The sequence below is a fragment of the Brevibacterium sp. LS14 genome (assembly GCF_012027885.1).
Taxonomy (GTDB): Bacteria; Actinomycetota; Actinomycetes; order Actinomycetales; family Brevibacteriaceae; genus Brevibacterium; species Brevibacterium casei.
In genome coordinates this window covers 402708-459976 of sequence record NZ_SJXG01000060.1, presented here as the reverse complement: position 1 = coordinate 459976, position 57269 = coordinate 402708, and the positions used below count along the sequence as shown (strand labels likewise).

52 protein-coding genes (2 of these 52 cut by a window edge) are annotated in these 57269 nt (G+C 67.9%); 19 read left to right on the top strand and 33 right to left on the bottom strand.

Going from position 1 to position 57269, the window contains the following annotated elements:
• Both EZE58_RS16580 and glnA read right to left on the bottom strand, forming a co-directional pair.
• Positions 1-535, bottom strand: partial view of a mycothione reductase gene (locus tag EZE58_RS16580; protein WP_009375684.1) — the start only. 944 nt of this gene lie to the left of the window's left edge; only the first 535 of its 1479 coding nucleotides appear in the window; its start codon is at positions 533-535; its stop codon lies off the left edge, out of view.
• Positions 536-674: 139 nt separating this feature from the next.
• Positions 675-2099 carry a type I glutamate--ammonia ligase gene (gene glnA, locus EZE58_RS16575; protein WP_009375685.1) on the bottom strand — a complete coding sequence of 475 codons (1425 nt, stop codon included), beginning with the start codon at positions 2097-2099 and terminating at the stop codon, positions 675-677.
• Between the two features lie 142 nt (positions 2100-2241).
• Here glnA and EZE58_RS16570 point away from each other — a divergent pair, with 142 nt between their 5' ends.
• Positions 2242-2682, top strand: a complete 441-nt coding sequence (locus EZE58_RS16570; protein WP_009375686.1) for an RDD family protein — start codon at positions 2242-2244, stop codon at positions 2680-2682.
• An 86-nt stretch (positions 2683-2768) separates the two neighbouring features.
• Here the strand turns inward: EZE58_RS16570 and EZE58_RS16565 are convergent, their stop codons facing one another.
• The 3 genes from EZE58_RS16565 to lipB are packed head-to-tail and all read right to left on the bottom strand — an operon-like array spanning position 2769 to position 5257.
• Positions 2769-3500, bottom strand: a complete 732-nt coding sequence (locus EZE58_RS16565; RefSeq protein WP_040341010.1) for a DUF4191 domain-containing protein — start codon at positions 3498-3500, stop codon at positions 2769-2771.
• Positions 3501-3555: 55 nt separating this feature from the next.
• A complete protein-coding gene (gene lipA, locus EZE58_RS16560) occupies positions 3556-4608 on the bottom strand; it encodes a lipoyl synthase (RefSeq protein ID WP_009375688.1) in 1053 nt (350 codons plus the stop codon).
• 10 nt (positions 4609-4618) lie between these two features.
• Complete coding sequence (gene lipB / locus EZE58_RS16555; protein ID WP_063250489.1) at positions 4619-5257, bottom strand: lipoyl(octanoyl) transferase LipB; 639 nt, start codon at positions 5255-5257, stop codon at positions 4619-4621.
• A gap of 156 nt (positions 5258-5413) precedes the next feature.
• Here lipB and EZE58_RS16550 point away from each other — a divergent pair, with 156 nt between their 5' ends.
• The gene (locus EZE58_RS16550; protein ID WP_167560958.1) at positions 5414-6847 is read left to right on the top strand and encodes a hypothetical protein; all 1434 of its coding nucleotides are present in this window, start codon (positions 5414-5416) and stop codon (positions 6845-6847) included.
• Between the two features lie 62 nt (positions 6848-6909).
• Here the strand turns inward: EZE58_RS16550 and sucB are convergent, their stop codons facing one another.
• From sucB to EZE58_RS16535, 3 genes are all read right to left on the bottom strand, one after another.
• Complete coding sequence (sucB, locus tag EZE58_RS16545) at positions 6910-8808, bottom strand: 2-oxoglutarate dehydrogenase, E2 component, dihydrolipoamide succinyltransferase (protein WP_167560956.1); 1899 nt, start codon at positions 8806-8808, stop codon at positions 6910-6912.
• Between the two features lie 20 nt (positions 8809-8828).
• Positions 8829-10217 carry a dihydrolipoyl dehydrogenase gene (gene lpdA / locus EZE58_RS16540; RefSeq protein ID WP_063250492.1) on the bottom strand — a complete coding sequence of 463 codons (1389 nt, stop codon included), beginning with the start codon at positions 10215-10217 and terminating at the stop codon, positions 8829-8831.
• A 152-nt stretch (positions 10218-10369) separates the two neighbouring features.
• Positions 10370-11854, bottom strand: coding sequence for a leucyl aminopeptidase (locus EZE58_RS16535; RefSeq protein WP_167560992.1), 1485 nt, complete (start codon positions 11852-11854; stop codon positions 10370-10372).
• Positions 11855-11963: 109 nt separating this feature from the next.
• On the opposite strand from EZE58_RS16535, the gene EZE58_RS16530 reads away from it, so the two are divergent.
• The gene (locus EZE58_RS16530) at positions 11964-13067 is read left to right on the top strand and encodes a quinone-dependent dihydroorotate dehydrogenase (RefSeq protein WP_167560954.1); all 1104 of its coding nucleotides are present in this window, start codon (positions 11964-11966) and stop codon (positions 13065-13067) included.
• Here the strand turns inward: EZE58_RS16530 and EZE58_RS16525 are convergent.
• A complete protein-coding gene (locus tag EZE58_RS16525; RefSeq protein ID WP_009375703.1) occupies positions 13042-13647 on the bottom strand; it encodes a DUF3043 domain-containing protein in 606 nt (201 codons plus the stop codon). The two genes, EZE58_RS16530 and EZE58_RS16525, sit on opposite strands and share 26 nt — an antisense overlap.
• Before the next feature lie 23 nt (positions 13648-13670).
• Between EZE58_RS16525 and EZE58_RS16520 the strand changes: the two genes are divergently transcribed.
• From EZE58_RS16520 to EZE58_RS16495, 6 genes are all read left to right on the top strand, one after another.
• Complete coding sequence (locus EZE58_RS16520; protein WP_167560952.1) at positions 13671-15089, top strand: M20/M25/M40 family metallo-hydrolase; 1419 nt, start codon at positions 13671-13673, stop codon at positions 15087-15089.
• A 91-nt stretch (positions 15090-15180) separates the two neighbouring features.
• A complete protein-coding gene (locus EZE58_RS16515; RefSeq protein WP_009375707.1) occupies positions 15181-15534 on the top strand; it encodes an iron-sulfur cluster assembly accessory protein in 354 nt (117 codons plus the stop codon).
• A 38-nt stretch (positions 15535-15572) separates the two neighbouring features.
• Positions 15573-16226 (top strand): leucyl/phenylalanyl-tRNA--protein transferase, encoded by a 654-nt coding sequence (gene aat / locus EZE58_RS16510; protein ID WP_009375709.1) that lies wholly within the window; start codon positions 15573-15575, stop codon positions 16224-16226.
• Positions 16227-16336: 110 nt separating this feature from the next.
• Positions 16337-17209 (top strand): cytochrome c oxidase subunit II, encoded by an 873-nt coding sequence (coxB, locus tag EZE58_RS16505; protein ID WP_040341014.1) that lies wholly within the window; start codon positions 16337-16339, stop codon positions 17207-17209.
• Positions 17206-18903 (top strand): cytochrome c oxidase subunit I, encoded by a 1698-nt coding sequence (ctaD, locus tag EZE58_RS16500; RefSeq protein WP_009375711.1) that lies wholly within the window; start codon positions 17206-17208, stop codon positions 18901-18903. Before coxB ends, ctaD begins: the two co-directional genes overlap by 4 nt.
• Positions 18900-19301, top strand: a complete 402-nt coding sequence (locus tag EZE58_RS16495; RefSeq protein WP_009375713.1) for a cytochrome c oxidase subunit 4 — start codon at positions 18900-18902, stop codon at positions 19299-19301. The genes ctaD and EZE58_RS16495 overlap by 4 nt, the downstream gene beginning before the upstream one ends.
• A 1054-nt stretch (positions 19302-20355) precedes the next feature.
• On the opposite strand, the gene EZE58_RS16490 is transcribed toward EZE58_RS16495, so the two are convergent.
• From EZE58_RS16490 to EZE58_RS16475, 4 genes are read right to left on the bottom strand one after another with little or no spacing between them, the layout of a single operon-like run.
• Positions 20356-21981 carry a ubiquinol-cytochrome c reductase cytochrome b subunit gene (locus EZE58_RS16490; RefSeq protein ID WP_009375715.1) on the bottom strand — a complete coding sequence of 542 codons (1626 nt, stop codon included), beginning with the start codon at positions 21979-21981 and terminating at the stop codon, positions 20356-20358.
• On the bottom strand, positions 21978-23021 hold the full coding sequence (locus tag EZE58_RS16485; RefSeq protein WP_009375716.1) for a Rieske 2Fe-2S domain-containing protein: 1044 nt from the start codon (positions 23019-23021) through the stop codon (positions 21978-21980). The genes EZE58_RS16490 and EZE58_RS16485 overlap by 4 nt, the downstream gene beginning before the upstream one ends.
• 49 nt (positions 23022-23070) lie before the next feature.
• The gene (locus EZE58_RS16480) at positions 23071-23859 is read right to left on the bottom strand and encodes a cytochrome c (RefSeq protein WP_040341016.1); all 789 of its coding nucleotides are present in this window, start codon (positions 23857-23859) and stop codon (positions 23071-23073) included.
• A gap of 53 nt (positions 23860-23912) precedes the next feature.
• Complete coding sequence (locus EZE58_RS16475; RefSeq protein WP_101623775.1) at positions 23913-24482, bottom strand: heme-copper oxidase subunit III; 570 nt, start codon at positions 24480-24482, stop codon at positions 23913-23915.
• A gap of 287 nt (positions 24483-24769) precedes the next feature.
• Here EZE58_RS16475 and trpD point away from each other — a divergent pair, with 287 nt between their 5' ends.
• Entirely contained in the window at positions 24770-25891 is a 1122-nt protein-coding gene (trpD, locus tag EZE58_RS16470) for an anthranilate phosphoribosyltransferase (RefSeq protein WP_205772313.1), read from the top strand.
• On the opposite strand, the gene EZE58_RS16465 is transcribed toward trpD, so the two are convergent.
• Genes EZE58_RS16465 through EZE58_RS16455 form a run of 3 tightly spaced genes read right to left on the bottom strand, consistent with a single transcriptional unit; the run spans position 25859 to position 28992 of the window.
• A complete protein-coding gene (locus tag EZE58_RS16465) occupies positions 25859-27613 on the bottom strand; it encodes a DEDD exonuclease domain-containing protein (protein ID WP_167560950.1) in 1755 nt (584 codons plus the stop codon). The genes trpD and EZE58_RS16465 overlap by 33 nt on opposite strands.
• 34 nt (positions 27614-27647) lie before the next feature.
• On the bottom strand, positions 27648-28085 hold the full coding sequence (locus EZE58_RS16460) for a hypothetical protein (RefSeq protein ID WP_240941349.1): 438 nt from the start codon (positions 28083-28085) through the stop codon (positions 27648-27650).
• The gene (locus EZE58_RS16455) at positions 28078-28992 is read right to left on the bottom strand and encodes an alpha/beta fold hydrolase (protein ID WP_167560948.1); all 915 of its coding nucleotides are present in this window, start codon (positions 28990-28992) and stop codon (positions 28078-28080) included. The genes EZE58_RS16460 and EZE58_RS16455 overlap by 8 nt, the downstream gene beginning before the upstream one ends.
• 116 nt (positions 28993-29108) lie before the next feature.
• Between EZE58_RS16455 and EZE58_RS16450 the strand changes: the two genes are divergently transcribed.
• Both EZE58_RS16450 and EZE58_RS16445 read left to right on the top strand, forming a co-directional pair.
• Positions 29109-29852 carry a lysophospholipid acyltransferase family protein gene (locus EZE58_RS16450; protein ID WP_167560946.1) on the top strand — a complete coding sequence of 248 codons (744 nt, stop codon included), beginning with the start codon at positions 29109-29111 and terminating at the stop codon, positions 29850-29852.
• A gap of 210 nt (positions 29853-30062) precedes the next feature.
• Complete coding sequence (locus tag EZE58_RS16445; RefSeq protein ID WP_101623769.1) at positions 30063-30644, top strand: MerR family transcriptional regulator; 582 nt, start codon at positions 30063-30065, stop codon at positions 30642-30644.
• Positions 30645-30764: 120 nt separating this feature from the next.
• On the opposite strand, the gene EZE58_RS16440 is transcribed toward EZE58_RS16445, so the two are convergent.
• Complete coding sequence (locus EZE58_RS16440) at positions 30765-31583, bottom strand: ParA family protein (protein ID WP_009375729.1); 819 nt, start codon at positions 31581-31583, stop codon at positions 30765-30767.
• Positions 31584-31759: 176 nt separating this feature from the next.
• On the opposite strand from EZE58_RS16440, the gene EZE58_RS16435 reads away from it, so the two are divergent.
• The 3 genes from EZE58_RS16435 to EZE58_RS16425 are packed head-to-tail and all read left to right on the top strand — an operon-like array spanning position 31760 to position 36547.
• Positions 31760-35161, top strand: a complete 3402-nt coding sequence (locus EZE58_RS16435; protein ID WP_167560944.1) for a pyruvate carboxylase — start codon at positions 31760-31762, stop codon at positions 35159-35161.
• The gene (locus tag EZE58_RS16430; protein WP_009375732.1) at positions 35154-35654 is read left to right on the top strand and encodes a peptide deformylase; all 501 of its coding nucleotides are present in this window, start codon (positions 35154-35156) and stop codon (positions 35652-35654) included. Before EZE58_RS16435 ends, EZE58_RS16430 begins: the two co-directional genes overlap by 8 nt.
• Positions 35655-35692: 38 nt before the next feature.
• Positions 35693-36547, top strand: coding sequence for a 3-hydroxybutyryl-CoA dehydrogenase (locus EZE58_RS16425; protein ID WP_167560942.1), 855 nt, complete (start codon positions 35693-35695; stop codon positions 36545-36547).
• 81 nt (positions 36548-36628) lie between these two features.
• Here the strand turns inward: EZE58_RS16425 and EZE58_RS16420 are convergent, their stop codons facing one another.
• Positions 36629-37888: an aminotransferase gene (locus EZE58_RS16420; RefSeq protein ID WP_009375734.1), complete on the bottom strand. Its 1260-nt coding sequence runs from the start codon at positions 37886-37888 to the stop codon at positions 36629-36631.
• A gap of 149 nt (positions 37889-38037) precedes the next feature.
• Here EZE58_RS16420 and EZE58_RS16415 point away from each other — a divergent pair, with 149 nt between their 5' ends.
• A complete protein-coding gene (locus EZE58_RS16415; RefSeq protein WP_167560940.1) occupies positions 38038-38763 on the top strand; it encodes a class I SAM-dependent methyltransferase in 726 nt (241 codons plus the stop codon).
• Positions 38764-38818: 55 nt separating this feature from the next.
• Here EZE58_RS16415 and EZE58_RS16410 read toward each other — a convergent pair whose 3' ends face one another.
• Positions 38819-39283: an Hsp20/alpha crystallin family protein gene (locus EZE58_RS16410; protein ID WP_167560938.1), complete on the bottom strand. Its 465-nt coding sequence runs from the start codon at positions 39281-39283 to the stop codon at positions 38819-38821.
• An 87-nt stretch (positions 39284-39370) separates the two neighbouring features.
• Between EZE58_RS16410 and EZE58_RS16405 the strand changes: the two genes are divergently transcribed.
• Positions 39371-40306 carry an AEC family transporter gene (locus tag EZE58_RS16405; RefSeq protein WP_167560936.1) on the top strand — a complete coding sequence of 312 codons (936 nt, stop codon included), beginning with the start codon at positions 39371-39373 and terminating at the stop codon, positions 40304-40306.
• A 59-nt stretch (positions 40307-40365) separates the two neighbouring features.
• Here the strand turns inward: EZE58_RS16405 and EZE58_RS16400 are convergent, their stop codons facing one another.
• The 5 genes from EZE58_RS16400 to EZE58_RS16380 form a co-directional block, all read right to left on the bottom strand.
• On the bottom strand, positions 40366-40881 hold the full coding sequence (locus tag EZE58_RS16400) for a ferritin (RefSeq protein WP_040341019.1): 516 nt from the start codon (positions 40879-40881) through the stop codon (positions 40366-40368).
• A 131-nt stretch (positions 40882-41012) separates the two neighbouring features.
• Positions 41013-42470: an amidase family protein gene (locus EZE58_RS16395; protein ID WP_167560934.1), complete on the bottom strand. Its 1458-nt coding sequence runs from the start codon at positions 42468-42470 to the stop codon at positions 41013-41015.
• Positions 42471-42475: 5 nt separating this feature from the next.
• Entirely contained in the window at positions 42476-43708 is a 1233-nt protein-coding gene (locus EZE58_RS16390) for an amidohydrolase (RefSeq protein ID WP_167560932.1), read from the bottom strand.
• Between the two features lie 45 nt (positions 43709-43753).
• Positions 43754-44485 (bottom strand): hypothetical protein, encoded by a 732-nt coding sequence (locus EZE58_RS16385; protein WP_167560930.1) that lies wholly within the window; start codon positions 44483-44485, stop codon positions 43754-43756.
• A 25-nt stretch (positions 44486-44510) separates the two neighbouring features.
• A complete protein-coding gene (locus EZE58_RS16380) occupies positions 44511-45257 on the bottom strand; it encodes a DUF5058 family protein (protein ID WP_101623761.1) in 747 nt (248 codons plus the stop codon).
• A 139-nt stretch (positions 45258-45396) separates the two neighbouring features.
• Here EZE58_RS16380 and EZE58_RS16375 point away from each other — a divergent pair, with 139 nt between their 5' ends.
• Positions 45397-45966, top strand: coding sequence for a maleylpyruvate isomerase family mycothiol-dependent enzyme (locus EZE58_RS16375; protein ID WP_101623760.1), 570 nt, complete (start codon positions 45397-45399; stop codon positions 45964-45966).
• Here EZE58_RS16375 and EZE58_RS16370 read toward each other — a convergent pair whose 3' ends face one another.
• The 9 genes from EZE58_RS16370 to EZE58_RS16330 form a co-directional block, all read right to left on the bottom strand.
• Positions 45967-47313, bottom strand: a complete 1347-nt coding sequence (locus tag EZE58_RS16370; protein ID WP_101623759.1) for an MFS transporter — start codon at positions 47311-47313, stop codon at positions 45967-45969.
• A gap of 674 nt (positions 47314-47987) precedes the next feature.
• Positions 47988-48413: a transglycosylase family protein gene (locus tag EZE58_RS16365; protein ID WP_275055912.1), complete on the bottom strand. Its 426-nt coding sequence runs from the start codon at positions 48411-48413 to the stop codon at positions 47988-47990.
• A 165-nt stretch (positions 48414-48578) separates the two neighbouring features.
• Positions 48579-49337, bottom strand: coding sequence for a transglycosylase family protein (locus tag EZE58_RS17630; protein WP_275055911.1), 759 nt, complete (start codon positions 49335-49337; stop codon positions 48579-48581).
• Between the two features lie 102 nt (positions 49338-49439).
• Entirely contained in the window at positions 49440-51818 is a 2379-nt protein-coding gene (locus tag EZE58_RS16355; protein ID WP_167560928.1) for an excinuclease ABC subunit UvrA, read from the bottom strand.
• Between the two features lie 7 nt (positions 51819-51825).
• The gene (locus tag EZE58_RS16350) at positions 51826-52236 is read right to left on the bottom strand and encodes a VOC family protein (protein ID WP_009375761.1); all 411 of its coding nucleotides are present in this window, start codon (positions 52234-52236) and stop codon (positions 51826-51828) included.
• A 25-nt stretch (positions 52237-52261) separates the two neighbouring features.
• Positions 52262-52672, bottom strand: a complete 411-nt coding sequence (locus EZE58_RS16345; RefSeq protein WP_009375762.1) for a helix-turn-helix transcriptional regulator — start codon at positions 52670-52672, stop codon at positions 52262-52264.
• The gene (locus EZE58_RS16340; protein ID WP_009375763.1) at positions 52669-54201 is read right to left on the bottom strand and encodes an amino acid permease; all 1533 of its coding nucleotides are present in this window, start codon (positions 54199-54201) and stop codon (positions 52669-52671) included. The genes EZE58_RS16345 and EZE58_RS16340 overlap by 4 nt, the downstream gene beginning before the upstream one ends.
• Before the next feature lie 8 nt (positions 54202-54209).
• Positions 54210-55571 carry an NAD(P)/FAD-dependent oxidoreductase gene (locus EZE58_RS16335; protein WP_063250920.1) on the bottom strand — a complete coding sequence of 454 codons (1362 nt, stop codon included), beginning with the start codon at positions 55569-55571 and terminating at the stop codon, positions 54210-54212.
• 111 nt (positions 55572-55682) lie between these two features.
• Positions 55683-56618 carry an SDR family oxidoreductase gene (locus EZE58_RS16330; protein WP_167560926.1) on the bottom strand — a complete coding sequence of 312 codons (936 nt, stop codon included), beginning with the start codon at positions 56616-56618 and terminating at the stop codon, positions 55683-55685.
• Between the two features lie 63 nt (positions 56619-56681).
• Here EZE58_RS16330 and EZE58_RS16325 point away from each other — a divergent pair, with 63 nt between their 5' ends.
• Positions 56682-57269 carry the 5' portion of a WYL domain-containing protein gene (locus EZE58_RS16325; protein ID WP_009375768.1) on the top strand. It continues 363 nt past the right edge of the window, so the window shows 588 of its 951 coding nt (coding positions 1-588); its start codon is at positions 56682-56684; its stop codon lies beyond the right edge, outside the window.

Here is a 57269-nt window from a genome sequence, read left to right as displayed (position 1 = left end):
GCCGCTTCGGCTGCTCCGGCAGACGCATGATCGAGTTCGAGGTGACGATCGGGTATCCCGGGGTGTCAACCCGAGCGGGATCGAGCCCGGGGGTGTCGGGGATCGTCGGGGCGGCCCCGGCGGCGATGACGATGCGGTCGGCAGTGATCTCCTCACCGGAGTCGGTGACCACGGTCTTCTCGTCGACGAAGCGGACATGTTCGGGGATGACGGTGTTGTTCGGCTGGCGATCGCTCATCCGGTACTCGCGCCCGCCGGCTTCGATCGCGTCGACGCGGGAGAAGATGCGCTCCTGCAGGTCCGACCAGTCGACGCCGGAGAACGAGGCATCGACATCGTAGCGCTTCGCGTGCGCGGCCTCCTCGGCGACGGTGGCCGGATAGACGAACATCTTCGTGGGGATGCAGCCGACGTTGAGGCAGGTGCCTCCGAAATGCCATTCCTCGGCGATCGCGGTCTTCAGCCCCGCGAACCGCTTGTCGAGGAACATGTTCCCCGAACCCGTGCCGATGACCAGCAGATCGTAATGCGCCATGTTCCGTCCTCGCAGGTGGTGGTGTCGATGATGGGTCCCTGCCGATCCGTGCCGAGGGCAACGCGGCAGGGGCGCCACCGGATGAACCGGTGACGCCCCCATTGTATTCCCTCCGGCGATTCTCCCGCCGCGGGTCGGGTCAGATCGAGAAGTAGAGCTCGAACTCGGTCGGGGTCGGACGCAGGCGCGCGACGTCGATCTCGTTCTCGCGCTTGATCCGGATCCAGGTCTCGATGAGGTCGGGCGTGAACACGTCACCGGCGGTGAGGAAGTCGTGATCGCGCTCGAGCTCGTCGAGCGCCTCGTCGAGGGAGGCCGGCACGAGCTTGATGTCCTTGGCCTCTTCCGGGGGCAGCTCGTAGAGGTCCTTGTCGATCGGCTCCGGCGGTTCGATGCGGTTGCGGATGCCGTCGAGTCCGGCCATGAGCTGGGCGGAGAACGCGAGGTAGGGGTTCGACGACGGGTCGGGCACGCGGAACTCGAGGCGCTTGGCCTTCGGCGAGGAGCCGGTCACCGGGATTCGGATGGCCGCCGAGCGGTTGCGCGCCGAGTAGACGAGGTTGACCGGGGCTTCATAGCCGGGGACGAGGCGGCGGTAGGAGTTGATCGTCGGGTTCGTGAAGGCGAGGACGGCGCCGGCGTGCTCGATGAGGCCGCCGATGTACCAGCGTGCGAGGTCGGAGAGACCCGCATAGCCGTTCTCGTCGTAGAACAGGGGCTCGCCGTCCTTCCACAGCGACTGGTGGCAGTGCATGCCGGAGCCGTTGTCCCCGAAGAGCGGCTTGGGCATGAACGTCACCGTCTTGCCGTACTCGTCGGCGGTGTTCTTGACGACGTACTTGAAGTCGAGGAGCTGGTCGGCTGCGTGCTGGAGGGTGTTGAACTTGTAGTTGATCTCCTGCTGCCCGGCGGTTCCGACCTCATGGTGGGCGCGCTCCATCTCGAAGCCGATGGTCTCGAGCGTCATCGACATCTGGTCGCGGATGTCGGCGAACTTGTCCTGCGGGGAGACGGGGAAGTAGCCGCCCTTGTACGGAGTCTTGTAGCCGAGGTTGCCGCCCGGCTCCTCGGCGCCGGTGTTCCAGGCCGCTTCGACGGAGTCGATCTCGTAGAAGCTGTGGCCGGGGGTGTTCTGATAGCGGATCGAGTCGAACATGTAGAACTCGGCCTCGGCACCGTAGTAGACGGTGTCGGCGATCCCGGTCGACTGGAGGTACTTCTCCGCCTTCGCCGCCACCTGGCGGGGGTCGCGCGAATAGGGCTCGTCGGTGAAGGGGTCGACGATCGAGTGGGTGACCACGAGCGTCTTCGCCTCGCGGTAGGGGTCGACGAACGCCGAGGCGACGTCGGCGAGGAGCTTCATGTCCGACTCGTGGATGCCCTGGAATCCCGTGATCGAGGACCCGTCGAAGAGGAGGCCTTCGGTGATCTCGTCCACGCCGTAGGATGCGGCGGGCAGATTGAAGTGCTGGACGACACCGGGGAGGTCGCAGAAGCGGACATCGACGAATCGCACGTCGTTCTCCGCAATGTAGTTGACGAGTTCTTCAGCAGACGAGAACACTTAGGTCTCCTAGTTAGACGAGTGGTCGGTGGTCCCTGACCACGATCCATCCTAGTTGGCCGGAGGTGAAGCCGTGATGACGGTCATGTTTCGCGGATGTTTCCTGAGGATTCTCCCACGTCGCCTTCGGTAGGCTGGCAGGGTGATCAATCGCGACGACCTCGGGTCCTGGCTGCAGGGCCCTCAGATCCACCGAGAAGAGGGCGACTGGCCCGGACGCAGACTCGGCCTGCCGGAGACCGGTCGGCACTCAGTCGCCCCCGCCTGGCGCCGCCTGCTCGCACTCATGGTCGACTGGTTCATGTGCCTGGCCATCGCCGGCGCCATCGGTTCGACGAATCCGTTCCTCGCCCCGGCGATCTTCGCCGTCGAGAACATCCTCCTCGTCTCCACCCTCGGATACTCCGTCGGGCACCGTCTCTTCGGGATCGAGGTCCGTCGCCTCGACGGCCGTGTCCCGGGGTTCCTGCCCGCGATCATCAGGACGGCGCTCGTCGTCCTCGTCATCCCGGCGCTCATCTTCGACCGCGACAGCCGCGGCCTCCACGACCTCGCCGCACGCACGGTCATCCTCCGCCGCTGACTTCCTACTCGCTGACGCGAGGCCGGACGCACATCGGCCCCGACTCCGCATCTGCGGAGCCGGGGCCGACGAATCTGCGGGGACGGTCAGCGTCCGCGCATCGCCTTGTGGTTGGGGCGGGCCTTGTTCGGGTCGATGCCCTTGGGGATCGGCGGGCGCGTGCCCTGCGTGCCGAGCGCGGAGAGCCGGTTGCGCACCGCGAGGACCTCGGCGCGGTTGAGCTTGCGCGGCAGCTTGTGCACGGCCGAGACGACCTGCTTCATCTGCAGCTGTCCCTCCTCGTTGCCGCCCTGGAGGGTGTGGACGGGAACATTGGGGAGGATGCGCTCATGGCGCTTCTTCTCCTTGGCCAGCAGCTTCGCACTGCGGGCCTTCGGGCCCTCGCTGAGGAGCACGACCCCGGAGCGCCCGGTCGAGCGGAAGACGAGGTCGCGGCTCTTCGGGTCGATCGCGATCGGCTTGTCGTCCATGAGGTAGCCGCGGCGGGCGGTGTTGAGGACCGCGCCGAAGGCACCGGGCTGGCCCTCCATCTGTGCGAACGCCGCGGTCTCGGCGAAACGACCGAGCATGAACATCCCGAGGAGGAGGCCGACCATGAGACCGAGGATCGTCGTGAAGACGGCACCGCCGAAGACGAGTCCGGCCAGAAGGCCGACGAGGGTGCAGCCGACGATCGCAGCGGCGAGCAGCCACGGAGTGGCCTTGTTGTGCTTGGCTGCGAGCTCGTAGACCTGGCGCATCTGCGCCAAGCGGCCCGGCTTCCGGTTCGGATCCTTGGGCTTGCGGCGGAAAAGTCCCTTGCGGCGTTCTTCGCTCATTCTCTCACTTGCTCTTGACGGGCCGGCGGGTGCCCGGAATTATGCCCGGGACCACTCATTGCTCAGCAGTCAAGTCTACCTCTTCGCCGGCGCCGAACATATCCACGACGGCCTGCGCCTCCTGGCGAGCCGGGGTGTGCTTGTCGAGGTGGGCGAGGTGGGCGGGGATCTCCTCCCCGCGGTGGCGCATCGCCGTCGCCCACAGGCGACCCGCGCGGTACGAGGAGCGCACGAGCGGACCCGACATGACGCCGAGGAAGCCGATCTCCTCGGCGGCGTCGCGGAACATGACGAAGTCGGCGGGCTTGACCCACCGGGTGACCGGATGGTGCCGGGGGGAGGGTCGCAGGTACTGCGTGATCGTGATGATGTCGCAACCGGCGTCATGGAGGTCCTGTAGGGCGGAGATGATCTCGTCATTCGTCTCGCCCATGCCGAGGATGAGGTTCGACTTCGTGATCAGTCCCGCCTCCCGGGCCTGCGTGATCACCGACAGTGACCGTTCGTAGCGGAAGGCAGGGCGGATGCGCTTGAAGATCCGCGGGACGGTCTCGACGTTGTGGGCGAGAACCTCGGGGCGGGAGGAGAACACCTCGGCGAGCTGGTCGGGCTTGGCATTGAAGTCGGGGATGAGGAGTTCGACTCCGGTGCCGCGGCCGTCGACGTGGTCGAGGGCGTGGATCTGCCTGACGGTCTCCGCGTAGAGCCAGGCGCCGCCGTCGTCGAGGTCGTCACGGGCGACACCGGTGATCGTCGAGTAGCGCAGACCCATCTCACCGACCGAGGCGGCGACTCGACGGGGCTCGTCGGCGTCGAAGTCGGCAGGACGGCCGGTGTCGATCTGGCAGAAGTCGCAGCGCCTCGTACACTGCTCGCCGCCGATGAGGAACGTCGCCTCGCGATCCTCCCAGCACTCGAAGATGTTCGGGCATCCGGCTTCCTCGCACACGGTGTGGAGGTCCTGCTTGCGGACGAGGGACTTGAGCGAGGTGTACTCGGGGCCGATGTGGGCCTTCGCCTTGATCCAGGCGGGCTTCTCCTCGATGGGCACTTCCGAGTTCCGTGCCTCGACACGGAGCATACGGCGGCCTTCGGGTGCGATCGTCACAGGTGAGCTCCTAAGCGGTGATGGTCTCGTGGAGGATCTCGTCGAGCCGGGGGGCGACCTCTTCTGGGGTCACCGTGCGTCCGAGCTCGGCACTGATGGTCGTGGTGTCGGCGTCGGTGATCCCGCAGGGGATGATCGAGGCATAGGCGCCGAGGTCGTTGCTGCAGTTGAGGGCGAGGCCGTGCATGGTCACGCCCTCGTGGATGCGGATGCCGATCGCCCCGATCTTCCGGTCCCGGCGGACGCCGTCACCGAGGATCCACACGCCGGCGCGCCCCTCGACCGTCGTCGCCTCGATCCCGTACTCGCCGAGCAGGCGGATCATCGAGTCTTCGAGCTGGGCGACGAAGAGGCGGACCTCTTTGGGATCGTTGAGGCGGTAGATGAAGTAGGCGACGAGCTGGCCCGGGCCGTGCCAGGTGATCTTCCCGCCGCGGTCGACGTCGACGACCTCGGTGCCGTCGGTCGGCCGCTCATGGTCCTCGGTGCGCTTGCCCGCCGTGTAGACAGGCGGATGTTCGAGGAGGAGGATCGTCGACTCCCTCGTCCCGGCGAGCACGTCTTCGTGATACTTCTTCTGCAGGTCCCAGGTTCGCCGGTAGTCCGAGAAGGCCGGTGCGAAACCGAGAATTTCAGTGGCCAGAGGCATGCCACCACAATATGCCCGTTGATCGGGGTGTTCAATTGCGCAGAACATGACCCTCGACACCTTTCGCTCGCATTCCGCATTGACTTATCAAACGTCATCATCCATCATCGAATGACATCTAAGATCGTTTCGTTTCATCGATGGGGATGACGAACTATGACATGGCATTACGAGACCACGATCGCCGAGGTGGTCCACCGCCTCCGCGACGACACCGGTGAGTCCGTGTGGGGAGTCGAGAACCGCGGGTTCGATGCCGATCACGACGCGGCACGCGGTACGGAGTCGGTGCTCCTGCCGACGGGGGAGACCGAGGTCCTCCTCGTCGATCCCCTTCCCGGAGGCTTCGTCCTCGACGCCGTCCGCGCCGTCCACGGACTCACCGAGGCAGAGATCCATACTCTCCTGCGCGGATGCTTCGCCGAACTCGCAGCGGTCGGGGACCAGGCCTCCCGGCTCGGCCTCGACTGCTTCGCCCTCGACGCCGAGGGCCGCCCCCGTCTCATCCCCGGGGTGCGGCACCGGCTCGAGACCTCCGTCCGCCGGGCGATCGGCGAGCTCGTCTACCATGCCGCCTACGGATCCCCGTGGAGCGAGGCCCTGCTGCCGGTCGATGTCGCCCTCGCCGAGCGCAGCGCGCAGCTGCGCGCTCTGGTCGCCGATCTCCTCGACGACGATCCTGTCCCGCCATCCGGCGGGGAGGCCGGGGTGGCAGCCGCCGTCGCCGAGGTGTCTGCGCAGTTGGGCACTCTTCCCGCACCGGTTCCGCTGCCGCTCGTCCCGGCCTCCCGCGACCTCGATCCGGCGCAGGCGATCACCGCTCGGCTGCGGGCCGCTCCCGCGCAGGTCCCGACCCCGCAGGGCGACGCTGCCGATCGGCCGGGGCCGGGCGATGTCGGCGCCCGTCCGGGGGAGCGCTCCGGTCGCCTTGGCGCCGCAGCGGCCCTGCGTGCCGCGGCCGCTTCACACGCGCGTCGATCCCGGTCGAGGCGTGGGGAGCGGACCTGCAGGTCGGGTCGGCCACCGCGACGTCCGGAATCCACCCGATCCTCGTGGTGGACCAGGCTGCGGATGAGAGGAGGTCCGGTGCGCTGGGGCATCGCCGCGTCGATCATCGTCGCCGTCCTCGGGGGTCTGCTCGTCGCCTGGTCGACAGCGGAGACACCACCGGCCGGACCCGAGCAGGCGGCGGCGCAGCGGCCGCCTGCGGGTTCGGGGGACGGTGCGGGGGACGAGGATCCCACGGACGAGGACGTCATCGACCGCCTCGGCGACCTCTGTGCCGAACGCGCGCGGGCGCTGGGCGCCGGTGACGGGGATGCCCTCGCCGCACTCACCGTCCCCGGGTCGTCGGCGGCCGCCGCCGACGAACTCATCGACCTCTCCGCCTATGCGGGCGGGACGTACACGGTCACCGTCGGGGACGTCACCGTGGTCGAGCGCACCGACACCGGCATCCGGGTTGCGGCGCGGATGACGACGAGCGCGGAGATCGGAGGACAGGAGGAGCGGTTCGAGGCCGAGGACGTCGTCTTCACGCTCACCGAGCATGAGGGAGCCTGGAGGATCGCCGAGGTGGCGGAGGTGTGAATGCCGCAGGGGGCCGGTCGGTCGACCGGCCCCCTGCGGGCGTGGGATGAGAGCGCTGCGACTCAGAGGTCGAGATCGGCCTCGAAGTTGCCGTCCTCGAGACGAGCCTTGATCGTCTGCAGGAAGCGACCCGCATCCGCACCGTCGACCAGCTGATGGTTGTAGGTCAGCGGCAGGTAGACCATGTCGCGGATCGCGATCGACTCCTCGCCGTCGGCCGTCTTGACGACGATCGGGCGGCGCACGATCGCACCGGTGCCGATGATGCCCATCTGCGGCTGGTTGATGATCGGCGTGTCGAAGAGCGCACCCACCGAGCCGATGTTCGTCACGGTGAAGGTGCCACCGGAGAGCTCATCGGGCATGATCTTGTTGTTGCGGGTGCGGTCGGCGACGTCGTCGATGGCCTTGGCGAGACCGGCGATGCTGAGATCGCCGGCGTCCTTGACCACCGGCACGAGCAGACCGCGCGGAGTGTCCACGGCGACCGCGAGGTTCTCGTGGTCGAAGTAGGTGATCTCCTGCGTCTCGAGGTCGTACTGCGCGTTGACCTTCGGGTGCTGCTTGAGCGCCTCGACGATCGCCTTGGCGAAGAACGGCAGGTAGGTGAGCTTGACGCCGTGCTTGGACTGGAACGCGTCCTTGCTCGCCTTGCGCAGCTTGGCCACACGGGTCATGTCGACCTCGATGACCTGGGTCAGCTGTGCCGAGACCTCGAGCGACTCGCTCATGCGCTTGGCGATGGTCTGCCGGATGCGCGAGGCCTTCTCCGTGGTGCCGCGCAGCTTCGCAGCCTCCTCGGGGATCTCGAGCGTGAACGGCTTCTTCGACTCACCGGCCGGGGTCGACGCCGAGGATGCGGCCGGACGGTTCGCGGCTGCGGCGAGGACGTCCTGCTTGCGGATGCGTCCGCCGACACCGGTGCCGGTGACCGTCGAGAGGTCGACGCCCTCGTCGCGGGCGAGGCGACGCACGAGCGGGGTCACGTAGGCGGAGTTCTCACCCACGGTGTCCGCGGCAGCCGACTCGCTCTTCGCCGGGGTGGACTCAGCCTTCGAGGCGGCCTGGGCGGCCGGAGCGGACTGTGCCGCCGGCTCCTCAGCCTTCGGCGACTCCTGCTTGGGTGCCTCCTGCTTCGGCTCTTCGGCCTTGGGCTCTTCGGCCTTGGGAGCCTCCTCCTTGGGCTCCTCCTTCTTCGGCTCCTCGGCCTTCGGCGCCTCCTCCTGCTTCGGCTCGGACTCTGCCGGCTTCTCAGCTGACGCGCTCGAGGATGCGGAGGGAGCTCCGGAACCGATCCGCGCGAGCGGAGCGCCGACGTCGACGGTCTCGTCCTCCTCGGCGAGGTGCGCCTGGACGATGCCGGCCACGGGGGAGGGGACCTCGGTGTCGACCTTGTCGGTGGAGACCTCGAGCAGGGGCTCGTCGACCTCGACCTCGTCGCCGACCTCCTTGAGCCAGCGGGTGACGGTCCCCTCGGTGACGGACTCGCCGAGGGCGGGCATCGTCACCTCGGTGCCCTCACCGGAATCGTCGGAGGAGGACTCCGCCTCGGCGGGTTCCGGGGACGTCTCGGAGGACTCGTCCGACGCAGAGCTCTCGTCAGACGAGGACTCCTCCGTCGAGGACTCCTCGCCCTCGTCCGCACCAGAAGGCTCTTCGGTCGCACCGGCGGCGACGCTTGCGGGCTCCTCCTCGGGGGCGGTCTCCGAGTCCCCGGAGCCGCTGCCGTCGCCGATGTAGGCGAGGTCGCCGCCGACCTCGACGACGTCGTCCTCGTCGGCGAGGATCTTCTCGAGCACACCGGCGAAGGGGCTGGGGATCTCGGTGTCGACCTTATCGGTCGAGACCTCGAGCAACGGCTCGTCGACCTCGACGGTGTCGCCGACGGACTTCAGCCACCGGGTGACTGTACCTTCGGTCACCGACTCTCCGAGAGCCGGCATCTGCACGGAATTCGACATGTCTTTCGTCTCCTCGGATCTTATGAGTGGAAGTGCAGGGGCTTGCCGGCCAGCGCGAGGTGCGCCTCGCCGATGGCCTCGTTCTGCGTCGGATGCGCATGGATGAGCTGCGCGACTTCCTCAGGGAAGGCCTCCCAGTTGACGATGAGCTGAGCCTCACCGACCTGCTCGCTGAGGCGGGCGCCGATGCCGAAGATGCCGACGACGGGTCCGTCCTTCTCGCGGATGACCTTGATGAAGCCGGTCGTGTTGAGGATGACCGACTTCCCGTTGCCGCCGAGGTTGTACTCGAGGGTCTCGACGTTGTCCGCCCCGTACTTCTCCTCCGCCTGCTTGGCGGAGAGTCCGACGGAGAAGATCTCCGGCTCACAGTAGGTCACGCGGGGGATGCCCGATTCGATGATCGGCACCGGACCCAGCCCGGCGATCTCCTCGGCGACGAAGATGCCCTGGCCGAACGCACGGTGGGCGAGCTGGAGGCCGGGGACGATGTCGCCGACGGCGTAGATGTTGCCGACTCCGGTGTGGAGGCGCTCATTGGCGAGGACGAATCCGCGGTCCATCGGGATGCCCTGCTCCTCGAAGCCGAAGCCCTCGGTCACCGGGCCGCGGCCCACAGCGACGAGAAGGTATTCGGCTTCGAGCTCGGTGCCGTCCTCGAGCGTGACCTTGACGCCGTCGGCGGTCTCCTCGACGCCCTTGAACATGACGCCGAGCTTGTAGTTGATCTTGCGCTTCTTGAAGGCGCGCTCGAGGGCCTTCGAGATGGACTCGTCCTCGTTGGCGACAAGGTGGGGCAGACCCTCGACGATCGTGACATCCGCGCCGTAGGACTTCCAGACGCTGGCGAATTCGACGCCGATGACGCCTCCGCCGAGGACGATGACCGACTTCGGCACGGTGTCGAGCTCGAGCGCCTCGGTGCTCGTGAGCACCCGGTCGGTGACGTCGAGGCCGAGCGTCTTCGACGTCGACCCGGTCGAGAGCAGAATGTTCTTGCCGGTCAGGGTGTACGTCTCATCGGCGCCCTTGACCTCGACCTGGTCCTTGCCGACGAGCTTGCCGTCACCGAGGTAGGTGTCGATGCCGCGGGCCTTGATGAGTCCCTGGAGGCCCTTGTAGTTGCGGTTGATGACGTTCGTCTTGTACTCGAGCACCTTGTCGATGTCGATGCCCTTGAACTCGGCGTCGACACCGAACGTCTCGGACTCCTTGGCCGAGTCGGCGACCTCAGCAGTGTGGAGGAGTGCCTTCGTCGGCACACATCCGCGGTGCAGACACGTTCCGCCCACCTTGTCGCGTTCGATCAGAGCGACCTTCATGTCGAGCTCTGCCGCGCGCAGAGCCGCGGCATAGCCGCCGGTTCCGCCGCCGAGGACGACTAGGTCGTAGGTCAATGAGTCACTCACGGATTACTCCTCGTAGCTGTGGTCAAGCCTGCCTCAGGCAGCTATCCCTCTTATCTTTCCACTTTTCTTCTCAGGCGCGAAAGCACACACTGTCTGTTCCGCCACAGGTGGGGAGCATCACTCCCGGCGCGACGGGGTGCGGAAGGCCCTGATCAGTCGGCGCTGCGGGCGAGCTGCACGAGAGTGCGCACTGCGGCACCGGTGGCCGCGACCGGGGTGTAGCCGAACGCAGAACCGGTGTTGAAGCTCGGACCGGCGATGTCGATGTGCGCCCACGCGGTGTCGTCTCCGACGAACTCGCGGAGGAACGCCGCGGCGGCGAGCATGCCGCCGGGGCGGGGACCGGAGTTCTTGAGGTCGGCTGCCGTCGAGTCGAAGCCTGCGAGCATCTCCTCGGGGATCGGCATCGGCCAGATGTCCTCTCCGGCGATCTTCGCCTGCTCACTCACCTTCTCCCGCACCGCCTCGTCGCCCATGACACCGGAGGTCCGGTTGCCCAGCGCGACGATCTGGGCGCCGGTCAGCGTCGCGACGTCGATGAGGAGGTCGGGGTTCTCCGCGTCGGCGTCGGTGAGGGCGTCGGCGAGGACGAGGCGGCCCTCGGCGTCGGTGTTCGTCACCTCGACGGTCTTGCCGCTGCGCATGGTGAGCACATCGGAGGGACGCTGCGCCGAGGATCCGGGCATGTTCTCCGCCAGCGGCAGCCACGCGGTGGCCTTGACGGGCAGGCCTAGGTCGGCGATCGCGAAGACGGCTTCGACGACGGCGGCGGCACCGGCCATGTCGGACTTCATGTCCTCCATGCTCGCGGCGGGCTTGAGGGAGAGTCCCCCGGAGTCGAAGGTGATGCCCTTGCCGACGAAGCTGAGGTGGCGGCGGGCACCCTTCGGGCTGTACTCGACCTTGACCAGGCGCGGTCCCCGCGTCGAGCCCTGTCCGACGCCGATGAGTCCGCCGTAGCCGCCCGCGGCGAGTTCCTTCTCACCGAGGACCGAGACCTTGACCTTCCGGGACTTCGCCTGGTCCTTGACCGTCTGGGCGAACGATTCGGGGTAGAGGTCGAGCGGGGGAGTGTTGACGAGGTCGCGGGCACGGTTGGTCGCCTCGGCGATGACGACGCCGGCGGCGTGGGCGCGGGAGAACGCCTTGCCCTTGGGGCCGAGGACCGTGACGGGACCCGGGACGGTGTCGTCGTCGCCGGTGCGGTAGGTGAGGAAGCGGTAGGCGCCGAGTCCGGCACCGACGGTCACGGCCTCGACATCCTCGGCGGAGGCGACCGGCAGCGCGAGCGCGATCGACGATGCCCCGCTCAGGGCCCGCAGCGCGGAGCCGGCGGCGCAGCGCAGGGTCTCACGGTCGGCGGTGTCGTCATCGGACTTCGCGGGGTCGAAGGATCCGAGGCCGACGAGGAGGACGCTGCCGGCGGCCACGCCCTTGGGGGAGGGGATGCGCACGGTCGCCCCGGCCTTGCCGGTGAACTCGATCGCCTTCGCGGCGTCGTTGAGCGCGGTGGTGGCGGCCTTGGCGGAGTCGAGTCCGCGCACCTTGCCGTCGGCCACGCCGAGGACGAGCACGGCATCGCCGGCCTTGGTCGGATTCGTCGAAGAGTAGCTGGAGGGGGTGGAGGCACCGGGCATGTGTTCCCTTTCTTCGTCTGCGGGCATTGCCTTCGATCCTAGTCCCATATTCCCCGCCGAGGTGGACGTGCCCGCCGATGCGATGTGCGACTGCCCTATTGTTGGGGGCGTGTATCGACTCATCTTCACTCTGATCTTCAAACCCATGGACGCCGAGCGCGCTCACCATCTCTCCTTCACCGCACTGCGCGTCCTCGATCGGATCCCCGGTCTCGGCAGGCTCCTGCGGGTCGTCTTCGCCCGGGGGACGCAGCAGCCCGCCGAGGTGCTCGGCCTCCCGTTCCCCAACCGGGTGGGCCTCGCGGCCGGCTTCGACAAGAACGGGGTCGGCGTCCGTGCGCTCTCCGCGCTCGGCTTCGGGCACATCGAGGTCGGTACGATCACCGCGCACGCACAGCCGGGCAACGAGCGCCCGCGCCTGTTCCGGCTGCTGCGCTCCCGCGCGCTGCTCAACCGGATGGGATTCAACAACGACGGGGCCCGGCAGGCCTCGTTCAACATCACCCGGCAGCGGAAGGCGCTCGCTGCGCTGCCGGCGGCGAAGCGTCCGATCATCGGGATCAACATCGGCAAGACGAAGGTCGTCCCCGCCGAGGACGCGGTCGCCGACTACGTCGCCTCGACGCGGGAGCTCGCACCTCTGGCCGACTACCTCGTCATCAACGTCAGCTCCCCGAATACCCCGGGCCTGCGCGACCTCCAGTCGGTGTCCGCCCTCGAACCGATCATCACCGCGGTGCGGGAGACGGCCGCCGAAGTCGTCGCCGCCCCGCGCTCAGCACTCGGCCATGTGCCCCTGCTCGTCAAGATCGCCCCCGACCTCAGCGATGAGGACGTCGTCGACATCTGCGATCTCGCCGCACGGGCAGGCGCCGACGGGCTCATCGTCACGAACACGACGATCGACCGGACTGTCCTCACCGGGAGTGACGCCGCGTTCGCGCGCAGGGAGGCCGGCGGGATCTCCGGCAGGCCGCTGGCCGCGCGCTCGCTCGAGGTGCTCCGCCTCGTCGCGGCCACCGTCGGCGATGAGCTCACGATCGTCTCGGTCGGGGGCCTCGGCGACGGACGGGACGTCTCCGCACGGCTGGCCGCGGGAGCCGATCTCGTGCAGGTCTACTCGGAGATGGTCTACTCGGGTCCCTTCTGGCCCGGACGGATCATCCGCGGTCAGGGGACCCGTCTGCTCACTCGGGGTACTGGCGGCGCTTGACCTGCGGCTTGGGCATGCGCAGCGGCCGGAGCTGGACGCTGCGCATGACCGCGTAGAACGGGATGCCGCGCTCGACGGTGCCGAACTTCGCCCGCAGGCGTCCCTTGAGGATGTAGTTGAGGACGAAGCCGTCGAGGATGACGAGAGCGAGCAGACCCCACACGGCGTAGGTGAAGTACTGCTGGATCGCCACCGGCTGGGTGAAGGCGACGACGAGGATGAGGATCGCCGCCGGGATGAAGAGCTCGCCGATCGAGAAGCGGGCGTCGACGTAGTCGCGGACGTACCGGCGCTGGGGCCCGCGGTCGCGGCGGGTGAGGTACTTCTCCTCACCGTTCATCATCCCGATGCGGGCACGGTCGCGCTCCTTGCGCTGCTGTTCCTTCGCCCGCTGATTCGCGACCTTGCGGTCCTTCGAGACCAGGGGCTGGCGGCGCACGGCCTCCTGCTGGCTTCTCTTGGGAGTCGGGCGGCCCTTCTTCGCCTCGGCATCACGAGGTGACGCCTCCGCTGCGGTGGAGTCGTCGTCGGTCTTGGGGGAGGAGTCGTTGTCCTCGTGAGTCTTCTTGCTTCCGAACACGGAATGAATACTACCGTTGGAGCATGAGTGATTCGACTTCCGCGCCTGATGCCGCCCACCTCCACGCCCGTGTCGACGAGATCTTCGACGACGTCCTCGACCAGCTGAGCGACCTCGTCGCGATCCCCTCGGTGGCGTGGCCGAGCTTCGACCCGTCCCAGGTCACCGCCAGCGCCGAGGCTGTCGCCGCCCTCGCCCGCGATCTCGGTCTCGACGTCGAGATCCTCACCGCGGACACCGAGGACGGCGGGCAGGGATATCCCGCGGTCGTCGCCTCGGCTCCGGCTCCCGCCGGTGCGCCCACCGTCCTCCTCTACGCCCACCACGACGTCCAGCCTCCCGGCAGGGCCGAGGCGTGGGAGACCGACCCCTTCGTCGCGACCCGGAAGGGGGACCGGCTCTACGGCCGCGGTGCCGCCGACGACAAGGCAGGGATCATGGTCCACCTCACGGCTCTGCGGCTGCTCGCCGACCGCCTCGGCGTCGGAGTCCGGCTCTTCATCGAAGGTGAGGAGGAGGCGGGCAGCCCGAGCTTCCGGAACTTCCTCGACCGCTACCGGGACAAGCTCGCCGCCGATGTCATCGTCGTCGCCGACTCGGGGAACTGGGCGGCCGGGGTGCCCGCGCTGACGACGAGCCTGCGCGGGATGTGCGCCGTCGAGTTCGAGGTCGCCACCCTCGATCATGCGGTGCATTCGGGCATGTACGGGGGAGTGGTCCCCGATGCGATGCTCGCGATGACGAAGGTGCTCTCGAGCCTCCACGACGACAACGGCTCCGTCGCCGTCGCCGGACTCGCCTCCACCTCGGAGACGGACATCGACTACGAGGAGTCCACGGTGCGCGAGGACTCCGGCGTGCTGCCGGGCACCGACCTCATCGGAACGGGAACGCTGGCCTCCCGGCTGTGGGCCCAGCCCTCGATCACCGTCATCGGCCTCGACATCCCCGATGTCGACGTCTCCTCGAACACCCTGCAGCCGAGTCTGCGGGCCAAGCTCTCCATCCGCCTCGCCCCAGGCGACACGCCTGAGAACGCGGTGGCGGCGGTGACGAGGCACTTGGAGGAGAACCTCCCGTTCGGGGCGAGTCTGAAGATCGGTGCGACCGAGGGAGGCAGCCCGTGGCAGGCCGACCTCAGCGACCCCGTCGTCCAGGTCGCCCGTGACGCGCTCACCGAGGCGTGGGGGAGGGAGTCGGCGACGATGGGCCTGGGCGGTTCGATCCCCTTCATCGCCGACCTCCTCGAGGTGTTCCCCCAGGCCTCGATCCTCGTCACCGGCGTCGAAGACCCGGACGCGCGGGCGCACAGCGCGAACGAATCCCTCTACCTGCCCGACTTCAAGGCCGCGATCGTCGCCGAGGCTCTGCTCCTCGACGCCCTCGGGCGCAGGGACGCGGCAGGCAGCGCAACAGGCGGCGCCGAGCCCGCGGAGGCCTGAGCGGACAAACGTGACACGATGGGAATAGCCCGTGCCCGCCGCACGTTGAACGCGGTGTAGCCTTGGGCCCAAGACCACATGAGGAGTAGCAATGACAGCGACGAACGAAGCCACCGCCACGCACGAGGTCGAGCTCTCGGGCACGGCTGCGGACAAGGTCCGCAGCCTGCTGCAGCAGGAGGGACGCGATGACCTGCGTCTGCGTGTGGCCGTGCAGCCCGGCGGCTGCTCGGGGCTCATCTACCAGCTCTACTTCGATGAGCGCTTCCTCGACGGCGATGCCGTCCGCGATTTCGACGGCGTCGAGGTCATCGTCGACCGGATGAGCGTTCCCTACCTCAACGGATCGACCATCGACTTCTCCGACACCATCGAGAAGCAGGGCTTCACGATCGACAACCCCAACGCCGGCGGATCGTGCGCATGCGGCGACTCGTTCCACTGAGTCAGCCCACGATCTGACGATCGTCTGAGCACAGCGACATGGACCTGGAGGATCTGCGCGCCGTCACTGCGACGGCGACGGAGCCCCAGGTCCTTTCCGCGTATCGGGCCGGTCTCTTCCCCATGGGGATCGGTCGCGGGGGCACAGGTCGCATGGGGTGGTGGGCGCCGCGCCGCCGCGGTGTGCTCCTGCCCGGCGACCTGCGGGTGAGCAAGAGCCTGCGGAAGTCGATGCGCCGCTTCGACTACAGCGTCGACGGCGCCTTCGACGAGGTCATCCGCGCATGCGCCGACCCGTCCCGGACGGGGACGTGGATCACGCGCGAGATCATCGATCTCTACACGGGCCTCCACGAGGACGGCTGGGCCCATTCCGTCGAGGTCTGGGCCGAGGACCGCCTCGTCGGGGGCCTCTACGGGGTCGCGATCGGTTCGCTCTTCGCGGGGGAGTCGATGTTCCACCGCGAGACCGACGCATCGAAGGCCGCGCTCGTCCACCTCGTCGGACTCCTCGACGAGGGTGCGGATACGGGTGTGACCTTGGCCGATGAGGACGAATGGCTCATCGACACACAGTGGCAGACGCCACATCTGGAAAGCCTCGGCGTGTCGGAGATCAGCGGTCTCGAGTACGCCGCGCGGCTTGATTCCGCGCTCCGGGGCAATCGCGCTCAGCCAATTCTCAACAAATGAACATCTGCATGTGAATTTCTACCGTGTGTAGCGGTAGTCTGGTAGATGACAAAGTACGAGTTCGTCCTTCGGCATGCCGAAAGGCGAAAGATGGTTGTGAAAGGCTGCACGTGGATTCTCCGAATCAGTCAGGGCCGCGACGGTCCTGGGCGAAGCGGCTCGGCATTCTGGGCGCGGTGACTCTGCCGGCGCTCCTCTCCGGATGCACGAAAGAGCAGATTGCCAACGGATTCTTCCCACTCGAATCGAAGGGTGCGACCAACCACACGGAGGCCTACACCGCCCTGTGGAACGGAGCGTGGATCGCTTCGATGATCGTCGGCCTCATCGTGTGGGGCCTCATCCTCTGGGCGATCGTGGCCTACCGCCGCCGCAAGAACGATCGCGGCCTGCCGGTGCAGATGCGCTACAGCATGCCGATCGAGATCCTGTTCACGGTGACGCCGGTCATCCTCGTGCTCGGATTCTTCTTCCAGAACGTCCAGGTGATGGCGAAGACCACCGATGACCGGACTCCCGGCGAGCAGGTCATCGAGGTTGCAGCCAAGCAGTGGGCGTGGGACTTCAACTACGTCAATCAGGACGTCTACTACGCGGGCACGCAGGTCAACCTCGACGGCACCGAGAAGCCGGGCGAGAACGCCCCGACCCTCTACCTGCCCGTCAACACGGATCTCGAGATCAAGCTCCATTCGCGTGACGTCATCCACTCCTTCTGGGTTCCCGCCTTCCTTGAGAAGCGCGACATGATCCCCGGCCACGACCAGAGCCTGTTCCTGCGTGCCGAGAAGGAAGGCGAGTACGTCGGCAAGTGCGCCGAGCTCTGCGGTGAGTACCACTCGGAGATGCTCTTCAACGTCAAGGTCGTCTCCAAGGCCGAGTTCGAGGAGTACACGCAGTCGCTCGCGGATCAGGGCAACACCGGTCAGCTCGGGCCCGAATACGATCGCAACTGGTACCCGAAAGAAGGTGCTCAAGAATGACCGCTACGACAGACAGAGCGGCTCTTGACGCTCCGGTCGTTCCCCGGAGCAAGGGCAAGATCATCGTCGACTGGATCACGTCGACGGACCACAAGACCATCGGGTACATGTACCTGATCGGCTCGTTCTTCTTCTTCTGCGTCGGCGGCGTGATGGCGCTGATCATCCGCCTCGAGCTCTTTGAGCCCGGCATGCAGATCATCGAGACGAAGGAACAGTACAACCAGCTGTTCACGATGCACGGCACGCTCATGCTGCTGATGTTCGCGACTCCGCTCTTCGCCGGCTTCGCCAACGTCATCATGCCGCTGCAGATCGGCGCCCCGGACGTCGCGTTCCCCAGGCTCAACGCCTTCGCGTTCTGGCTCTACCTCTTCGGCAGCCTCATCGCGCTCTCGGGCTTCCTCACCCCGCAGGGTGCGGCCGCGTTCGGCTGGACGGCGTATGCGCCGCTGAGCAACACGACGTTCACCCCTGGTGCCGGCGGCAACCTCTGGGTCCTCGGACTCGCGCTGCAGGGCTTCGGCACGATCCTCGGCTCGGTCAACTTCATCACGACGATCATCACGATGCGTGCTCCGGGCATGACGATGTTCCGCATGCCGATCTTCAGCTGGAACGTCCTCATCACGGGCATCCTCGTCCTCATGGCCTTCCAGCCTCTGGCTGCGGCACTGCTCGTCCTCGCCTCCGACCGCATCCTCGGCTCGCATGTCTTCAGTCCAGGAAACGGCGGACCGATCCTCTGGCAGCACCTGTTCTGGTTCTTCGGACATCCGGAGGTCTACGTCATCGCCCTGCCGTTCTTCGGCATCATCACGGAGATCATCCCGGTCTTCAGCCGCAAGCCGGTGTTCGGATACAAGGAGCTCGTGTTCGCGACGATCTCGATCGCCGCTCTGTCCGTGACCGTGTGGGCTCACCACATGTACGTCACCGGTGTGGTGGCGCTGCCGTTCTTCGCCTTCATGACGATGCTCATCGCGATTCCGACAGGCGTGAAGTTCTTCAACTGGATCGGCACGATGTGGCGCGGCTCGATCACGTTCGAGACGCCCATGGTGTGGGCCATCGGCTTCCTCGTGACCTTCCTCTTCGGCGGTCTCACGGGAGTCATCCTCGCCAGCCCGGCCCTCGACCAGTCGGTCTCCGACTCGTACTTCGTCGTCGCCCACTTCCACTACGTCGTCTTCGGCACGGTCGTGTTCGCGATGTTCGCCGGATTCTACTTCTGGTGGCCGAAGTGGACCGGTCGGATGCTCAACGAGAAGCTCGGACACATCCACTTCTGGATCCTCTTCATCGGCTTCCACGGCACCTTCCTCGTCCAGCACTGGCTCGGCGTCGACGGCATGCCCCGCCGCTACGCGGACTACCTGCCGCAGGACGGCTTCACGTGGATGAACCAGGTCTCGACCGTCGGTTCGCTCATCCTCGGCCTGTCGATGGTGCCATTCTTCTGGAACGTGTGGATCACATCGCGCAAGGCGCCGAAGGTCACCGTCGACGATCCGTGGGGCTACGGTGGATCGCTCGAGTGGGCCACCTCGTGCCCGCCCCCGCGACACAACTTCACCTCGCTGCCGCGGATCCGTTCGGAGCGCCCGGCATTCGACGTCAACCATCCTGAGCTTCTGGAATACGCCGGCCACGGCCACGCCGAACCTCAGCTCGCCGGAGGTACCGCCAAGTGAAAGCATCGATCAACGTCTTCATCTACTGTGGTCTGTTCTTCATGGCCATGGGAGTCGTCTACGGATTCGTGACGCACTTCAACGAGCTCGTCGGCTTTCCGGCGCTGCTGCTCGTCGGAGTCATGTCGATCATGATCGGCGTCTACCTGTGGCTGACCGACCGTCGTGTCGGCCGCCAGCCGCAGGACAACGACGTCGCGGAGATCTCCGACGCCGACGCCGACTACGGCTTCTTCAGCCCGTGGAGCTGGTGGCCGATCGTCTGTGCCGCCGCCGGTGCCGTCTCCTTCTACGGCATCGCGATGGGCTGGTGGATCTTCCCGTTCGGTGCGGTGCTCGGCGTGGTTGCCCTCGTCGGCATCTCGTACGAGCACGATCGCGGCGGGTTCGCCCACTGATCGCAGGTCTCTGATCGCGCAGGCGAGGGCCCGGACTCTTCAGGAGTCCGGGCCCTCCCGCATTCACGCTTGCGCCGGTGTCGGACGGGTTGCCGCGTTGCGGCACCTCAACGCCGATCCCGCGCCGCCGCGTCGCGACACGACAACGCCGCAACGCACCCGGAGCGGCATAACCGCGCGGAAGCACCGCACAACGCCCACGCAGCGGCGTCAAGGCAGAGGTGCTCGTGTCTGCGCCGGGCTCCATCCCGCACACGTATCGCAAAAACCCACCCGTAGCGCCGTAACGCACTTGGAGCACCACAACGCCCCTGAAGCGGTAAACCCTCGCTGTAGCACCGCACGACGCCCACGTAGCGGCAAATCATCCCCGTGCAACGGTAGGACGTAGCGCGGAGGGTGCGGGTTGCACGCCGGAGCGCTCGGCGACTCGATAGTGGGGGCACGCAACGGACCTGCTGTCACAGTCTGCCTTTCACAGACGCGGAGGGGCGCACAGCCGAGCCGGGGGAGCGCAGCGGCGCCGGCTAAGAGTTGCTCGCGTCTGCCCGGCACAATCCCGCACACGGAGCGCTGGAAGGCACCTGCAGCGTCCTAACGCCCATGTACCGCGACGACTGTCAACGGCGCACCCGTAGCGCCGCAACGCACTTGGAGCGCCACAACGCCGCTGAAGCGGTAAACCCCCGGCGAAGCACCGCACGACGCCCACGTAGCGGCAAATCATCCCCGTGCAGACGTAGGACGTAGCGCTGAGGGTGCGGCGTGCTCGGAGAGGCGTTTCGAGCACGAGTGCAGGCCGCGCTCGACATCAAGACGAGGCGAGCAGGCCACGCCCAGCGCACACTTGGCGACCGGATCGGCATGCTCGAGGCGACACTCTCCGGCCGTCGACGCACAGTAACTGGGGACAGGCTCGCGCCCGAGCGGGGCACACCCCTGCGGATACGAAAAGCAGCCACCGCACGGCGCGCCACAGACACGACAAGGGCCCAGCACATAGCGTGCTGGGCCCTCTCGGTGCCGGTCGACGATCAGCCGACCGCCGGCGCGATCAGTGGCTGAGCGACTTCGGATCCGAGCCTTCGACGGCCTCGTGGTCGTGATGCGAGGCTTCGAGCTCGGTCTTCGTCACCGGCGCGACCCGGTCTTCGAAGAAGAACTTCGACAGGCGGGCGCGGAACTTCTCGAGCGCGGTCACCTTGCCCTCAGCGTTCGGCTGCGGCGGAATGTAGTGCGGCGATTCGAACGCGGTGAGCTTCCACAGCTTGTTCGGCGGGAGCGCCTCATGGCGCTCGAGGAACTCGCCGTGGGGCAGACGGATGATGTTCGCCGTCTCACGTCCGTGCAGCGCGACCTCACGGTCCTTGCGCTGGAGTGCGAGACACATGCGCTTCGTGACGATGTAGCCGATGATCGGTCCGAGGAAGAAGAGCGCACGGAAGATGTAGATCATGTCGTTGAGCGACATCTGGAAGAACACGGCGATGATGTCACCCGACGCCGCCGCCCACAGGTTGCAGTAGAAGATGATGCCTGCCACACCGATGGCGGTGCGTGTGGGGTTGTTGCGCGGACGGTCGAGGATGTGGTGCTCGCGGTTGTCCTTGAGCAGCCAGGCCTCGAAGAACGGGTAGACGAACATCGCCGCGAACACACCGCCGAGGACGATGACCGAGCTGTTGATGTTGAACGAGATCGGCCAGCCGGCGATGTAGAACTCGAACCAGCCCGGAACGATGCGGAGGAAGCCGTCCGCCCAGCCGATGTACCAGTCCGGCTGGGTGCCGGCGGAGACGGGGGAGGGATCGTAGGGCCCGTAGTTCCAGATCGGGTTGATCGTGAACAGCGCCGAGATCACGGAGATGACACCGAAGATGAGGAAGAAGAACCCTCCGCCCTTCGCTGCGAAGGTCGGGAGCACGGGCTCGCCGACGACGTTCTTCTCGGTGTGGCCGGCGCCCGGCCACTGCGTGTGCTTGTGGACGACGACGAACATCAGGTGGATGCCGATGAGCGCGATGAGCAGGGCGGGGACGATCATGATGTGGAGCGTGTAGAGACGCGACACGATGTCGATGCCTGGGAACTCGCCGCCGAAGACGAAGAACGAGATATACGTTCCGACCAGCGGCAGGGACTTGAGGATGCCGTCGATGATGCGCAGGCCGTTGCCCGAGAGCAGGTCGTCGGGCAGCGAGTAGCCGGTGAAGCCGGCGGCCATGGCAAGGATGACGAGGAAGACGCCGACGACCCAGTTGAGTTCGCGGGGCTTCCGGAACGCACCGGTGAAGAACACGCGCAGCATGTGGAGGCTCAGCGCCGCCACGAAGAGCAGAGCGCCCCAGTGGTGCATCTGCCGGATGAAGAGTCCGCCGCGGATCTCGAACGAGATCTCGAGCGTGGAGTTGTAGGCCTCGGAGATCTCGACTCCGCGCAGCGGAACCCACGGACCTTCGTAGTGGAGCTCACCCATCGCAGGGTGGAAGAAGAACGTGAGGAAGGTGCCCGAGAGCACGACGATGACGAAGCTGTAGAGGGCGACCTCGCCGAGCATGAAGGACCAGTGCGAGGGGAAGATCTTGCGTCCGAACTCGCGAACGAGCTTGGAGGCCCCGACGCGGGATTCGGTGAAGTCCGCCAGCTTCCCGACAGGTGTGGTGGGCTGTGAAGTACTCATGGGTGGTTGATCTCCCAGAACGTAGGTCCGACGGGCTCAGGGAAGTCCGACTGCGCGACCAGGTAGCCTTCGCTGTCCACGGTGATGGGCAGCTGGGGCAGCGGGCGCTTCGCCGGGCCGAAGATGACCTTGCAGTGCTCGGTCACGTCGAACGTCGACTGGTGGCACGGGCAGAGCAGGTGATGGGTCTGGTGCTCGTACAGCGCCACGGGGCAGCCGACGTGCGTGCAGATCTTCGAGTACGCGACGATGCCGTCGTACGACCAGTCGGCGCGAGCAGGATCCTCTTTGAGCTCCTTGGGATCGATGCGCATGAGGAGGACGGCGGCCTTCGCCTTCTCGTCGAGCGCATGACCCTCGTTCGTGTCATCGCCGATGCCGGAGGGAAGGACATGGAAAGCCGAACCGATCGTGACGTCCTCAGCCTTGATCGGACGCTCCGAATCAGGGGAGGGGATGCCGCCCGGGTCGCGGATGAGTCGCACACCCTCGCCCCACAGGGTCTTGAACAGCGCATCGCCCGGAAGCGGACCGAGGTCGCGGAAGACGAGGATCGCCGGCAGGGGTGCGATCGCGAGAGCGGCGATGAGCGTGTTGCGCAGAAGCGGACGACGGGCGATGCCCGACTCCTCCTTGGCCTGGTGGAGGATCTCGAGCGCGATCGCCTGATCCTCTTCGCTGCCGTTGATGTCATGGCGCTCATCGATGCCCTCATGATCGCTCATGAGGTTCTTCGCCCAGAGCACCGCGCCGGCACCGAGGCTGAACATCGCCACGGCCGCACCGAGTCCCACCATCATGGTGTGGATGCGGATGCTCTCCATCGACTCTCCCAGCGGGAAGAGGAAGTACGCGACGATGAACCAGATCGTGCCGATCATCGAAGCGATGAACCACAGCGCCACCTGGCGCTCGGCGACCTTCTGGGCACGCGGGTCGGCGTCGGTCAGTCGCGGCTTGTGCTCAGGCAGGCCAGGGTTGGTGAACCCGTTCAGCTCCTCGAGCTGGCTGCCGCCGCCGGAGTGCTCTTTCGAGGTCATGAATTTCCCCGTCTAATCTCGTGATGGTAGGTGAACGACAACTGCGGACTCACTTCGCCCTCGAGGAGAGCCATACGGTGATGCCGATGACTGCGGCGAGTCCGAAGAACCAGATGAAGAGGCCCTCAGCCACTGGTCCCAGGGATCCGAGCTTGAATCCGCCGGGGGAGGGGTTCTCCGACACTTCCCGGATGTACGAGATGATGTCTCGCTTGTCCTCGGGAGTGAGGTTCGCGTCGTTGAAGATGGGCATGTTCTGAGGTCCGGTCTGCATCGCCTCGTAGAGGTGCTTGGGCGAGACCTCGGACAGGTTCGGCGCGTACTTGCCGCGGGTGAGCGCACCGCCGGCGCCGACGACGTTGTGGCACATCGCGCAGTTCGTGCGGAAGAGCCCGCCGCCGGCGGCGGGGTCACCCTTCGCAGGATCGAGGTACTGCTCCTCCGGGATCGCCGGTCCCGGTCCGAGCGAGGCGACGTAGGCCGCGAGCTGCGCGGTCTGCTCGTCGTTGAACTGCGGTTCCTTGACGCGGGCCTGCGGTCCGTTCGCCTGCAGCGGCATACGACCCGTGCCGACCTGGAAGTCGACCGCTGCCGCACCGACGCCGATGAGTCCGGGTCCGGCCTTCGTGCCCTCGGCATTGAGGCCGTGGCATGTCGCGCAGTTCGCGGCGAAGAGCTTCTTGCCCTCTTCGATGTCGGAGGCGCTGGCCGTCGTTGAGGCATTCGCGCTCGAGGTCTGGGTGAAGAGTGCGTACGCTCCGCCGGTCAGCAGCAGGCCCACGAGGAGGAGCACGACGAGTGCCATCGGGTGCCTGCGGCGATCTGCTAATAGCTTCACGTGATGGTCCTTTGCTTGGAGTTTCGAGTGTCCGACCGAATGCTCGGTGCCGGCTACTGGAGGAGGTAGATGACGCCGAAGAGGCCGATCCAGACGACGTCGACGAAGTGCCAGTAGTAGGACACGCAGATCGCGAAGGTCGCCTCATGGTGCCCGAACTTCTTCGCCCCGTACGCACGTCCGATGACGAGCAGGAAGCAGATGAGTCCGATGGTCACGTGGAGACCGTGGAAGCCGGTGGTGAGGTAGAAGACGGAGCCGTACCCGTCGGTGTTGATGGCCACACCCTCGCGAACGAGCTCTGCATACTCCATGACCTGGCCCGACACGAAGACCGCGCCGAGGAGGAACGTCAGATAGAACCATTCGACCATGCCCCATTTGGCGATGTTGAACAGCGAGCCGGTCCGCCGTGGGCGGAACCTCTCGGCAGCGAACACGCCCATCTGGCAGGTGAAGGACGACGACACCAGGATGATGGTGTTGCCGAGTGCGAACGGAACGTTCAGCATCTCGGTGCGCGTCTCCCACAGACCCGGCACGACGGATCGGATGGTGAAGTACATGGCGAAGAGCGCGGCGAAGAACATCAGGTCGCTTGCGAGGAACACGATGAAGCCCACCGTGGTCACATTCGGGCGATTGACTACCGGATGTGCTGGCGCTGTCTGGGATGCAGTGGCAGTTGACACCCCACCATTATTACCCGTCTCGGGGTGAGTTTTCACCTTTTACCCAGGTTTCAGAGGAGAAATTTCTACACGGTGTAGCGAAAACCGCGGATTGGTGCCGCAATCTCGTTCCGGTGTGACGTCCACCCCGCGTGTCGAGAACGCGATAGGATGCCGCAGGTAAGCTCCGCCTCCTGTCCGGAGGCGGTGGATGTCCCCTGTTTGGAGAGCCCTCTGCGATGACGGAACAGCCGCGTACGACAGCTCCGGAGACACCTGTCTCCGGGACCGGATCGACACGGGAAGCCGGCATCGCGGACTGGCCCGATCTCCTCATGAAGCTCATGCACGGTCAGGACCTCGACGAGGCGGAGGCCTCGTGGGCGATGGATCAGATCATGTCCGGCGAGGTCCCCGATGTGACGATGGCCGCATTCCTCGCCGCCCATCACACGAAGGGCGAGACCGTCGCCGAGATCGCCGGACTCGTCTCGGCGATGATGGACCACGCCGTACCGCTGCCGGGCCTCGAGGACTCCGTCGACATCGTCGGCACCGGCGGCGACCGGGCGAAGACGGCGAACATCTCCTCGACCGCGGCGATGATCATCGCCGCGACCGGCCAGCGGGTCGTCAAGCACGGCAACCGCGCGACCTCCTCGGCGTCGGGGTCGGCCGACGTCCTCGAGGCCCTCGGCGTCCGTTTCGACATCACCCCTGAGCAGACCGGCCAGGTCGGCGCCGAGGTGGGTCTGGCCTTCTGCTTCGCCAACGTCTTCCATCCCTCGATGCAGTTCGTCGCCGCGGTGCGCAGGCAGATCAGCGTGCCCACGGCCTTCAACATCCTCGGACCGCTGACCAACCCGGCCCGCGCCCGACACACGGCGATCGGCGTCGCCGATGCGCAGATGGCGCCGCTCGTCGTCGGCACCTTGGCCAAGCGCGGGCATCAGGCCGTCGTCTTCCGCTCCCGCGACGGTCTCGACGAACTGAGCAACACCGACGTCAACGACGTGTGGGAGGTCAGGCACGGTGAGGTCGAGCACACGACGTTCGACGCCCTCGACCTCGGGTTCGAGAGAGTGACGAAGGACGCGCTGCGCGGCGGCGGGCCGCAGGAGAACGCCGCGATCATGCGCTCCGTGCTCGCCGGTGAGGCGTCGGCGGTGCGCGACATCGTCCTCATCAACTCGGCTGCGGCCCTCGTCGCCGCCGACGAGGTCGCCGCCGGTTCGTTCACCGAACGGCTCGCGGCGAAGCTGACGATCGCCGAGGAGACCGTCGATGCCGGGCTCGGCGCCGCGAAGCTCGATCAGCTCGTCGAGGTCTCAACCCGCATCGCCGAGGCGAACGGCTCCTGAGGCGGTCGCGTGATGGTTCGCGCCGGCGGCCGGCATCGCCCACCCGCCGCTCGAGCGCCACGCGACCGCGGTCTCGAGCCAGTGCGCGAGCATCCGCGTCTCCTCCGGCAGCGCATCGGCGGCGGAGGGGAAGGGTCCCGGCGCCGGCACCCACTCCGCGGTCGATGACAACGCTGTGAACGCCTCGGCGAGTCCGGCTGTGCTCGCCCGGTGTGCCGCTGCGGCGAGTTTGCCGTGGCGGACGACGACGAGGTCGATCCCGCCCTCAGGGGCCGGAGACCATGACTGGATCTCTGCGACGGCGGCCAGCCCGGCCACGGTCTCGGCGCGCGCTGCGGTGAGCAGGGCCGCCCGCATGCCGTCACGGACCTCGGCGGCGGTCTCGTACCGCGCCTCGGAGGCGAGCCGGGCCATCCGCGCTCCGCTGTGCTCGCGCAGGGTCGAGAGATCTCCACCGAGGACGGCACGGAGACCGGAGATGAGCTCGGCGTACTCCGCCGGGTCGCTCACCCCCGCGCACGGACCCCCGCACTGACCGACCTGGGCGCTCACACACGCACGGTGGTCGGCCGCCGTCACAGCCGTCACCTTCGCGGTGCAGCGTTTGACGGGATAGAGGGTCTCGAGGAGCTCCTTGACGGCCTGGGCGGTCTTGCGGGAGCGGAACGGGCCCAACGGCGGAGCGGGCGAGCGTTCGAGGGCGGAGACGGCCCGGGCGACGGAGAGCCGAGGGAAGGTCTCGTCGCTGAGGACGACCCACGCGTTTCGCTCCGGGTTCTTCGACCTCCGGTTGTACGGGGGCGCGAGTTCGCCGATGAGCCTGACCTCCCGGACCTCGGCTTCGAGGACGTGGGCGCACGGCAGGCACGAGACCTCCTGGGCGGCGGTGACCATCTCGGCCATCCGGCCGCGGTTCTCCGAGGCGTTGAAGTACCCGCGCACGCGCCGGGCCATATTGCCCGACTTGCCGATGTAGAGCACTCTGCGGGTGCCGTCGAGGAACATGTACACCCCGGGCTCGGCGGGCACGCCCTTGGCGAGATGGGATTTCGCCTGCCGCTTCGCCCACCCGGACTGGCGGACCGTGGCGAGCTCCTCGAGCGTCGTGATCCCGTACCCGCCGAAGCGCTCGAGGAGACGGTGGAGGACCTCGCCGGTCGCCCGCGCATCGGAGAGCGCACGGTGGTCGGGTTCGACCACCGTGCCGAAGTGCGCGGCCAGGGTCCCGAGCTTGTGGTTGCGGACCTCGTCCCGGCCGAGCACCCGCCGGGAGAGGGTGACGGTGTCGAGGACCTGCGGCTGCGGCCAGTGGTAGTCGAGGCGTTCGCACGCCGAACGGAGGAAGCCGATGTCGAACGGGGCGTTGTGGGCGACGAGGACCGCTCCGACGGCGAATTCGAGGAAGCTCGGCAGCACGGAGCGGATCGAGGGCGCGTCGTCGACCATCGCGTGGGTGATGCCGGTGAGCCGGGAGACGAATGGGGAGATGACCGAATGCTCGGGTTTGACCAGCGACTGGAACTCCCCGATGACCTCGCCGCCGCGCAGCTTGACCGCGCCGATCTCCGTGATCTCCGAGGTGCCCGAATGGGTGCCGGTCGTCTCGAGGTCGACGACGACGAAGGTGACCTCATAGAGGGGAGTGCCGATGTCGGCGAACGAGAGCTGGGTGCGCTCGAGTCCGTGCGGGGCGCGGTCGAAGGGCGTGGCCGGTGACGACATGCCTAGAAGTGTGCCATCCGGTGCTGACGCGGACTCACACCGACGACCCGTTGTCGCCGCCCTCGGTGCGCGAGCGGGTGGGCAGGTGGAAGAAGAGTCCGACGGCGCCTCCGATGCCGACGGCGAGTCCGACGAGGAGGAACCACGTCGGCAAGGGACGGAAGAGGACCACCCCGACGATGAGGAGGACGACCGCGCCGAGGGTCGCTGCGATGGAGAGCATGAACGTCGGCGGCGCTGTGCGCCAGCCGATCGGGGCAGCCGGCTCCGGCTCCCAGCGTTCGGTCTCCTCGAGCCTCTCCCGGATCTCCTCGACCGGCATCTCGCTCATCGGAGCATCGGGTTCGGAGATCCGGGCCACGAGGTCGTCCCAGTGGCTGTCGCTGATGCGCGACGAGTCGCCGATCCGTTCGGATTCGGGCACGTGGTCGCGCCAGTCCTCGCGCTCGTCGTCTCCGTTCATGTCATTCATCAGCAATCCCCGGCGCGGGTCTATTCCCTTCCCCTCCCGCCGAGGCGGCCGAGACCCCTCCCGCCGAGGCGGCCGAGACCCCTCCCGCCGAGGCGGCCGAGACCCCTCCCGCCGAGGCGGTCGAACCTTCCCCCGCCGAGGCGGTCCGCACGGTGGTCCCGCGGGCGGCAGTCGCGACCGCCTCGGCGATGACCTCGGCGTCGAAGTCGAGGGTGGCCACGTGGCGGGATCGGCGCAGGGCGATGATCTCGGGAGCCTCGGGCAGCCGGGAGCGGAGCACGCGGAGGCTGCGCGGACCCACGACGTTGTCCTGACCGGAGACGAGGACCGTCACGGGAGAGGTGATCTCCCAGAGGTCGGTGCGCAGGCCGGTGAGCGCCGAAGCGAGCGAGGCGACCGCCGCGACCGGAGTCCGGTCCCCGGCGTACTCGTCGCGTCCCGGGTGGGCGATGTCGTTGCCGATCGCCGCGACCGTCGGCACGATCCGGGAGAGGACCGGCAGCAGCGGGGCGAGCGGGGAGTCGACGTAGAGCGCCGGGTTGACGACGACGATCGCATCAGGCGGCTTCGGAAGCGTGCCGAGGGCGAGGCTGAGCGCCCCGCCCATCGAGAGCCCGGCGACGACGACGTGCTCATGGTCGGCCTGCAGTGACCGCAGCTCCGCCTCGGCGGCGGCGAACCAGTCCGACCACGACGTGGCGGCGAGATCCCGCCAGGTCGTACCGTGGCCGGGCAGCAGGGGGACGCTGACGCTGAGGTCGTCGGCGGCCAGGGCGCGGGCGATCGGATGCCACGCCGCCGGGGAGCCGGTGATGCCGTGGAGGAAGAGGACGGCGACGTCGGCGCGAGGCGACACGGACGAGTACGCGGCCCGCGGAGCAGGCAGCGGTGCGAAGTCGATCTCCATGCTCCCAGCATCCCACGAACACAGCATTCGGGCATCGTCGGCGGCGGTCCTCGCCGTCGGAAGTTGGATATATGATGACCGGGGACGACAAAGCGTCGTGACATGGAAGGGTGCACGTGTTCTACTGGTTTCTCAAGCGGGTCCTGGCCGGACCCATCCTGCGGATCCTCTTCCGTCCGTGGGTGCGGGGGCTGGACAACCTGCCGCAGGACGGGCCGGCGATCATCGCCGGCAACCACATGCACTTCATGGACTCGATCTTCGTCCCCCTGCTTGCGCCCCGCCCCGTCGTCTACCTCGCGAAGAAGGACTACTTCACCGGTCGCGGCATCAAGGGAGCGGTGACGCGCTGGTTCTTCAAGCTCAACAATCAGCTCCCGATGGACCGCGGCGGCGGCTCCGGCTCGCAGGCCTCGCTCGAGGCCGGACTCAAGGTCCTGCGCGAAGGCAATTCGCTGGGCATCTATCCGGAGGGCACCCGGTCTCCCGACGGCAAGCTCTACCGCGGCCGCACCGGCATCGCCCGCCTCGTCCTCGAATCCGGGGCCCCGGTCATCCCGGTGGCGATCATCGGCACCGACAAGATCCAGCCGGCCGGCCGTCTCATTCCGAATTTCCGACGCGTCGGCGTCGTCTTCGGTTCGCCCATGGACTTCTCCAAGTACGAGGGGCTGCCCGTCGACCGGTTCCTCCTCCGGTCGATCACCGACGAGATCATGTACGAGATCATGCGCCTGTCCGGCCAGGAGTACGTCGACACCTACGCCTCGACCGTGAAGACGAAGCTGCTCACCTCCGCGAAGCCGAAGAAGCCCGCCGAGGAGGCCGACGAGGGCCCTGCCCCCGAACCGGCGAACTGAGCCGACGCGCGGCTCGCGGTGTTCGAATACTCCCATAACGGCGACACGCGCAAATCGTTACCTTGGGGTGTTTGTCCCTCCGAGTCCGGCACAATAGTTTGGAGTTGTTGAATCCCACTGTAGGTTCGCTGCGAAGAGCGGTAGAATGGCTTCATTCTCTGCCCGACCACGCGACCTCACTTCCCCCAGGGACTATAAGGAGGAGTCGGTGTGAACCGCTCAAGTCACGAAAGCGTCGAGTCGACGCCCTTGCCGTCCGCGGCACAGGGGCTCCTGTTCGACGACGACCTGCCCGTCCTCGATGAGGAGGCCGGCTACCGCGGTCCGACCGTGTGCAAGGTCGTCGGCATCACCTACCGTCGACTCGACTACTGGGCGCGCACCGACCTCGTCACCCCCTCGATCCGCAACGCCACCGGCTCGGGCAGCCAGCGCCTCTACAGCTTCCGCGACATCCTCGTCCTCAAGATCGTCAAGCGCCTCCTCGACACCGGCGTCGGGCTGCAGTCGATCCGCACCGCCGTCGACCACCTCCGTTCCCGCGGCGTCGAGGACCTCTCCCAGATCACTCTGATGTCCGATGGTGCCAGCGTCTTCGAATGCACGTCCCCCGACGAGGTCGTCGATCTCCTCCAGGGTGGGCAGGGCGTCTTCGGCATCGCCGTCGGCCGCGTGTGGAACGAGGTCGAGGGCAGCCTCTCCGAACTGCCGAGCGAACGCCTCCCCGAAGACGACTCGACGCTCTTCGCCATGGACGAACTCGCGCAGCGCCGCGCACAGAAGCTCGGCTGAGGTCGACTCAGACCTCTTCGTCCGAACAGTCCCACAGAGTGAGGGCCCCATCCGATCGGATGGGGCCCTCACTGTTGTCTCAGATCCGGTTGCCTCAGGTCCGGCGTGCGCAGCGCCGGCTCACGACGACTGCTTCGCCGCCTTGCGTCCACGGATGTTCTCCGAGCGCAGGGCGCGCTCGAGCAGCGCATCGAACGAGGAGGCGACCTCCTCGGCGGGCTTGCCCGGCCACGAGTGGATAGGTCGGGCGGATCCCTGGGCCTGCTGCATGACTGCGCGTTCGGCCAGCGGGGGATTGAGGACGAGGGGACCGAACATCTCCCGCATCTCCTGGATCCGGTAGTCGTGCTCGGTCGAGCCTGCACGGACGCGGTTGACGACGAGGCCGAGCGGCTGGATCTGCGAGGTGCCGCGCTGCCGCAGCTCGTCGGCGGCGCGCAGGGCGCGATCGGCGGCGGCGACGGAGAAGAGGCTGGGCTCGGTGACGACGGCGACACGGCTGCTCGCCGTCCACGCGGTCCGGGTGAGCCCGTTGAGGCTCGGCGGGCAGTCGATGAGGATGAGCCGGTAGCCCTTGGCGATCCGACTGAGCGCGTCCTCGAGCCGACGCAGGTAGCGTTCGGACAGTGAGGGACGGTCGAACTCGGCGGCCCGGGGCGAGCCGGAGATGACGTCGAGGTGGCCCTTCGTCTCGCCGACCCAGCCGGAGGGGATGATCGCCTCGGAGAGGATCTTCTGCGACTTCGGCGCCGCGAGGACATCGGCGATGTCGACCTTCGTCGAGGTCGGCACATCGAGGCCCGTCGACGAATCGGCCTGCGGATCCATGTCGACGACGAGCGTCGGGATGCCGCGGTTGTAGGCCGCCGAAGCGAGACCGAGGGTCACCGACGTCTTGCCGACGCCGCCTTTGAGACTGCTGATACTGAGGACAAGCACCCTCCTACGGTAACGTATCCGGTCCTGCGCGGCAGGCCCGACCACGCCGAGGACCGGGCGTCGTGCGAAACCAGGACCCCCTGCATTCAGTGGCACAGGTCACTGAGTAGAGTGGTCTCTCGACAGCCCGTCGACGCATCGCCCTGCGGCGATCGATACAGAAGCGAGAAACACAGATGTTCTCTAAAGTCCTTGTGGCCAATCGCGGAGAGATCGCGGTGCGCGCGTTCCGCGCGGCCTACGAGCTCGGTGCCTCCACCGTCGCTGTGTTCCCCTACGAAGACCGCAACTCCGAGCATCGGATGAAGGCCGACGAGGCCTACATGATCGGCGAGAAGGGCCACCCCGTGCGCGCCTACCTCAGCGTCGAGGAGATCATCCGCGTGGCCAAGGAGTCCGGCGCCGACGCCGTCTACCCCGGATACGGCTTCCTCTCCGAGAACCCCGACCTCGCCCGCGCGTGCGCTGAGAACGGCATCACGTTCATCGGCCCCAAGGCCGATGTCCTCGAACTCGCCGGCAACAAGGTGCAGGCGCTCTCGGCGGCCCGCAGCGCCGGCATCCCCGTGCTCGACTCGACCCGTCCCTCCGCCGACGTCGCCCAGCTGCTCGCCGACGCGGAGTCGATGGAGTACCCGCTCTTCGTCAAGGCCGTCGCCGGCGGCGGCGGACGCGGCATGCGCCGGGTCTCGGAGGCCTCCCAGCTCGAGGACGCGCTCAAGGCCGCGATGCGCGAAGCCGAAGGCGCGTTCGGCGATCCCACGGTCTTCATCGAGCAGGCCGTCCAGCGCCCCCGCCACATCGAGGTGCAGGTGCTCGCCGACAACGACTCGAACGCCATCCACCTCTTCGAACGCGACTGCTCCCTGCAGCGGCGCCACCAGAAGGTCATCGAGATCGCCCCGGCACCCAACCTCGATCCCGAGATCGCAGCCGCCCTCCACTCCGATGCCCTCAAGTTCGCCCGGGCGCTGGGCTACCAGAACGCCGGCACCGTCGAATTCCTCCTCGAGACCGAGGGACCTCGGGCGGGCAAGCACGTCTTCATCGAGATGAACCCGCGCATCCAGGTCGAGCACACGGTGACCGAGGAGATCACCGATGTCGACCTCGTCGCCTCGCAGATGCGCATCGCTGCGGGGGAGAGCCTCGAGGATCTCGGCCTGCGCCAGGAGGACCTGCGGATCAAGGGCGCGGCCCTGCAGTGCCGCATCACCACCGAGGATCCCGCGAACTCGTTCCGGCCCGACACGGGCACGATCACCGCCTACCGCTCTGCCGGCGGCGCGGGCGTTCGCCTCGACGGCGGCACCGTCCATGCCGGAGCCTCGGTGAGTGCGCACTTCGATTCGATGCTCGTCAAGCTCACGTGCCGCGGACGCACCTTCGCCCAGGCCGTGTCCCGGGCCCGGCGCGCGCTCGCTGAGTTCCGCATCCGCGGCGTGTCATCGAACATCGGCTTCCTCCAGGCCGTCCTCGAGGACGACGCCTTCATCCAGGGCGATATCGCGACATCCTTCATCGAGGAGCGTCCGCAGCTTCTCGACGCCCGGGTGAGCGCCGACCGCGGCTCGAAGGTCCTCGACTACCTCGCCGACGTCACCGTCAACCGCCCCCACGGCGAAGCGAAGGTCCATCTCCGTCCCGCGGAGAAGCTGCCGGAGGTCGACCTCGCCCAGGCCCCGCCGGCCGGCAGCCGTGATCGTCTCCTCGAGCTCGGCCCCGAGGGCTTCGCCCGTGCCCTGCGGCAGCAGACGCCGCTGGCCGTGACCGACACGACCTTCCGCGACGCCCACCAGTCGCTGCTCGCCACCCGGGTGCGCACCCGGGATCTCCTCGCCGTGGCCGGGCACGTCGCCCGGATGACGCCCGAGCTGCTGAGCATCGAGGCGTGGGGCGGGGCGACCTACGATGTCGCGCTGCGCTTCCTCGGCGAGGATCCCTGGGAGCGCCTGGCCCAGCTGCGGGAGGCGATCCCGAACATCGCCCTGCAGATGCTCCTGCGCGGACGCAACACGGTCGGCTACACCCCGTACCCGACGAAGGTCACCGATGCCTTCGTCGACGAGGCGGCGCGGACCGGCATCGACGTCTTCCGCATCTTCGACGCCCTCAATGATGTCACACAGATGCGCCCGGCCATCGAAGCCGTCCGGGCCACCGACACGACGATCGCCGAGGTGGCCCTGTGCTACACCTCGGACATCCTCGATCCGCGGGAGGAGCTCTACACCCTCGACTACTACCTCCGGCTGGCCGAGGAGATCGTCGGCGCCGGTGCTCATGTGCTCGCCGTCAAGGACATGGCCGGACTGCTCCGCCCCGCCGCGGCTGCGAAGCTCGTGACCGCCCTGCGGGAGAACTTCGACCTGCCCGTCCACGTCCACACCCACGACACCGCCGGCGGTCAGCTCGCGACCCTCTTCGCCGCCGCGGATGCCGGAGCCGACGCCGTCGACGCGGCCTCGGCGGCCATGGCGGGGACGACGAGCCAGCCGAGCCTCTCCGCCCTCGTCGCCGCGTTCGAGCACACCGAGCGCGACACCGGCATCAGCCTGGCCGCGGTCCAGGACCTCGAACCGTACTGGGAGTCCGTGCGCAAGGTCTACGCGCCCTTCGAGTCCGGTCTGCCGGGGCCGACGGGTCGCGTCTACCGCCATGAGATCCCCGGCGGGCAGCTCTCCAACCTCCGCCAGCAGGCCGTGGCTCTCGGCCTGGGGGAGCGCTTCGAGGAGATCGAGCGGATGTACGAGGCCGCCGACGACATCCTCGGCCACCTCGTCAAGGTCACCCCGTCGTCGAAGGTCGTCGGCGACCTTGCCCTCCACCTCGTCGGTGCCGGCGTCGACCCCGAGGAGTTCGCCGCGCACCCGGAGAAGTTCGACATCCCCGACTCCGTCATCGGCTTCCTCTCCGGCGACCTCGGCGATCCTCCCGGCGGATGGCCGGAGCCGTTCCGTTCGAAGGCGCTCGAGGGCCGCACCCACAAGCCCGTCGTCGAGGACCTCGCCGAGGCGGATGCGGCGGCTCTCGAGACCCCGGGACCGGAGCGTCAGGCCAAGCTCAACGAGCTGCTCTTCCCCGGACCGACGAAGGAGTTCGACCGGATGCGCGCGAGCTACGGCGACCTGTCCGTCGTCGAGACCTCTGAGTACCTCTACGGTCTCACCTCCGGCGATGAGCACACGGTCGAGCTCTCCAAGGGCAAGAACCTCCTCATCGGCCTGCGCGCGATCGGGGAGACCGACGAGCGCGGCATGCGCTCGGTGATGTTCACCCTCAACGGACAGCTGCGTCCCCTCGAGGTCCGCGACCGCTCCGTCGAGACCGACGTCAAGACCGCGGAGAAGGCCGACCCGACCCAGTCCGGTCATGTGGCGAGCCCCTTCGCCGGGGTCGTCACCCTCCAGGTCGACGTCGGCGACACCGTCGAGACCGGTGACGTCATCGCGACGATCGAGGCGATGAAGATGGAGGCCTCGATCACCGCGCCCTCCTCGGGCTCGATCTCCCGAGTCGCCATCGACTCGGTCTCCCAGCTCGAAGGCGGCGATCTCGTGGCGGTCATCGGTGGCTGAGCGCGAGATCCGCCTGTGGGGCGATCCGGTGCTGCGCACCGTCTGCGCCCCCGTCACGGTCTTCGACGACTCCGTGGCTGCACTGGCCGCCGACCTCGTCGACTCCTCGCTGCCCGAGGGCAGGGCGGCGGTCGCGGCACCGCAGATCGGAGTCGGGCTGCGCGCCTTCGGCTACGATGTCGACGGCCGCACCGGATACATCATCAACCCGGAGATCGTCGAGGTCGGAGGTGAGCTGCGCGACATCGAGGAGGGCTGCCTGTCCGTGCCCGGGCTCTTCTTCCCGACACCGAGGTGGGAGTTCGCCCGCGCCCGCGGCGTCGATGCGCAGAACAACCCGGTCGAGATCTCCGGCACCGAGGTGTTCGCGCAGATGATCCAGCACGAGGTCGCCCACCTCGACGGCCAGGTCTACATCCAGACACTGCCGGGGGAGAGGCGGCGTGAGGCGATGAAGGCGATCCGCTCCGCCTCGTGGTTCCTCGCCTCATGACCGCACCGACGGACACAGACAACGAAGGGAAGACACCTATGGTCATCGCACGCACCGCTGTCGTCGGCAGCGGACTGATGGGAGCCGGCATCGCCGAGGTGCTCGCGAAGTCCGGCTGCGACGTCATCGTCTCCGAGGTCGACACCGCGGCCGTCGACGCCGGACGCACCCGGATCGAGAAGTCCCTGGCCAAGGCCGTCGAGCGCGGAAAGCTCACCGCCGGCGACTCGGAGGCGGCACTGGCCCGGCTGCGCTTCACCACGGACATCGCCGACCTCGCCGACCGCCAGCTCGTCATCGAAGCGGCGAGTGAGAACGAGGAGGTCAAGCGCTCGATCTTCGCCGGTCTCGATGCCGTCGTCACCGATGAGCACGCGATCCTCGCCTCGAACACCTCGTCGATGCCGATCATCCGCTTCGCCCAGGCGACGTCCCGACCCGAACGGGTCCTCGGGATCCACTTCTTCAACCCCGCACCGGTCCAGCCCCTCGTCGAGATCGTCTCCTCCGTGCTCACCGCCGAGGAGGTGAGGGAGACAGCGACCGCGTTCGTCTCCGAGGTCCTCGGCAAGGCCCCGGTCCAGGCCTCGGACCGACCCGGGTTCATCGTCAACGCCCTCCTCATTCCGTACCTGTGTTCGGCGATCAGGATGCTCGAGTCCGGCTACGCGACGAAGGAGGACATCGACGCGGGCATGGTCAAGGGCTGCGCCCACCCGATGGGCCCGATCGCCTTGGCCGACCTCGTCGGCCTCGACACGTGCCTCTTCGCCGCCGAGAGCATCTTCTCCGAGACCGGTGATCCGGCGGCCAAGCCGCCCGTCCTCCTCTCCCGGATGGTCGATGCGGGACTGCTCGGGGTGAAGTCGGGACGCGGATTCTACGAATACTGATCCGGGACCCCTGAGGTCTGAGGAATACGCGAAGGGGCACCCGGTCGGACCGGGTGCCCCTTCGCGTGGTCGGACCGCGGCTCAGCCGGCGAGGAGCTTCTCGTAGCTGGCGAGCTTGACGCAGGCGACGAGTCCCTCGGCGGCGAGTTCGACATCGCCCAGGCTCGGCATCGTCGGGGCGATGCGGATGACGTTCCCGCCGGGGTCGATCCCGTACGGGTGGGTCGCACCGGCGGGGGTGAGCTTGACCCCGGCCTCGGCGGCGAGCTTGACGATGCGCTCCGCCGTGCCCTCGAGTGTGGTCAGGGTGATGAAGTACCCGCCGTCGGGCTTCGTCCATGTCGCCAGCTCCGTGCCGCCGAGACCGGTCTCGAGGGCGTCGAGGACGGCGTCGAACTTCGGGGCGATGATCTCGGCGTGCTTGCGCATGTGGTCGACGACTCCCTCGGCGTCGCCGAAGAAGCGGAGGTGGCGCAGCTGGTTGACCTTGTCCGGACCGATCGCGATCTTCCCGAGGTTGGCGATGAACCACCTCATCGTCTCCGGCCCGGCCCCGAAGAACGACACCCCGGATCCGGCGTGCGTGATCTTCGATGTCGACGCGAAGATCCAGGGGCGCTCCGGGTGCCCCGCCTCGGCGCAGAGGGAGAGGATGTCGAGGTTCTCGGGATGGTCCTCCCGGAGGTGGTGGAGACCGTAGGCGTTGTCCCAGAGCAGGGTGAAGTCGGGGGCGGCCGCCGGCATCGCCGCCAGCTGCGCGGCACGCTCCGGGGTGATCGTGATGCCGGTCGGGTTGGAGTACATCGGCACGAGCCACATCCCTTTGACGGTCTCGTCCTCGGCGAGGCGCTGAGCTTCGGCGACGATGGGCCCCTCATCGTCCATCGGGATGGAGAGGAGCTCGAAGCCGAGGGATTCGGCGAGCGTGAAGTGACGGTCGTAGCCGGGGACCGGGCAGATGAGCCTGTGCGGTCCCGCACCCCATGGGTCGCCGGAGACGGCGGTGCCGTGGAGGAGGGCGAAGGTGAGCGCCTGGCCCATGAGGGTGAGCGAGGCGTTGCCGCCGGCGAGCAGCTGCTCGGTGGGGACCTTGAGCAGCGGAGAGAAGAGCTCCCGGAGTTCGACGATGCCCTCGATCCCCCCGTAGTTGCGCGCATCGACCCCGCCCGGTGTGCGCACGTCGTCGCCGCTGACCGCGGTGAGGAGGCCGTCTGCGAGGTCGAGCTGCTCGCTTCCGGGCTTTCCGCGGGTGATGTCGAGGCTGAGCCCGCGGGAGGCGAACTCCTCGTAGGCGCGCGAGGCTGCCTCGAGTGCGGACTCGAGGTCGGGGGTAGAGGTCATCGATGCTCCTTCTCGCCGAGGTGTCGGCGCTGGTTCTCGCCGGTCCTCCCATCCTAATCACACGGTGCGACGGGGACCGCTAGAGTTGGATGCCGAGACTCGGCGCCCAGCCCGGAGACGGCGCCGGAACCGGGGGAGAGGAGAGAGCGATGGTCAGGCCCCGCGCCCGCGCCGCTCATGGCACCCGCTTCGGTGCCGAGGCGCACCGCTACGACGCGGTGCGACCCGGCTATCCGGCGGACGCCCTTTCCCTCCTCGGACGGGAATGGACGGGCCTCGACGTGTGCGACCTCGGCGCGGGGACGGGGATCCTCAGCCGGCAGCTGCTCGACCGCGGGGCTGCCGTCGTCGCCGTCGACCCCGACGAGGCGGCCCTGCTCCGCAATCCCGCCCCCGGCCGCACAGGCACCGCCGAGGACACGGGTCTGCCGACCGCCTCGTGTGACGTCGTCACCGTCGCCCAGGCCTGGCACTGGTTCGACGAGGCGGCCGCGGCGATCGAGATCGGCCGGATCCTCCGCCCCGGAGGCAGGCTGCTCATCCTCATCAACCAGCTCGACGTCCGCGTCGACTGGGTGCTGCGGCTGAGCCGGATCATGCATGCCGGCGACGTCTACCGCCCCGCCTACGTCCCCGCACCCGACGGCTTCTCCCTCGTCGACCGTGCGGTCATCGACTTCGCCACCCCGCTCGACATCGACGGGATCGTCGACCTCGCCCGCACCCGCTCCTATTGGCTGCGGTCGGATGCGGCGACACGGGCGCGGGTCGAGTCCAATCTGCGCGGCTACCTCACCGAGGAGCACCCGATCGACGGTGCCGTCGACCTGCCGTACATGTGCCTGGCCTATGTGCTCGAACCGGTGCGGTCCTGACCGGCGGGGCCGCACCTCGTGCGACCCCGCCGGACGGGTGAGGGATTGAGACCCCTCAGAGCCGCTGCTCGTCGTCGGTCTCGATGACCTCGGTGGACTCGACGACCTCGGTCTGCTTCGGCGCCTGGTGCTGGACGCTGATCTTGCGCGGCCGCGCCTCCTCGGCGACGGGGATCGTCAGCGTGAGCACTCCGTCCTCGTACTCGGCGCGGATGCGGTCGAGGGCGACACGGTTGCCGAGCGTGAGCTGACGGGCGTACGTGCCCGTCGTCCGCTCCCGGGTCAGCCACTTGACGTCCTTGTCGCCCACCGGCGAGGTGCGCTGAGCGCGCACGGTCAGCGTCCGGTCCTCGACGTCGACGTCGATGCTCGATGGCTCGACGCCGGGCATGTCGATCGCGGCGATGAAGACCTCACCGTCACGGTAGAGGTCCATCGGCAGGGTCGTCGCGTTCGGGTTCCGGGTCACCTCGGTGAAGAAGCGGTCGAGGTCGCGGATGGGATCGAATCGGGTGGCCATGGGCATCCTTTCTGCAGGGGTCCTTTACATTGAGTCAATCACACTCAACTTTGAAATCGTCGCGTGCTCATGGAACTCTCAACGAATATGAGCCTGTCTCCGATCCTACTCGCGCTCGTCCCGGTCGTCGTCCTCATCGCCGGCGGCCGGGCGCTGCGTGCCGTGCCGATGTTCGGCGCCGCCGAGTTCTGGTCCGGGGCCGAGAGGCTCGCGTACTACTGCCTCCTCCCCGTCCTCCTCTTCGCCTCCGTCGCCGAGGTGGACGTCTCCCACGTCCCGCTCCTGCCGCTGACGGCGGCGCTCGTCATCCCCACCGTCCTCGTCTCCCTCGCCCTCGTCGTACTCAGGTCCGTGGTCGCGCAGGATCTCCCGTCCTTCACCTCGGTCCTCCAGGGCGGGATCCGGTTCAACACGTACATCGGCCTGTCGATCTCTGCGAGCCTCTTCGGGTCCGAGGGGGCGGCCCTGGCCGCGATCGTCGCTGCCATCCTCGTGCCCACGGTCAACATCGTCTCGAGCCTCGGGTTCGCTCTGCTGCGGACCGGTCCGCGGACGGCTCTCGGGATGCTGCGCGTCGTCGCGACGAACCCCCTCGTCCTCGGGTGCGCAGCCGGGGGAGTGTGGAACCTCGTCGGGGTGCCGGTGCCCGACCTCGCCTCTGCGGTCCTCGACCCGCTCGCCGCAGCGGCCCTGCCGATCGGGCTGCTGTGCGTCGGCGCGGGGCTGCGCCGATTCTCGCTGCGCGACCACGCAGGAGCGCTCATCACCTCGACCGCGGCCAAGCTCGTCGTCCTTCCGGGCCTCAGCCTCGCCGCCCTCATCGTCACCGATGTGCCCCCGGTCGCCGCGGCGGTGGGGCTGATCTTCCAGGCGATCGCGACCGCGAGCTCCGGCTATGTCATGTCCCGTCAGCTCGGCGGCAACTCCGAGCTCATGGCCGCGCTCATCGCCGTGCAGACGGTCCTCATGCTCCTCACCCTGCCCCCGGTCCTCCTCCTCGCCCAGGTCGTCCTCGGGGTTTGAGAAGACGGCCGGCCCCCGGGAAGGGGACCGGCCGTCGTCTCAGAGGAGGGAGGCGGTGCTCACTCGCTCTCGGCGGTGATGTCGGGGTGACGCGAGCCGAGGGCGTTGTCGATCGAGAGCAGACCCGAGCCGCTGTCGCCGACGATCTCGAGGCGGCCGATGATCTCGCTGATGCTCGCCTCCTCCTCGACCTGCTCGTCGATGAACCAGTTGAGCAGCGGCAGGACGTCGAGGTCGCCTTCGGACTGCGCGGTCCGGTAGATGTTGCGGATCGACTCGGAGACCTTCTCCTCGTGCGCGAGAGCGGCCTTGAAGAAGTCGAGCGGACGCGAACCCGAGACCTTCGGGGCGGCGATGTCGCCGATCTGCGGGGCGAAGCCGCGATCGACGCAGTGCTGGATGAACTTCGCCGCGTGGACCTGCTCCTCCTCCGACTGTGCGCGCATCCACCGGGTCATGCCCGGCAGGTCCTGATCGTCGAGCTGGATCGACATCTGCAGGTAGACCATCGAGGCCTCGAGCTCGAGTGTGACCTGCTCGCCGAGGACCTTCTGCATTGCGGGGCTCATGTGCATGTGCATCTCCTAAAGGCTGTGGCCGGCGGCGGTCTGCCGCCCGCGTCCAGACTATCGTGACACCATTTCTGGAACCGTTCCAGTGTGGAAAGGCTCGGCAAACAGTGCTGAGGCAAGCCGAACCTTCGAGGTCAGGACAGGTCCTGCGGGCCTGCGGCGGGGATCTCCGGGTGGCGGTCGCTCACTCGGGTGGCCTGCTCGAACGCGTGGGCGATGGACAGGAGGCGGACGTCGTCGCCAGGCCGGGCGACGAACTGGACCCCGACGGGCAGGCCCGAGTCGGAGAAGCCGGCGGGAACCGAGATCGCCGGGCAGCCGGTCGCGGAGATCAGACACAGCGCCCGCATCCAGTCGAGATAGGACTCCATCGCCACGCCGTCGATCTCCGTGGGGTACTCGAGGCCCGTGTCGAAGGGCAGGACCTGGCAGGTCGTGAGGACGAGGACGTCGTGATCGGCGAAGAACCCCTCGACCTCGGCGCTGAGCCGGGCGCGCGCGGTCTCGGCCGAGGCGACCTCGGCGCCGGTGAGGCGCAGACCCTGCTCGATGTTCCACACGACGGAGTCCTTCATCCGGTCCCGGTCCGTCTCGAGGAGGGAGCCCCAGGAGCCGACGAAGTCGAGCGCGCGGCGGACGGTGAAGACCTCGTCGGCGTCGCTGAGGTCGGGGATCGTGTCCGAGACCCGGGCACCGAGTCCTTCGAGGACCGCAGCGGTGCCGGAGACGATCTCCCGCACCTCAGGATCGAGGGGGAGGAGGCCTCCGAGGTCGGGGCTGAAGCCGATCCGCACGCCGGTGAGCTGCGGTACCGCCTCGGCGCCGAGGCGGAACTCGGGGAGGTTGAAGACGGACCCGGGGTCGGGCAGGGAGGCCGGTGCACCCGGTTCGGGTCCGGAGGCGACGCTCATGAGGAGGGCGACGTCGGAGACGGTGCGGGCCATGAACCCGCTCTGGGCCAGCCACGCGAAGGGATTGCCCGGACGGGTGTGGGGGATCCGTCCGTTCGAGGGGCGGAAGCCGACGACGTTGTTGAAGGAGCCGGGCGAGCGCAGGGATCCGCCCATGTCGGAGCCGTCCCCGGAGGCCTGGATGCCCGCGGCCAGGGCGGCCCCGACCCCGCCCGAGGAGCCCGAGGCGGACTTCGTGAGGTCGTAGGGGTTGCGGGTGGTGCCGAAGACGGGGTTGAAGGTGTGGGAGCCTGCGGCGAACTCGGGCACGTTCGTCTTCCCCGAGGTGATCACCCCGGCCCGGCGGAGGCGGGCGATGATGAGCGAGTCGGCCTCGGGTACCCGATCGGCCATGATCGGCGAACCCCACGTCGTGCGCATGCCCGCCGTGTCGTGGGTGTCCTTATGGGTCATCGGCACCCCGTGGAGGACGCCGACCTCCTCTCCGGCTGCGAGCGCTTCGTCGGCGGCGGCGGCCTCGGCCATGGCGCGGTCGTCGTCGCGGGTGACGACGGCGTTGATCGCCGGGTTGACCTCGTCGATGCGGCGCAGCTGATCGGTCAGGGCCTCCCTGGCGGAGATCTCCTTCGCAGCGATCCTCGCCGCGAGCTCACGGGTGCTCAGCCACCTCAGGTCGTCCATGCCGCTCACTTCCCGACCCGGCTGAGCACGGCGGTCAGGGCCGCGCGCAGGCCGGTCTCGAGCGTCGTCGGCACGTCGTCGGGGGCGAAGTGCGGGGAGTGGTTGCCGGCCGGGGGTTCGTCGCCGTCGAGGGAGGCGGGGGAGTACCCGCCGAAGAACCAGTAGACGAGGGGGACCCCGATCGCGTCGGCGAAGGCCCCGACGTCCTCGCTGCCGGTGACTGCCGGGACGACATGGACGTGGGCGGCGCCGAGTTCGGCCTCGGTCGCGGAGACGAAGGCCGCGGTCGCGTCGGGATCGTTGAAGCAGCGGGGGAAGGAGTGCATCTCCTCAATGATCGGTTCCGGTGCCCCCGATGCCTGCGCCTCGGCGGCGATGATCCGGCGCACCCGGTCGAGGACGGTGGCACGGACATCCTCGTCGAAGGTGCGGATGTTCAGGGTGAACTCCGCGGTCTCGGGGATGATGTTCTCCTTGAGCCCGCCGTGGAAGGTGCCGACGGTGACGACGGCTGCGTCCCGGCCCGAGATCTCGCGGGAGACGACGGTCTGCAGGCGGGTGATCATGAAGGCTCCGAGGACGATCGGGTCGATCGCGTTCTCCGGCTGTGAGCCGTGGGCCTGCCTGCCGCGGACGGTGACCCGGAGGGAGTCGGACATCGCCATCGCCGTGCCCGAGGAGACGTAGATGTCGCCGGCCCGCCCCGGCCACACGTGCTGGCCGTAGACGACCTCGGGCTTGGGGACGGTCTCCCAGAGGCCGTCCTCGAGCATCGCCTTCGCGCCCGCGGCGATCTCCTCACCGGGTTGGAAGAGGAGGACGACGGTGCCCGACCACGCGTCCCGGTGCGCGGTGAGGGCCCGGGCGAGGTGGAGGCCGACGGTGATGTGCGTGTCGTGCCCGCACCCGTGCATGACCGGGGTCGTCGTGCCGTCGGGGAGGATGCCTTCGGCAGTGGACGAGTAGGGGAGGCCGGTGTCCTCGGCGATGGGCAGACCGTCCGTGTCGGCCCGGAAGGCGACGACCGGGCCCTCGCCGTTCTCGATGACCGCGACGACCCCGGTGCCGCCGAAGGCCTGCGGTACGAGGCCGAGGGCCTCGAGACGGTCGGCGATCGCCTTCGCGGTCTCGATCTCCTGCATCGAGAGCTCCGGGGAGCGGTGGAAGTCCTCGTAGTCGGCGACCGCCTCGGCGAGGGTGTCGGTGATCGCGGTGCCGATCTCGGTGTTCAGCGACATGGTGTCCTTGTCTCTCGCAGGGTCAGGGTCTCATGGGTCACGGTCTCAGTTGATGCCGGTCGGATCGTCACCCGGGTCGCGGACGTCGGTGACCGCCTTGTTCCTCGTGAACCACGTGATGATGATCGTCACGAGGACCACGATAGCGACGTCCCCGGGGGCGAGGACGGGGACGATCGGAATGAGGACGAGGATGACGAGGGCGGCGACGGTGAGCGCGATGATCGTCGCCTTGACCTGCCGGAGCGAGACGATGAGCTGGATGGTCACCCCGCCGAGGATCGCCGGGAGGATGTAGAGCTGGGCGATGAGGGTGATGTCCTCGGGGATGATCGTCACCAGCCAGGTGCCGAGGACGCCGACGAAGAGGACCATGGAGAAGACGTGGATGAGGGCGGCACCGCAGATCGCCATCGTCGCGGCATACTCGCCTCGTCGGGTCCCCGGCTTCGCCCCGATCGTGTCCTGGGCGACGATCGCCGAGGGGAGGAGCTTGTTGGCGATGTTGCCGATCATGAACGCCTGGTACATCCCGGCTGGGCCGAGGATCGGGTAGTAGGTGAGCGGTTCGACGATGTAGAAGACGCCGTAGACGGCGAAGACGGCGAGGAATGCCGTGAAGATGTCGCCGACGGTGATGTCGGCCTGCGCGACGAAGAGGAGATAGAACGGCACCGAGGTGGCGATGAGGAACCCGGCGAAGAGCGTGATCGAGCCCCACTTCGTCGTCGTCCTCTCGAACGCCTCGTGGGACGGTGTGGTGATGGAAGGCGGCATGGTCGGGCTCCTCTGTGCGGGTCGATCAGCTCGGGGCGACGCCGAGGCCGGCGTAGTGGGCGAAGTAGGCGGCGACGAGTCCGGCGAGCACGGCGATCCCCAGCGCCCACTCCTTGAGCCAGGACTGGCGCAGGGTGCGGGCGAGGAGGAGGCAGACGGCCATGACGGCGGCGGACGCGGCGATCGCGATGATGTGGGTCGGCGACTTGGGGATCTCTCGGAAGGTCAGGGCCGCGAAGGCGGCCAGCAGTGCGGCCCCGGGGATGATCGACATGAGCGCGGGATTGACCTTCTCGAGCCTGTGGGAGCTGCGGCGGAAGATCGGGGTGAGGATGAGCGTGGCGAGCATCCACCCCGCCCCCGAGAGGCTCATCGCCATGAGCGCGACGATGAAGACGCCGCGGGTGAACGTCGCATCGCCGAGATTCGCCTCCATCGTGCCCGCCGCGATCGAGGCGGAGGCGACCTCGGTGGCGGCCGAGCCGATGAGGCCGACGCGGACGATGACCGGGGGAGTGCCGAAGAGCGGCAGGAGGGCGATCGCGACGAGGACGACGGCCAGCGACGGCCCGATCGCCGCGACTCCACCGGCCCGGAAGGCCCGCGTCACCTCGGCCTGGGTCATCCCCGCCGACTCCGCGTTCCTGCGCACTGCGGACATGTAGATGAGCGACTGGACCACGACGACGCCCATGACCGCGAGTGCGAGGATCCAGAGCAGCGGGGCGTTCGCCAGGGGCAGGTAGTCGGCAGTGCCGCTCGCCGTCACCATCGTCGGACTCCTCACGCCGTCGTGAATGCCTTGTCAGAGCAACATAACCCGAATCCGGCAGGTCTCACAGTGTTCTCTCAGGATTTCCCACCTGATGAGAACCCGTGTCACCCGGTCGTGCCCGTGGGAGAATCGGGCCATGCCCGATCCCGTCATCGACGCCCAGCTCGATTGTGCCGAGCGGTGCTGGGTCACGGCCCTCGGTCGTCTCGGCGCCGAGGCGGTCGACCGTCCCAGCGGGTGCGCGGGGTGGACGAACCGGGACCTCGTCAACCACCTCGTCGGCGGGGGACTGCGCTACGCGATGCTCCTGCGGCAGGAGGATCCGGCAGCGGTCGAGGCGACGAGAGCCGAGGACCACCTCGGCGAGGATCCGCTCGTCGCGTTCTGGGAACGCGAACGGGATTTCCGGGCGAGTGCGGGGGAGTGCGACCTCGACCGCGATGTCGCCCACCGGATCGGACCGATCTCCGGCCATCAGCTCGTGCGGATGCGGATCCTCGAACTCACGCTTCACGCCGCCGACCTCTCGACGGGAACGGGTCATGCCTGGCCGATCGAGGAGTCGCTGGCCGAGTGGATCGAGTCCGGGCTCGGCGACCTCATCGTCTCGCTCGGCGCGACCGGCGGGTACGCTCCGCCTCGGGAGGCAAGCGCGTCCGTCACCGCTGCCGAGCGCGTGCTCCTGCTCTCCGGACGCACCCCCTGATCACGACGACCGGGCATTATCACCGCGGACGAGGACCTTGTCCCGTTCAGGATCGGCGAAGATCAGCGTGAGCAGCGCGCTGAGCGCGGCGGCGACGCCGAGGACCTGGAACGCGGTCGCGTAGCCGTCGCCGGGGCTCGCGGCGGCGTCGACGATGAGTCCGGTGACGTACGGGCCGATGAGACCGCCGATGGCCATGAGCGCGAGGAAGATGCCGAGGGTGCCCGCGGTCTGTTCGGGCGGGCAGATCTCGGAGACCGCGGCGTTGGAGAGCGGGAGGACGACGACCCCGACACCGTAGCCGATCGAGACGATCGCGACGGCCGCGGCCGGGTTCTCGATCGAGGGGAGGAGGAAGAGGATCCCGCCACCGACGATGACGAGCAGGGACGGTCCGACGATGCGGACGAACCGGGAGGACCACCCGCGGGCGAGGAGGAAGTCGGAGAGGAGGGTGCCGCCGATGAGGCTGATGAGGCCGACGACCGAGGGGATCGCGAGCATCGATCCGGCCTCGAGGCGACTGAAGCCGAGCCCGACCTCGAAGTAGGACGGCAGCCAGGTGAGGACGACCGTGACGAGGGCGTAGATGCTCGCGACGAGCGGCACCCCGGTGAGGAAGGTGCGAGTGAGCAGGATCCGTGCCCACGGCACCCTGGGCTCGTCGGTGCCGGAGTCCGACGACGTCTTCGTCGGACCGGTCGCCTTCGCGGGGCCGGTCGCCTTCGCGGGGATGTAGGGGCCGACCTCCCAGAGGCGCAGCCAGAAGACGCACCAGACGATGCCGATGACCGCCATGGTGATGAGCGCGCTGCGCCACCCGTAGGTCACCGAGAGGTAGGCGAGCAGGGGAGCGAGGACGATCTTCGCGACCGAGGCGGCGCTGGCGAGCAGGGCACCCGGGAAGCCGCGGCGCTCGGTGGGGTGCCACGAATACGCGGCGGTGTGGATGAGCGCAGAGCTCGGTCCTTCGGCGATTCCGAGGAGCATGCGGGAGACGACGAGCACGGCGAAGGTCGCCGAGACGACGAGGGGGAGCATGGCCGCGGCCCAGACGAGGGCGAGGACGAGGAGGACGGTGCGCAGCGACATCCAGCGGTTGAGCGCCCCGGCGAAGAACCCGCCGATCGTGAAGGCGAAGAAGAAGAGGCTGCCGACGAGTCCGATCTGCGCCGCGCTGATGCCGAGTTCGTCCTTGAGAGCCTGGGCGATGATGCCGAACGCGGCTTTGTCGCCGTAGTTGACGACGTAGAGGACGACGAGCAGGGCGGTGAGCGACCACGCCTTCCGGCGGGACTCGGATCCCGGATGTGTCGTCGTGGCAGGGGGAGTGGGCTGGAGGACCATGAGCTTCCTTGCGTCGTGGAATCATCCGACCAGCAGTGTGGCCGCGATCACACTCACCTTACTGATCGCACGTTCGAACAGTCAATGGATCCTGTGGGAAGTGAGACCGGAATCGGGGGACTGAGGCAGTCGTCGATCTCAGTACACGCGTAGTCATCCGTGGTCAGGGAGCCGCATCGTACACTGGTGCGCTGATACTCGAGGACGCAGGGGCGAGTGGCATGCAGTGCCATATTCTCGCGGGATGCGCGGACCGAGGGCGTCCGCGAACCGCTGATGGCAGATGAATTCTGGACGACGCGTGAACCACAGAGGGCACATGCACTGCAGACGGCGACGGACGTTCAGCGGCGCACGGCGGCGACTGACGGCCGAGGCTCGCCGAGGTGGCGACTGACTGACGCGTCGGCAGCTGATCTGCTGACGCGAGCTGCCCAGCCAGAGAACGAACTGCCGATGCGAGTCCGCCGACTCGAGGGGAGCCGGCCCAATCAGTGTAGTTAACATAATGTATATTATCGGCGCATTGTACAAGGTTGCGCGATACCGCGACAATGCCCGTCACTTCCGCGAGGACGACTGTGGCCGTGGACGGTGCGGCACCGCCCACGGCCACAGGGAGTTCTCTGCAGGTCGAGTTCACCGCAGTTGGCGATCTCGTCAGCGCGAACCGCTCAGTTCGTCACGCTGTATCCGCCGAGTCCGACTTCGCCGGAGTCTCCGCCGTCACCGTCGTCCGCGGCGCCGTTCTCCTTCGTCAGACCGGCCTTCTCACCGCAGGTCGGCCACGCGCCAGGACCCTGTTCGGCCAGCGTCTTCTGTGCGACGCTGATCTGCTCCTGCTTGCTCGCTTCGTGCGGCATTCCCTCACCGCCGAATGCCTTCCACGTCTGCAGGGAGAACTGCAGGCCGCCGTAGTAGCCGTTGCCGGTGTTGATGCTCCAGTCTCCGCCGGATTCGCATTCGGCGACGCGGTCCCAGACTCCTTCGGACTCGGCGGCCTGTGCCGGTGCGCCCATGCCGACGAGTCCGGCTGCGGCGATCACTCCGACGCCGGCCAGCAGTGCCGTTCTGCGCAGGTCAGTCGTGGCGAGTTTCACGATGTCATCTCCCGAGGTCGATTGCATTCGGTCCATCGGTCCGGCCGTTACCGAACCGTTATACAACCTAACGAAGATGTACGTTCATGTCCGCCGAGTGCGCGTGGGAATCGGCTCAGAGCTCGGTCACCGTGCCCTGAATGGTCGTGCTCCCCCGTCGACCGATCACTTGTTGAGATCGATGACGTGCCCGGTGAGACCCGTGTCGTTGGCGTTCGACGAGTTCTCGTCCGCACCGTCGTCGGTGCCGGCACCCTCGCTGCCCGGGGTCTCAGTCAGGGATTCGTCCTCGGTCGTCGAGTCGTCGTCCTTGGGGTCTTCGGGCTTCGAGTCATCGGCCGGCTCATCCGACTTGGGCTCCTCAGCCTTGGACTCGTCCTGCTTCGGCTCGCCGTTCGTCGAGTCCTCGTCCGTCTTCGGTTCGTCCGCCTTCGGCTCTTCGGTGGGCTCGTCGTTCTTGGGTTCCTCAGTCGGCTCGTCGTTCCTCGGTTCCTCAGTCGGCTCGTCCTTGGGTTCGTCCTTGGGTTCGTCCTTCTTGGGTTCGTCGGCCCGGCCGTCGTCGGCGGCGCCGTTCTCCTTCGTCAGACCGGCCTTCTTCCCGCACGTCGGCCACGCTCCGGGGCCCTGGACGGCGAGGGTCTTCTGCGCGATTCGGATCTGCTCCTCGCGGCTGGCCTCGTGCGGCATCCCCTCACCACCGAACGCCTTCCACGTCCGCAGGGAGAACTGCAGGCCGCCGTAGTAGCCGTTGCCGGTGTTGATGCTCCAGTCACCGCTCGATTCGCATGCGGCGACGCGATCCCAGACGCTCTTCGCCTCGTCAGCCTGCGAGGGCGCTCCCACGCCGAGGAGTCCGGCTGCGGCCAGTGCGGCGGCACCGACGAGCGCGGCGGTTCGGTGCAGATGAGTCGTGAGGAGTTTCACAGTGGTCGTCTCCGTTGTGAGGTGGACAGGGAAGAAGCCTCGGATGTCACCGAACCCCTGCTCACGGTAATCGACTCCCCCGACCGTGTCCATATCGGGCGTTCAGACGACGGCGCCCTCCCGCACGTATTCGCCGAGGTGGCGTGCCGTGAGCGTCGACCCGTCCGCGATGAGCTCGGCCGGGGTCCCCGCGAAGACGATGCGTCCGCCGTCGTGACCGGCACCGGGACCGAGGTCGATGAGGTGGTCCGCGTGCGCCATGACCGCCTGATGGTGCTCGATGACGATGACCGTGCGTCCGGAGTCGACGAGTCCGTCGAGGAGGCCGAGGAGGTTCTCGACGTCGGCCAGGTGCAGGCCCGTCGTCGGTTCGTCGAGGACGATGACCGAGGCGGCCTCGGCGGCCTTCGCCGACAGGTGGGTGGCGAGTTTGAGCCGCTGCCGCTCACCGCCGGAGAGCGTCGTCAGCGGCTGACCGAGTCTGAGGTAGCCGAGCCCCACATCGACGAGGGTGCGGGCGACCCGCGCCGCCGCGGGCACCTTCGACTCCCCCGCGGAGAAGAAGTCGACCGCCTCGGCTGCGGGCATGTCGAGGACCTCGCGGATGCTGCGGCCCCCGAACGTGTACTCGAGCACGGCGGCCTGGAAGCCCTTGCCCTCGCAGACATCGCACGGTGCGGACATCCCTGCCATGACCCCGAGGTCCGAGTAGATGATCCCCGTGCCGTTGCACACCGGGCACGCGCCTTCGGAGTTCGCGCTGAAGAGCGCGGGCTTGACGCCATTGGCCTTCGCGAAGGCCTTCCGGATCGGGTCGAGCATGCCCGTGTACGTCGCGGGATTCGACCGCCTCGACCCCTTGATCGGGGCCTGGTCGATGACGACGATGCCCTCGCGCCCGACGAGGGAGTCGTGGATGAGCGTGCTCTTGCCCGACCCGGCGACACCGGTGACGACGGTGAGGACGCCGAGTGGGATGTCGACGTCGATGTCGCGGAGGTTGTTGCCGTTCGCTCCCCTGATCTCGAGCGCACCCTCGCCGATGCGGGTCTCCTCCTTGAGGGAGGCCGTGAACCCGAGGTGCTCACCGGTGCGGGTCCCTGAGGCGCGCAGGTCCTCGACGGTGCCGGTGAAGCAGATCTCTCCCCCGGCGCTGCCCGCACCGGGACCGAGGTCGACGACGTGGTCGGCGATGCCGATCGTCTCCGGTTTGTGCTCGACGACGAGGACCGTGTTGCCCTTGTCCCGGAGCTGGAGGAGCAGCCGGTTCATCGACTCGATGTCGTGCGGGTGGAGGCCGATCGTCGGTTCGTCGAAGACATAGGTGACGTCGGTGAGCGCCGAACCGAGGTGGCGCACGAGTTTGATCCGCTGCGCCTCTCCCCCGGACAGCGACCCCGACGACCGCTCGAGGGAGAGGTAGCCCAGCCCGATGTCGACGAATGCCTGCACCGTCTCGCGCAGGGAGTCGAGGAGCGGGGCGACCGTGGGATCGTCGATCTCATCGAGCCAGGTGGGAAGGTCGGAGATCTCCATCGCGCACACCTCGGCGATCGACTTCCCCGCCAGCAGCGACGACCGTGCGGCGGCATTGAGCCGGGTCCCCTGGCATTCCGGGCAGACGGTGAAGACGACGGCCCGGTCGACGAACTCGCGGATGTGCTTCTGCATGCCGTCGCGGTCCTCGGAGAGGAACGAACGGTTGATCCGCGGGATGAGACCGTCATAGGTCATGTTCGTCCCGTTGATGACGATCTTCTCGCCCTCGAGGTGGAGCAGGGCATGGCGTTCGGACTCGGTGAACTCGCCCACCGGCTTGTCGGGGTCGAAGAGCCCCGACTCCGAGTAGAACCGCACCGACCACCCGCCGACCTTGAACCCGGGGATCGTGATCGCCCCGTCGTTGATCGACTTCGACTCGTCGACGATCTCACTGATGTCGATGTCGGTGGCCGTGCCCATGCCCTCGCAGTGCGGGCACATGCCGCCGTTGACGGTGAAGGTGCGCCGCTCGACCTCCTTCGTCTCCCCCTTCTCGATCGTCACCGCTCCCTTGCCGCTGATCGTCGCGACGTTGAACGAATACGCGTTCGGAGACCCGAGGTTCGGTTCGGCGAGGCGGGAGTAGAGGATCCGCAGCTTCGCGTTGATGTCGCTGACAGTGCCGACGGTCGAGCGCGGATTCGATCCGATCCGCTCCTGGTCGACGAGGATCGCCGTCGTCAGGCCCGAGAGGACGTCGACGTCGGGCCGGGCCATCGTCGGCATGAACCCTTGGACGAAGGCGCTGTAGGTCTCGTTGATCATCCGCTGGGACTCGGCGGCGATCGTGCCGAAGACGAGCGAGCTCTTGCCGGAGCCGGAGACCCCGGTGAAGACGGTGAGTCGGCGTTTGGGCACGTCGACGGAGACGTCCTTGAGGTTGTTCTCCCTCGCCCCGCGCACCTGGATGAGGTCGTGGCTGTCCGCTGGCTGAGTCATCGGCGCCTCACGCCCGCTGCTGGATGCGGATCATGTTCCCGGCGGGATCGCGCAGAGCGCAGTCGCGCAGTCCGTAGGGCTGGTCCATCGGCTCCTGCACGATATCGGCGCCCTTGGCCTCCACCTCGGCGAAGGCGGTGTCGACGTCGGGGCTGGCGAGGACGATCGCGGCATAGCTGCCCTTGGCCATGAGCGAGTCGATGGCCGCCCGTTCGGATTCGCTCACGGTGGGGTCGACGACGGCGGGGGTGAGCACGATCGACGTGTCGGGCTGGCCGGAGGGGCCGACGGTGATCCACCGCATCTGTCCCTCCCCCACATCGAGGCGGACGTCGAAGCCGAGGACGTCACGGTAGAAGGTCAGCGACGCCTCGGCGTCGACGTGCGGCAGGAAGCTGGCGTTGATCGAGATGTCCATGCCCTCATCCTAGATGCGGGGGTGCTCACGGGACTTCTCGATTCCTGACCGGTCGCAGCGCGGCCTTGACGACGATGCTCGGCAGCGCATGGGCGCCGTGGGCGGCAGCCGCCCGGTACTCGCGCGGGGAGACTCCGACGAGTTCGCGGAACCGGGTGCTGAAGGTGCCCAGGGAGGAGAAGCCGACGGCGAAGCAGATCTCGGTGATGCTCAGGTCACCGCGGTGGATGAGCGCCATCGCCCGCTCGATCCGCCTGGTCATGAGGTAGGAGTACGGGGGTTCGCCGAAGGCGGCGGCGAACCGGCGGCTGAGATGGCCGGCGGACATGTGGACGCCCGCGGCGAGGCCGGGGACGTCGAGGGGACGGTCGTACTCGCGGTCGATCCGGTCCCGGACCCGGCGCAGGGCCACGAGCTCGGGATCGGCACCGCTCACTCGGCGTGGAGTCCCTGCTTGAGGGTCTCCCCGCGGAAGAACGCCGGATGCCGGATCGCCTGGACGATCATGATGACGACGCCGAGGAGGAGCACCCCGATCCCGAGGACGAAGACGAGGCCGATGCCGAAGACCGACGACCCCGAGCCGTACGCGGGGTCGAGGGAGTCGATCGCGGTGCGGACGAAGATGACGAGCAGGGTGACCCCGCCGATGAGCGGGAAGAGGAAGCGGAAGAAGACCGTGCGCGCTGAGACGAAGAGGGACTTCCGGAAGTACCACGTGCACGCGAGTCCCGTGATCCCGTAGTAGAAGCAGACCATGAGGCCCAGCGCGGTGATCGTGTCCCACAGCGCGTTCTCCGACAGCAGCCGCATGACGACGTAGAAGATGATCGCGGCCGCCGCCGAGGTGATCGTCGCCACCGACGGGGACTTGAACCGCGGGGAGACGTTGCCGTAGCGCTTCGGCAGGGCCCCGTAGTGGCCCATCGCGAGGATCGTCCGCGAGGGTGAGACCATCGTCGACTGCAGTGAGGCGAGTGAGGACGAGAGCACGGCGATCGAGACGATGATGGCGAAGGGTCCCATGATCGGTCCGGCCAGGGCCGCGAAGATCGACTCCTGGTTCTCCGGGTTGCCCGCCCCGAGGCCCTCGGTGCCGACCCCGGCGTAGGAGATCACGGCGATCGTGCAGGCGAGGTAGATGATGACGATCGCGAAGATCGTGAGCATCGCCGCCCGTCCCGGGGTCTTCTCCGGGTCCTTCGCCTCTTCGTTCATCGTGATGACGGTGTCCCAACCCCAGAAGAGGAAGATCGAGAGCGACACGGCAGCCGCGATCGTCGAGAAGTCGCCTGCGGCCACGGGGTTGAACCAGTCGAGTTGAACGGGTGTCGGGTCGTAGGCGGTGCCGGTGGCGACGTGGACGAGCGCGGAGATGACGAACCAGCCGAGGGCGAGGACCTGGAAGGCGACCAGCCACACCTGGACCTTCTCCGTGGCTTCGACGCCGCGGTAGGAGATCCACGCGGCGACTGCGGTGAGCGCCACGGTGATGGGGATGTTGATCCACAGCACCCGTGTGAGGTCGGCGATCGCCGGGTCGGAGAAGATCTGGCTGAGCAGGATGAAGAGGAAGTCGACGCCGACGGCGGCGAGGTTGGACAGCACGAGGACGGTCGCGGCGATGAGGCCCCAGCCGCCCATCCATCCGAGCCACGGTCCGAAGGCCCGTGTGGCCCACGTGAAGGTCGTGCCCGAGTCGGGCATGGCCGTATTCAGCTCGCGGTAGCCGAAGACGACGAGGAGCATGGGGACGAAGCCGATGAGGAGGATCGCCGGGGTGTGGACGCCGACCTCCGAGATCGTCGGGCCGAGCCCGGAGGTCAGGGTGTATGCGGGGGCGATGCAGGCGATGCCGATGATCGCTCCGCCGATCGCGCCGACCTTTCCTGCTGAGAGCCCCTTCGCGCTCAGTCCGGAGTCGGTCTCGATGGGGCGGTCCGGTGCGGGTGTTGCCGAGGTCATTCGCTCATCTAATCAGATCGGTGCCCGGAGGAGAGAATCGTCTCAGCGGTGGTTCTGCCGATGCGCACCGCCCCGTCGACGTGCTGGTAGCCGCGGCCGGCGATGTCGGAGCTGGCGAACCGGATCGGTCCGACCGGGTCGTTCTGATACCGGCCCCACCGGTGGAGCCCGCCGAGGTCGTAGCTCGTCGCGTACGCCCCGCGCGTCCATTCCTCGGCGCCGAAGTCCGAGAGGTGGAAGACGATGGGGTCGAGGGCTTCGGGTCCGAGGAAGTCGGCGATCGCCTCGAGGATGGTGCGCTTGCGGTCCTCCTCGTCCAAGGCCCACATCGCGTCGGCGTTGACGTCGGAGATGAACCCGACGAGGGTGCCCTGCTCCTCCCCGTGGTTCGTGTTGTCGTAGACCTCCTGGACGAGATGCCCGACGCCGAAGCCGGTGCCCGAGAGTCCCGCATCGCGCCAGAAGGGCCGCGGGTAGGTCGCATGGACCTTGATGACCAGCCCCATCGACTGGTGCTGGTGGAAGACCTGCTGGAGGCGCGGCAGGTGGGGGACGTAGGTGATCCGCGAGTAGAGGTTCGGGGGCACGGCGACGATGACGTCGGTGCCCGCGAACTGCGCGTCGTCGGTGCTCACGACGACTGGGTCACCGGACCAGTCGATCGTGCGCACGGGGCTGTTCAGCCGCACCACCGTGTCCCCGAGGTCGGCGGCCATGAGTTCGGAGACCTGCTGCATGCCGCCGATGACGCGGCGGTCGAGGATGAAGTGGTCGTCGACGAGGTTGGAGAACGATCCCGCCGAGGCGGCCATGAGCACGGCCTGGAGCGTCGAGAACGCTGTGTCGGGTTTCGTGAGCATGCCTCCGGCGACGAACATGCCGATGTTCTCGCACGCGAGTTCGTCGGCCGACTGCTCGCGCAGCCAGTGGTGGAAGGAGATCGAGTCGAGCTCCTTCGCGTCCTCGGCATCCCAGGGACGCTCTGCCCCGATGCGCGCGGCGAGGTCGTCGAGGATGCCGATGAGGCGGTCCATCTCCGACTGCCTGCGCTCGGGGACGGGGAACGCGTCACCGGAGTAGACGGTGCGGGTGCCGTCGGGGGCGAGGAAGACCCGATCGCCGTCGCGGTGCCGGGGGAAGGTGCTCAGCCCGAGTTCGTCGACGAGGTCGAGGATCGCGGTCTGGTCGGGTGAGATCCACTGGCCGCCGATCTCGAACATCTGCCCGTCGATGCGGTCCGTCCAGGTCCTCCCTCCCACCCGGTCGCGGGCTTCGAGGACGACGACCGAGCGGCCGACTGCGGTGAGCGTCCTCGCGGCGGTCAGCCCTGTCGGTCCCGCTCCGACGATGACGACGTCGACTCTCTCCATGGCACTCCCCCGTGACCTTCGCTGCGGCACGCGCGTCTGCGCGCGTAGCACTCAGGGTAGCCACGGGCCGGTTCCTTGGGAAGGACCGTCTCGCCGACGCGGAACGCGCGCTCACCGGAACGCCAGCGGATCGGCGTCGGGGTCGGCGTCCTTGGCCTTGAGGAAGCCCCAGGCGTCGGGGCGGGAGCCGTCCAGGTCGGTGAGTCCGTAGGTCGTCGCGAGGTCGAAGCTCGACAGGGTCCGCCCGGTGAAGCGGTGCCGGTCAGGGTCGGCGGCCAGCGCGGCGATGCCCCTCCCGAGCATGTGCGGGGTCTCGGAGACGGCGAAGTCGGCAGGCGCTTCGCTCCGGTCCGGGTCGAGGGCGTCGGAAAGCCAGGTCTCCTCGGTCGTCGAGAAGCCCTCGAGCATCATCTCCGAGCGCAGCCATCCGGGGGTGAGCGCCACGGCCGTCGCCTCGGCGCCGGCGAGGTCGTGGGAGAGGCCGAAGGCGAGGCGGCTGATCGCCGTCTTCGTCACATCGAGCCACACCGACTCCCGATAGTGCGTCGCGTTGTACTCGCTCGTCCCGTCGGTGATCTCGACGTGGAGTCCGCCGGGTCGCGCGGTGAGCAGCGGCAGCAGCGCGCGGGCCGTCCTCAGATGGCTGATGAGTCCGGTCTCGACGAGTCGCATGCCCCTGACCGCGTCCGCGCGCCAGAACGGCTCACCCCAGGAGACGTAGGCCTCTCCCCCGATGTCGCCCACGAGGATGTCGAGGTGCTCGCTGCGCGCACCGATCCGCTCGGCCAGTTCCGCGACGTCGTCGGCGACGAGGTGGTCGCAGACGACGGCTTCCCCGTCGCCGCCCTCGGCCCGGACGAGCTCGAGCGTGCCCTCGATCGTCTCGGGGCGCCCGTAGTCCGAGGGTGCATCGGTGCTCGAGCGCCCCGTGCACCACACGAAGGCTCCGGCTGCGCCGAGTTCCCGGGCGATCGCCCGTCCCGCCCCGCGGGTGGCCCCGGCGACGACCGCGGTCCGTCCGCTCAGTGGTCTCGTCTCATCAGTCATGCGACCAGTCTGGACGCCTTTCCCTGACATCTTCTGTCAGCGACTGCGACTATTCTTGCCAAGGTGAAGGCTGCCCGACTCGTCTCCGAGATCGTCCTCCTCTCCGCCCGCTCGACGCCGCTGTCGGCACGCGAGCTCGCGCGCCGCCTCGAGGTCACCGAACGCACGATCTACCGGGACCTTCGGGAGCTCTCGGCGATGGGGGTGCCCGTCGTCGCCGAATCCGGCCCCGGCGGGGGCATCAGCCTGCTCGACGGCTGGACCTCCCCGCTGTCGGGTCTCACCCGCGCCGAACTCGAGTCCGTCCTCCTCGGGTCGCTCGCCGCAACCGACCTCGGCCTCTCCCGTGAGCTGGCGACGGCCCGGGCGAAGATCCTCGCAGCCGAGACCGGCGACGCGGACTTCTCTCGCACCGTCGTCGTCGACGGCCCCGACTGGTTCACCGAGAAGGAGGACCTTCGCGCCCTCGAGCCGCTCGTCACGGCGCTGCGCACCCGGCGTGGCGTGCGCATCGTCTACACCCGCTCCGGTGAGTCCGTCGTCCGGTGCCTCATCCCCCTCGGCCTCGCGGTCAAGGCCGGCCGCTGGTACCTCGTGGCCCAGCCGCCGGGCGGCTCGCCGCGGACGTATCGGGTCGCTCGGATCACCGAC

Bases quoted from the DNA above. Each gene is read 5' to 3' on its own strand.
- EZE58_RS16565 (WP_040341010.1), bottom strand. From the start codon at position 3,500: ATGAGCGAAGAACGCCGCAAGGGACTTTTCCGCCGCAAGCCCAAGGAT.
- lipB (WP_063250489.1), bottom strand. From the start codon at position 5,257: ATGCCTCTGGCCACTGAAATTCTCGGTTTCGCACCGGCCTTCTCGGAC.
- EZE58_RS16550 (WP_167560958.1), top strand. From the start codon at position 5,414: ATGACATGGCATTACGAGACCACGATCGCCGAGGTGGTCCACCGCCTC.
- sucB (WP_167560956.1), bottom strand. From the start codon at position 8,808: ATGTCGAATTCCGTGCAGATGCCGGCTCTCGGAGAGTCGGTGACCGAA.
- EZE58_RS16535 (WP_167560992.1), bottom strand. From the start codon at position 11,854: ATGCCCGGTGCCTCCACCCCCTCCAGCTACTCTTCGACGAATCCGACC.
- EZE58_RS16520 (WP_167560952.1), top strand. From the start codon at position 13,671: ATGAGTGATTCGACTTCCGCGCCTGATGCCGCCCACCTCCACGCCCGT.
- EZE58_RS16515 (WP_009375707.1), top strand. From the start codon at position 15,181: ATGACAGCGACGAACGAAGCCACCGCCACGCACGAGGTCGAGCTCTCG.
- aat (WP_009375709.1), top strand. From the start codon at position 15,573: ATGGACCTGGAGGATCTGCGCGCCGTCACTGCGACGGCGACGGAGCCC.
- ctaD (WP_009375711.1), top strand. From the start codon at position 17,206: ATGACCGCTACGACAGACAGAGCGGCTCTTGACGCTCCGGTCGTTCCC.
- EZE58_RS16490 (WP_009375715.1), bottom strand. From the start codon at position 21,981: ATGAGTACTTCACAGCCCACCACACCTGTCGGGAAGCTGGCGGACTTC.
- EZE58_RS16485 (WP_009375716.1), bottom strand. From the start codon at position 23,021: ATGACCTCGAAAGAGCACTCCGGCGGCGGCAGCCAGCTCGAGGAGCTG.
- trpD (WP_205772313.1), top strand. From the start codon at position 24,770: ATGACGGAACAGCCGCGTACGACAGCTCCGGAGACACCTGTCTCCGGG.
- EZE58_RS16465 (WP_167560950.1), bottom strand. From the start codon at position 27,613: ATGTCGTCACCGGCCACGCCCTTCGACCGCGCCCCGCACGGACTCGAG.
- EZE58_RS16460 (WP_240941349.1), bottom strand. From the start codon at position 28,085: ATGAATGACATGAACGGAGACGACGAGCGCGAGGACTGGCGCGACCAC.
- EZE58_RS16455 (WP_167560948.1), bottom strand. From the start codon at position 28,992: ATGGAGATCGACTTCGCACCGCTGCCTGCTCCGCGGGCCGCGTACTCG.
- EZE58_RS16435 (WP_167560944.1), top strand. From the start codon at position 31,760: ATGTTCTCTAAAGTCCTTGTGGCCAATCGCGGAGAGATCGCGGTGCGC.
- EZE58_RS16425 (WP_167560942.1), top strand. From the start codon at position 35,693: ATGGTCATCGCACGCACCGCTGTCGTCGGCAGCGGACTGATGGGAGCC.
- EZE58_RS16420 (WP_009375734.1), bottom strand. From the start codon at position 37,888: ATGACCTCTACCCCCGACCTCGAGTCCGCACTCGAGGCAGCCTCGCGC.
- EZE58_RS16415 (WP_167560940.1), top strand. From the start codon at position 38,038: ATGGTCAGGCCCCGCGCCCGCGCCGCTCATGGCACCCGCTTCGGTGCC.
- EZE58_RS16410 (WP_167560938.1), bottom strand. From the start codon at position 39,283: ATGGCCACCCGATTCGATCCCATCCGCGACCTCGACCGCTTCTTCACC.
- EZE58_RS16405 (WP_167560936.1), top strand. From the start codon at position 39,371: ATGAGCCTGTCTCCGATCCTACTCGCGCTCGTCCCGGTCGTCGTCCTC.
- EZE58_RS16400 (WP_040341019.1), bottom strand. From the start codon at position 40,881: ATGCACATGAGCCCCGCAATGCAGAAGGTCCTCGGCGAGCAGGTCACA.
- EZE58_RS16395 (WP_167560934.1), bottom strand. From the start codon at position 42,470: ATGGACGACCTGAGGTGGCTGAGCACCCGTGAGCTCGCGGCGAGGATC.
- EZE58_RS16390 (WP_167560932.1), bottom strand. From the start codon at position 43,708: ATGTCGCTGAACACCGAGATCGGCACCGCGATCACCGACACCCTCGCC.
- EZE58_RS16385 (WP_167560930.1), bottom strand. From the start codon at position 44,485: ATGCCGCCTTCCATCACCACACCGTCCCACGAGGCGTTCGAGAGGACG.
- EZE58_RS16380 (WP_101623761.1), bottom strand. From the start codon at position 45,257: ATGGTGACGGCGAGCGGCACTGCCGACTACCTGCCCCTGGCGAACGCC.
- EZE58_RS16375 (WP_101623760.1), top strand. From the start codon at position 45,397: ATGCCCGATCCCGTCATCGACGCCCAGCTCGATTGTGCCGAGCGGTGC.
- EZE58_RS16370 (WP_101623759.1), bottom strand. From the start codon at position 47,313: ATGGTCCTCCAGCCCACTCCCCCTGCCACGACGACACATCCGGGATCC.
- EZE58_RS16355 (WP_167560928.1), bottom strand. From the start codon at position 51,818: ATGACTCAGCCAGCGGACAGCCACGACCTCATCCAGGTGCGCGGGGCG.
- EZE58_RS16350 (WP_009375761.1), bottom strand. From the start codon at position 52,236: ATGGACATCTCGATCAACGCCAGCTTCCTGCCGCACGTCGACGCCGAG.
- EZE58_RS16340 (WP_009375763.1), bottom strand. From the start codon at position 54,201: ATGACCTCGGCAACACCCGCACCGGACCGCCCCATCGAGACCGACTCC.
- EZE58_RS16335 (WP_063250920.1), bottom strand. From the start codon at position 55,571: ATGGAGAGAGTCGACGTCGTCATCGTCGGAGCGGGACCGACAGGGCTG.
- EZE58_RS16330 (WP_167560926.1), bottom strand. From the start codon at position 56,618: ATGACTGATGAGACGAGACCACTGAGCGGACGGACCGCGGTCGTCGCC.